The organism is Sulfidibacter corallicola (genome assembly GCF_017498545.1).
Taxonomy (GTDB): domain Bacteria; phylum Acidobacteriota; class Holophagae; order Acanthopleuribacterales; family Acanthopleuribacteraceae; genus Sulfidibacter; species Sulfidibacter corallicola.
Genome location: NZ_CP071793.1, coordinates 7,291,445 through 7,349,115 on the forward strand (window position 1 = coordinate 7,291,445; position 57,671 = coordinate 7,349,115).

Consider the following 57,671-nt stretch of genomic DNA (forward strand, 5'->3'; position numbering starts at 1 on the left):
TACGGACCCTCGGAAACCTGTGTGGGTGTGCTCACCCATGCCTACGGCGAACGCGTGGCGTCGACCGGGCTGCCGATCGGCAAGCCCATCTCCAACACCCACGCCTACATCGTCACACCCCAGGGGGCGGCCCAGCCGATCGGCGTCGCGGGCGAGCTGCTGATCGGCGGTCCCAGCGTGTCGCGCGGCTACATCGGCAGGGAAGAGGAGACCCGGCGGCGGTTCATCGCCAACCCATTCGCGGGCCAGGCCGAATCTGCGCCGCGCCTGTACCGGACCGGCGATGCCGCGCGTTTCCTGGAGGACGGCTCGATCGAGTTCCTGGGGCGGGTCGATCGTCAGGTCAAAATCCGCGGCTTCCGCGTGGAGCTGGACGAAATCGAAGCGGTGTTGAACCAGATCGACGCGGTGCGCGAAGCGGTGGTGGACCTGCACGGCGCGGACGGCGAGCGCCCGCTCGTGGCCTGGCTGGTGGCCGAACCCGCCGAGGAAGCCGCGATTCGCGCGGCGCTGGCGCGAAGCCTGCCCGACTACATGGTGCCGACCCACTTCCAGTTCCTGGCGGCACTGCCCTTGACCGCCAACGGCAAGGTCGACCGCGTGGCGTTGCGCACCCGCCCACTCGAGGGCACGCGAGCCGCGGCCGACTACGTGGCGCCGCGCAGCCCGCTGGAACGCGTGCTGGCCGTCATCTGGCAGGACGTGCTCGGCGTGGAACGGGTCGGCGTCGAAGAGGAGTTTTTCTTTCTCGGCGGTCATTCGCTGCTGCTGATCGTGGTGAACACGCGCATCAAGAACCTGTTTCGGGTGGAGCTGACCACGGCGGAGCTGTTCCAAGCGACGACCTTGGCCGAGATGGCCACGTTGTTGGAGCGCCACGATCCGCGGCCCGATGGGCTGGACGGGGTGGCTCGGCGCCTTTTGGAGATGTTGGCCCTGACGCCCGAACAGCGGGCGACCTTGCGAGAAGAGGCCCAGACCGCGCTCGACGGCTCATCCGAGATCCCCACCGCCGCCGAGCCGGGCGAGAAGCCGATTCCCAACCGTTTCGACGACGAGGTTCTGGTGCGCCACTTCCTCGGCGAGGATTTCGGCATCGCCGAATCCGATCGAGGCTTGACGCCGCGCCCGGATCCCAGCCAGCGCCCGCTCTCCTTCGAGCAGCAGCGCCTGTGGTTCCTCGACCAGATGGAGCGCGGCAGCAGCAGTGCCTACAACAACACGCTGGCCTTCCGCATCGCGGGGCCGCTGAACGTCACCGCCCTGAGTCGCGCCATCGCCGCGCTCGAGGAACGCCACGAAACCCTGCGCACCACGTTCCGCCTGGAACAGGGCGAGCCGGTCACGGTGCTGCAACCGCCGCGTCGCGATGTGTTGCCGCGGGTGGACCTCTCCGGACTCGATCCCGAACGACGCGAGGCCGAGGTACGCCGCCTGATCGGCCAGGCCGCCACCACGCCCTTCGACCTGGAACAGGGACCGATCTGGCGCACCCAACTGCTGGACCTGGCCGAGGATCAGGCCGTGTGGATCGTGGTCATGCACCACATCTGCTCCGACGGTTGGTCCATGCGCCTGTTGAAGAAGGAGATCGGCCAACTCTACCGCGCTTTCGATCGGGACGAGACGCCCCAACTGGCGCCGTTGCCGATTCAGTACGTCGATTATGCCTGGTGGCAGCGCGACCGCATCCGGGCCGAGGTACTCGCCACGCATTTGGACTTCTGGCGCGAGCGCCTGGCAGGCCACGCGTTGGTGCCCCAGTGGCCCACCGACCGGCCGCGACCCGAGGTTCAGACCTACAACGGCGCCTCGCTGCGGGTGGCCTACGACGCCGATCTGCGCCATGCCCTGTTGGCACGTGCCCGCGAAGAGCGCGCCTCGCTGTTCATGCTGATGCTTTCGGCCTTTTCGGCGCTTCAGGGGTTCTTTGCCGGTACGCGCAAGGTGTTGACCGGCACCGACGTGGCCAACCGCAATCACCGCGAGACCGAGCCGCTGTTCGGATTTTTCGTCAACCAGTTGGCCTTGAGCACCGACCTGAGCGGCGATCCCAGCCTGCGCCAGATTCTTCAGCGCTGTCGCGACACGTCGGTCGCGGCTTTCGCCCATGCCGAGCTGCCCTTCGACCAGATGGTGAACGGGCTGAACCTGGCGCGCGATCTCAGCCATTCACCCGTGTTTCAGACCAAGGTCTTTTTGGAGCACACGCCCGTGGACGCCAATGCGGTCGAGGTCTTTCCCGGCGTGACCGTCACCGACGCCCTCCCCGAGAACACCGGTGCCGCCCGGCTCGATCTCACCTTGGGCCTGTGGGACCTGGGTGACGGCGGCATCGAAGGCTGGCTGAGCTACAACACCGACCTGTTCGAGCGCGCCACCGCCGAAGAGATCGTCGCCCTGCTCCCCATCGTGCTCGACGGCTTCCGGACCGATCCGGACCTGTCGCTCTCCGACCTGGAAGCGCGCCTGCGCGAACACCGTAACCAGCGGGCCGACCAGGTGCGCGAAGCCCGGACCCGCAACAAGATGAGCAAGTTCAAAAAGGGCAAGCGTCGCAAGGTGGTGGTCGACCGCGCGGTCGCGGCCCGCTTCGAGCCCCTTGCCGCGGGCGTCTCCCTGCCGCTGGTGCTTCAGACGGACATGGCCGATTTCGACCTGGTGGGCTGGGCCCGGGCCAACCGCGAGGTGTGGAACGAGGCGCTGCACAAGTCCGGCGCGCTGTTGTTCCGCGGTCACGGTATCGACAGGCCCGAGGCGATGGACCAGGTCAGCGCGGTCTTCATCGACGAGCTGTTCACCGAGAACACCGAACACCGCCCGGTGACCGGCGCCGTTCAGGTTCCCGTCGATTACGCGGCCGACCAACACCTGCTGTGGCACTCGGAGAACTCGTTCAACCACGAGTGGCCGCGCAAGATCATGTTCGCCTGCGGTCGGCCCGCGGAAAGCGGTGGCCAAACGCCGCTGGTGGACAACCGCGAGGTCTACAAACGGCTGGATCCTTCGGTACGGCGCGGTTTCGAGGAGAAGGGCGTGCTGTACATGCGCAACTGCAACCCTCATCTCGGCCTCGACTGGCGCACCCTGCTGCGTACCGAGGATCGCGATGAAGCGATCGCCCGTTGCCGAGCCGCGCACCAACGCGCGGAATGGCGCGCCAACGACGTCCTGCGCACCCAGGCGGTGCGACCGGCGGTGATCGCCCATCCGGTCACCGGCGAAAAGTGCTGGTTCAACCAGGCCCAGCACTGGCACATCGCCTGTCTCGACGAAGCCACACGGGCCTCGATCACCGAGGTCTACGGCGAAGAAGACTACCCCCGTCATTGCTACTTCGGCGACGGCAGTCCGATCGAGGACGCAATGATGGATCACATCCTCGCGGTCTACCGCGAGCTGGAAACCAGTTTCCCGTGGCAACGGGGCGACCTGGTGCTGGTGGACAACGTGCTCGCCGCCCATGCCCGCCGCCCGTACCGGGGTGACCGCACCATCTACGTGGCCATGGGCGACCTGCGTGCCTACGACGTGGTGCCCCTGCCCACGCCCTGAGACCTCCGAGCGCGATCTCGGATCCCACCGTTCTTTCAAAGAGGATCGACATGAATGTGATTGAAGGTCATCGACTTTCCCCGCAACAAGCCCGCCTGTGGCGCCTGAACCAGGATTTCGGACCGTTGGCGGCCCATCTCGCGATCGGCATCGCGGGGCCGCTCGAAGCCAATGTCCTGCGCCGAGCGCTGGCGGAGGTGCTTCGCCGTCACGAGAGCACGCGCACGTCGCTGCCCGGCGTCGCCGGCAGGAAATTACCGCTCCAGGTGGTGGGCGATGCGCCGACCTGCACCTGGCGCGAGTGGGTCGCCCGTCCGGGTGAGACCGAGGCGCAGGCGATCGCACGCATGGTGGCGGAACCGCTGGAGGTCGACCTGGCGCGGGAAAGCGGCCTGCACGCCGATCGCCTGGTCTGGGACGAGAACCGTCAGGTGTTGGTGTTGCGCATGCCCGCGATCCATACCGACTACCAGTCGTTGGCCAACCTCTTCGAGGAACTGGGCGCGATTTTGGCCGGCGAGGCCTTGATCGACGAGGAGGAGCTGACCCAGTACCTGGACTTCTCCGAATGGCTGCACGAGGTCTCCGAGGACGAGGACGCCGAATCCGGCAAGGCGTTTTGGGAGCGCCAGCAATTGGCGCGTTTGCCCTCGCTGACCCTGCCCGAAGAAGGCGCGGGGGGGCCCGGATTCGAAGACGACGTGCTCGTTTTCTCGCTTCCGCGTGAAACCCATTTGACCTTCGATACCGAAACCCTTTCGGCCGCCTGGTACGCGTTTCTCTGTCGCCGTTTGGACAGCGACGACCTGGCGCTCCACCACTATTTCCACGGCCGGGTCGACGAGGAACTCGCCGGTGGCATCGGCCCCTTCGCCAGCATGCTGGCGCTCTACGTCTCGGGTGCCCGGCAGCTCCCGTTCGGCACCTTCGCCCAGACCTACCTCGCTCACTTGCGCGATGCCGAAACCCTCGCCGTCCACCAGCCTTGGGAGGCGATTCTGGCCCAGGCGCCAGGCTTCGACTTCGAGCATTACGCGCTGCCGGGTGCGCGCCGCTGCGGTGAATTCAAGCTGACCTGCCTCGACGCCCGCGTGCATCACGGTCCCTTCAAGCTGAAACTCGGTGTGGTGGAAAAGGCCGACGGGCCGAGCCTCCGCCTCCACTACGATCGGACCCGATTCAGCGCGCTCGCCGCCGAGCGACTGGTGGACTCCTTCGGCGATTTTCTCGCGTCCCTGCAACGCGAACGGCCCGCCGACCACGCCGCCATCGGCGGCACCTGCCAGCGCCGCCAGTTGGCCGAGATCTTCGGCCGCGCCGAATGGACGGAGTCCAGCGATCTCACGCTGGATACCTGGTTCGAACGCCAGGTCGCGCGCGATCCGAACGCACCGGCCGTCGTCGACGGCGAGGTGAGCTGGACCTTTGCCGACCTGAACCGGCGCGCCAACCAGCTCGCCCACTATCTGGTCGAGCTGGGTGCCGGACCCGAATGGGCGATTCCCGTATGTCTGGGCCGCGACGCCAACCTGGTCGCCACCCTGCTGGCGGTACTCAAGACCGGTGCGGCCTACATCGGCGTCGATCCGCTCTATCCCAAGGAACGCGTCGCCCACATGGTCGCCGGTGCGCGCATCGCCCTGACCAGCCCCGACTACATCGAACTGTTCCCGGAACGCGACGGCCCCGAATTGACGCTGCTGGATCCCAGCCTCACCATCGTGGCCGATCGACCCGCGACCAACCCCGGCCGGCGGTTCTCGCCCCAGCACCCGGCCTACATCATTTTCACCTCGGGTTCCACCGGCCGTCCCAAGGGCGTCGTGATCACCCACGCCAACGTGGTCAACTACACCGAGTGGAGTATCGCCAATTACGGGCTCGATCGCAGGCTGGGCGCGCCTTTTCATTCCTCGGTCGGTTTCGACTTGACCGTCACCAGCATGTTCCCGCCGTTGTTGAGCGGGAAGGCGGTGGTGATGGTGCCCGACGAGGCCGGCATCGACGGCTTGAACGACCTGCTGCGCAACCAGCCCGACTTCAGCTTGACCAAGCTGACCCCGTCGCACCTCAAGCTGTTGAGTCTCTGGGGTACGCTTTCCCGCCACAAGACCACCGCATCGCTGGTGGTCGGGGGCGAGGCGCTGTTTGCCGAGGACTTGGTCGCCTTTCGCGAGGGGGCACCCGAGCTCGAGGTATTCAACGAGTACGGGCCCACCGAAGCCACCGTCGGCTGTTGTGTCTACCAGGTCGCCGGCGAAATCGAGGGACCGATTCCCATCGGCACGCCGATCGCCAACACCCGCATCTACGTGTTGGACGAGGCCCTGAATCCGGTGGGCTTCCACCAGACGGGCGAACTTTACGTGGCCGGCGCCGGTCTGGCGCGCTGCTATCGCGATCAACCGGGCATGACCGCCGATCGCTTCCTGCCCGATCCCTTCGGCGATCGGCCCGGCGAGCGCATGTACCGCACCGGCGACCTGGTGCGCTTCACCGGCGAGGATCGGGTTCGCCTGATCTACGTGGGCCGCAACGACAGCCAGGTCAAGATTCGCGGGTTCCGCGTCGAAATGGGCGAGATCGAGGCCACGCTCAAGAAGCTGGAGGACCTGGAAGAGGTGGTCGTTCGCACCCACGAGGACGAGGACGGCACCCGTCTGGTCGCCTACTACGTGGCGCGCGAAACCCACACCACCGAGGACCTGCGGACCTTCCTCGAAACCTATTTGCCCGATTACATGGTTCCCGCCGTGTTCATCCCGATGAACCGCTTCCCGCTGACGGTCAACGGGAAGATCGACGTGGACGCGCTGCCCGATCCCAGCGAACACCGCCCGGACCTGGCCAACGACTTCGTGGCGCCGCGCAACGAGCTGGAAACCGAGTTGGCCGAGGTGTGGCAGACGGTGCTCGGCCTGGAGCGCATCGGCATTCACGACAACTTCTTCGCCCTGGGCGGCGATTCAATTCGCAGCGTGCGCATCGCCGCGGAGGCCAAGACCCGCGGTCTGTCGATCACGGTGCAGATGCTGTTCGCGGCGCCGACGATCGCCGAACTGGCGCGAGCCCTGGAGGAGGCGCCCGGTGAACGGGAAGAGGCGGTCGCGCCCGGCGAATACCGCCGCACCGAACCCTTCGAACTGATCGGGGAAGCCGATCGGGCGCTGATGCCCGCGGACGTGGAAGACGCCTATCCGCTCTCCGCCGTGCAGTTGGGCATGCTGTTCCACATGCAGGCCACCAAGGATTCGCCGAGCCCGCCCGACTACCACAACCTGAACACCTTCGAAATCCAGGTGCCTTTCCACCTCGAACCCTTTCAGCGCGCGGTCGACGTGGTGTGCCTGCGTCATCCGATCCTGCGCACCTCGTTCGACCTCACCCGTTACAGCGAACCGATGCAGCTCGTGCATCGCGACGCCCGCCTCGAAGTGGCCTGGGAGGACCTGCGTGGTTACGATGCGGCCGAGCAGAAACGCCTGGTGGCCGATTTCATTCAACGCGAGAACTTCGCGCTGATGGATATCCAAGTGGCGCCGCTGGTGGCCCTGACCATCCAGCAGACCGAGGACGACCGCATCTGGCTGCACTACAAGGAGCCGCACTCGATCGCCGACGGTTGGAGCACCAACTTCAACCTGGTGGAGATCTTCGAGAATTACCTGGCCCTGCTGGAAGACCGGCCCATGCCGGAGCGCGCCCCGCTGACCGTCACCTACCGCGACTTCATCCACATGGAGCGCAGTGCCCACCGCGACGAGGGCATCCGCGACTTCTGGCGCCGCCTCCTGGCCGATGCCGAGCCACTGGCCTTGCCGCCGCTGCAGGTCGACGACCAGAACAAGGCCCTCGCCGACCACAAACACTACGCCGAGCTGAGCGATACCGTCATGGCCGGGCTGACCCGCGTTTCGCAGAACCTGGGCGTGCCCTTCAAGTCGATTCTGCTGGCGGCTCACGTCAAGGTCATGAGCCTGTTCTGCGGCGTCGAAGACATCACCACCGGGCTCGTGTTCAACGGCCGGCCCGAGGTGCCCGGCGGCGACGAGGTTCGCGGTCTCTTCCTCAACACCCTGCCGATTCCGTTCAAGGTCGAGACCGGGTCCTGGTCCGATTTGATTCTTTCGGTATTCCGGCGCGAGACCGAAGTCCTGCCCAACCGACGCTTCCCGGTGTCCGCGTTGCAGGCGGTCACGGGCCGCAAGCACGAAGTCCACGCCGCCTTTTCGATGCACCACTTCCACTCCGCCACCGATCTGCTGAACTCCGGCGAGCTCCAGGTCACCGGCGCCGAGGACTGGTCGAAGACGAACTACGACATGGCGGTGTTCTTCCACCGCAGCGAGAAGGATGCGCGCCACATGCACCTGGTCGTCGAAGGCAACCTGGACCGGCTTTCGAAGAGCCAGATGTTGCGCGTCGTCAACTACTTCCAGGAAGTGCTGACCTGCATCGCCGAGGAGGGTGACAAACCCGGCCGGCTGCATCACCGGCGCACCTTCCTGCCGGAGCACGAGCGCGAGCTGATGACGCGCGACTGGAATCGAACGGCGCAAACTTGGGAAACGCCGAACGGCCTGCACCAGTTGGTGGAGCGCGCGGTGGATGCCCACGGGCATGACGTGGCGGTGGTGTTCGAGGGCCAAACGCTGACCTACGCGGAGCTGGAACGCCACGCCAACCGGCTGGCCCATCATTTGTGCGATTTGGGTGTCGAGCCCGAGGCGCGGGTCGGCCTGGCGTTGCACCGGTCGCCGGAGATGGTGATCTCGATGTTGGCGGTCATGAAGTGCGGTGCGGCCTACGTGCCCATCGATCCCGACTACCCGGCCGACCGCATCCAGTACATGCTGGACGATGCCGCTCCGGCGCTGTGCATCACCACCGCCGCCATCCGGGACGCGCTGGAGCCCAAAGGCTCCGTGCCGTTGCTGGTGCTCGACCAACCGGAGACGCGCGCTGCCGTCGAACAGGTCTCCGATCGCCGGCTCGACCTGGCGATCGATGGCGAGCAGGCGGCCTACATGATCTACACCTCGGGCTCGACGGGCAGGCCCAAGGGCGCGATCAACCGTCACGGCTCGATCGTCAATCGCATCCTGTGGATGCGGGACTATCTGGGCACCGGCGCCGACGATCGCATCCTCCAGAAGACGCCGTTCAGCTTCGACGTCTCGCTGTGGGAGTTCTTCCTGCCGCTGATCTGCGGCGCGCGGCTGGTGTTCGCGCGGCCCGGCGGTCACAAGGACAACCAATACCTCGCCGAGCTGATCGCGGCGCAGGGCGTGACCACGATGCACTTCGTGCCGTCCATGCTGCGCCACTTCCTGGCCGACCCGGCCTTGCCGCCGCTGGAGAATCTGCGAAACGTGGTGTGCAGCGGCGAGGCCCTGCCGCCCGAGCTGGTGACCGAGTTCCGCGCCAAACTGGACGCCCGACTGTTCAACCTATACGGCCCGACCGAAGCCGCCGTCGACGTGACCGCCTTCGACTGTGCCGACCGTGACCTCGGTGACAGCGTGCCCATCGGCCGTCCGATCGCCAACACCCAGGTCTACCTGTTGGATCGCGACGGCAACCTGTTGCCGCCCGGCACGCCCGGCGAGCTGTTCATCGGCGGCGCCAATCTGGCGCGCGGCTACCACGACCGACCGGCCCTGACCGCCGAGCGTTTCGTGCCCGATCCGTTTTCGAACACGCCGGGTGCACGCCTCTATCGCACCGGCGATCAGGCGCGCTCCACCCCGGACGGCGAGCTGATCTTCCTCGGTCGCAAGGACTTCCAGGTCAAGTTCCGCGGGTTCCGGATCGAGCTGGGCGAAATCGAGCACGCCCTGAACGGCCACGATGCCGTGAAGACCAGTGTCGTCACGGTCTACGAGGTGGAGCCGGGTGTGGAACGCCTGGTCGCCTACCTCGTGCCCACCGAGGGTGAGACCGCCGATCGGGACGCACTCGTCGCCCAACTGCGACCCTACCTGCGCCAGTCGTTGCCGGACTACATGGTGCCCACTTCGTTCGTGCTTTTGGAAGCACTGCCGCTGAGTGCCAACGGCAAGCTGGATCGGCGCGCGTTGCCGGCACCGGACGGCCTGGCCGCCCAGGTGAAAACCGAATACGTGGCGCCGCGCAACGAGCTCGAACGGGAACTGGCCGCGGTTTGGGCATCGGTACTGCACCGCGAGACGGTCGGTGTGGACGACAACTTCTTCGACCTGGGCGGTGATTCGATTCTGAGCATCCTGATCGTCGCCAAAGCCAACGAGCGCGGCGTGCAGATCACCTCGACCCAGATCTTCCAGGAACAGACCGTGGCCAGGCTGGCACTGGTCGCCAAACGCGGCGATGCGGCCGTGCGGGAGCAGGGCCCGGTGACGGGCGAGGCGCCGCTGACCCCGATCCAGACCTGGTTCTTCGAGAAAGACTTCACCGACCGCCATCATTGGAACCAGTCGGTCTTCCTGGCGACGGATCAGCCGCTGCGTGCCGATCTGCTGGAAGCCACGGCCGAGGTGCTGCTGCGGCATCACGACGCCCTGCGCGCCCGGTTCGTCGAGGAGAACGGCACCCTGGTTCAGCGCTACGCGACACCGGGCACCCTGCAGGCCTACCACCGGGTGGATTTGGCCGAGCTGTCCGGCGACTTGACCGAAGCGCTGGAGGCGGAAGCCCAAGCCTGGCAGGCGCGCTTCGATTTGGCGGAAGGTTCGCTGTTCAAGCTGGTCCACTTCGACCTGGGTGCCGATCGCGGGCAACGGCTGCTGATTCTGGCGCATCACCTGGTCGTCGACGGGCTTTCGTGGCGCCTGTTGCTTCAGGATCTCGAAACCGTCTATTCCCAATTGGTTGCCGGCCAGGAGCCGCGCCTGCCCGCCAAGACGACGTCGTTCAAGAGCTGGGCCGAGCGGTTGCAGGCCCACGTCGCCGAGACCGACCTCGACGCCGAGTTCGCCTATTGGAGCGCTGCCGCTCGGGCCGAGGTAGCCGCCCTGCCGCGCGACATCGAGGCAGACGGCGCGCGCAATCGCCACGGCGAAACCGACAGCGTGCGCATGACCCTGGGTACCGAGTCGACGCGCGCGCTGCTCGAAGAGGTTCCGGCCGCCTACCGCACCCAAATCAACGACGCCCTGCTCTGTGCCCTGGGCCGGACGCTGGCCTCGTGGACCGAAGGGCGCCGGGTGCTGATCGACACCGAAGGACACGGCCGCGAGGCGCCCTTCACCGATCAGGACGTGTCGCGCACCGTGGGTTGGTTCACGGCCATCTATCCGGTTTTGTTGGACATGGGCGTCAACGACGAGATCGGCGACCAGCTCAAGTCAATCAAGGAACAACTGCGGGCCGTACCCCATCACGGCCTGCACTACGGGCTGCTCCGCCATACGAGTCCCGATCGTGACCGGCGCCGAACGCTGGCCGATCTACCCGCCGCCGAGGTGCTCTTCAACTACCTGGGCCAGTTCGACGGCGTGCTCCAGAGCGACAGTCACTTCAAAGGGGCGCCCGAATCACGCGGCCACCAATTCAGCCCGCGCGGCGAACGGGCCCACCTGCTCGACATCGACTGCAAGGTCATGGGCGGGCAGTTGACCGTCGCCTGGACCTATTCGACGGCCCACCATCGCCGCGCGACCATCGACCGACTCGCACGGCGCTTCCTGGAAGAACTGGAACGGTTGATCGAGCATTGCACGGCCGAGGATGCCGGTGGATTCACGCCCTCCGATTTCCCGGAAGTGGACCTGAGTTCCGCCGAACTCGACGAGCTCGTCGCCGAATACGGCTCCTTCGAAGAGTAACCACTCAACCCGATCTAATTGAAGAGGAATCACATGGAACTGTTACGATTTTACCTCAAGTACTGGAAAAAAAGGGGCAAGGAGCAGAACAGCAAGCTCAAGATCCTCCTGTACTTCGTCATCCTGACCAGCGTGCTGTCCGGCGTCGGCAATACCGTCCTGCTGGCCATCATCAACGAGGTCATTCACAGCCCCGACTACACCCAGGCGATTCTCTGGACCTTCGTCGGCCTGTGCATCGGGGTTCCGGTGGTGCGCTCCTTCTCGGAGGCGTTGCTCAACATGTTCTCGATGCGCGTCATCTGCGACATGCAGACCCACTTCTGTTACAGCCTGATGGCGACACCGCAGCAGGTGCTGGAGGAGCAGGGCTCGGCCAAGATCACGCCGATCATCGCCGAGGACCTCAAGGTTCTGGCCGACTCGCTGCTGGCCTTCATCATGATCTGCCTGCACGCCTCGATCGTCGTCAGTTGCCTGGCCTACATGGGCTGGCTCTCGTGGCAGTTGTTGATCTTCCTGTTGGTGATCATGACGGTCGGGATCGCCATCTACCAGGCCATCACCATGCGTGGCCAACGCCACTTCTTCACTGCCCGCAAGCATTACGGCCGCGTGTTCAAGAACCTCGAGACGCTGACCTCCGGCAGTAAGGAACTCAAGCTGCACCAGCCGCGCCGCAACGATTTCGTGCACAAGCTGTTCGTGCCCGCCGTGGAGACGTTCCGCCGGTCGGTGGTCGTGGGCAACGCGGTCTACGGCGCAGCACGCGGTATCGGCTCGATCCTGATGTTCGTCTGTATCGGCGCCATCATCTTCGGTGCGCGCGGCTTCATGGAGGTCTCGGCCGAGGTGGTTTCGGGCTTCACCCTGACGGTGATGTTCATGATCGCGCCGTTGGAGGCCTTGATGGTGCGCCTGGTCTCGATGGACAAGGCCAAGGCGTCGCTGCGCAAGATCGATGAATTCTCGGCGGCGATCGAGGAGCACCAGGAACTCAACAGCGGTGTCGATGCCGAAGTGGAACCGATGCCCGAATTCCAATCCCTGGCCTTCGAGGACGTGGAGCACGAGTATTCCGCGGTCGAACAGGCCAAGCACAACCACTTCACCCTGGGTCCGGTGAGCTTCCGTGTCGAAGCGGGCGAGGTCTGCCTGGTTTGCGGCGGTAACGGCAGCGGCAAGACGACCCTGGCCAAGTTGCTCAGCGGCCTCTACACCCCCACCGCGGGCAAGGTCCGCTACAACGGCATGACCATCGACCGGGACAACATCGAGGCCTATCGCCAGTGCTTTTCGGCCGTTTTTGTCGACTTCCACCTCTTCGACACCCTGCTCGGCATCGACTATCCCGAGCATTCCGAGCAAGCGACGGAACTGTTGGCCAAACTGCAGATCGAGCACAAGGTCGAGATCGACGACGAGGGCCGCCTCTCCACCATCGATCTCTCGCAAGGCCAGCGCAAGCGCCTCGCGCTCTTGACCTCGATCCTGGAGGACCGCCAGATCTACATCTTCGACGAGTGGACCGCCAACCAGGATCCCCAGTTCCGCGGCGAGTTCTACCACACCATTCTTCCCATGCTGAAAGAGCGCGGCAAGACGGTCATCGTCATCACCCATGACGAGAAGTTTTTCGATTGCGGCGATCACGTCATCAAGCTGGATATGGGTAAAATCCAACATGACTCCCTGCCCGTCGCGGCGCCCGCCCTGGTGGAGACCTGATCCCTCAACCGCGGCGAGCGCGGTTCCGGTCCGCCGGCCCGCTCGCCCCCAAGCGCGTTCGAACCGGCGCGGGTGCGATCCTTGCACCTTCGCGGTTTCGAATCTCCGAAACACTGTTCCTTCCGAGGTAAGATATGAATGTGTTGATGAGTTCTCTGATGCTTTTGGCGTTCATGACCGAAAGCTACAAAACGTCCGATCTGGTCACCGTCAAAACCTTCGAACCGGCTCAGGGCGATGTCTTTCTGGCCGATCCCCACTTTTTCGATTTCTCCGACGACGGCCGCCTTTACATCCTCGAGCGCAACGAGCCGCGTGTCCACCACTGGGCCGCCGACGGCACCTACAAGGGCCACTTCGCCAAGGAAGGCAACGGTCCCGGCGAGCTGTACTCGCCCCGCATGATCCACGTCAGCAAGGACAAGGTGTGGGTGTGGAACCGCAACAACAAGTTCTCGGTGTTCCGCCTCGATGGGACCTGGATTCGCGATTTCCGCGGGCCCAACGCCCAGATTCGGCGCTTTGCGGTGCTCGACGACAACCTGTTGCTGATCGCCTACCAGACCCAGCAGGCCAGTGGCGACACCTACGTATTCTTCGAGCTGATCAACGGCAAGGGCAAGCGCCAGAAAACGCTGAAGAAAATCAAGAACGAGATGTTCCTGCGCCCGGTTCAGGACGAGGACGGCGGCCGCATCAAGGCCTACGGACCCGAGCTGGACATCACCACCAACGCCAAGGGCGAGACCTGGTTCGGCTTCTCCCAGGAGCGCAAGCTGTACCGGATCGACAACAAGGGCGAGATCGTCGAGACCCGCGAAGTGACCTTCAAGACGGGTCCGATCACCGACATCGAGCGCCACGATTTCGAGTCGATCAGCTTCCCGGGGCCCAACGGCAAGGTGTTCACCCTGAAGGACATGCCCAACCTGACCATCAGTTACGATTTCGACAAGTCCTACTACACCCACCTGTTCCTCAAGGACGGCACCCTGGCCACGGTTCTGACCCCCGCCAGCGGCAACGACCAACACAAGGGCTATTTCATCGGAAGTTACTATCTCTATGACTGGGCTTCCGGCGAGGTCAAGGGTCGCGGGAACTACCGCATGCCCGAGGATGCCCTGGTGTTGATCGCCAACGGCCGCGCGCTCAAGTTGACGACCGACGAGAGCGGCGACTACGTGATCGAGGAAATCGTGCTGAAAGGCATGTAATCCACCGGCCCCGCCCGGCGCGGGGCCTTCCCGACCGATCCGGGCCGGATCTGCCACTTCTCGAATCAGCCATTTTGGCCTCCCTTCCCGGGCCTCCCTGCCCGGGCCTCCCTTCCCGGGCTTTCCGTAGATCCCCAGCCCACGAAACATCGATCCAGCGAACCCGATCCACGCGGTCCTCCGGGCCCGAACCCACGCGCCCCGTGTGAGCGGTAGGGATGCCTGCGCCTCATCGCATCCATCTCCCATTCCGACTTATTCGGAGCCTGTCTCTCGGCAGTGCCCGTATCCCAAAAGATTCGAGGTGCCAGGTAGGTGCGACGGCCCGTCGCACCCTAGAACCCCAACCGTGGGAGGAGTCGAACCCGAAAGTAAAAACCCCTTCGACACGAAACGGGCAACCCATCGGAGGTTGCCACATCGCATTGCCCGGATCTCAAGAGAGCCGCGGCGCCAGGTAGGTGCGACGGCCCGTCGCACCCTAGAGCCCCAACCGTGGAAGGAGTCGAACCCGAAAGTAAAAACCTCTTCGACGCGAAACGGGCAACCCATCGGAGGTTGCTACATCGCATTACCCGGATCCCAAGAGAGACGCGGCGCCAGGTAGGTGCGACGGCCCGTCGCACCATAGGACCCCAGCCGTGGAAGGTGTCCAGCCCGAAAGAACAAACCCGTTCGAAACGGGCAACCCATCGGAGGTTGCCACATCGCATTACCCGGATCCCAAGAGAGCCTCGGTGCCAGGTAGGTGCGACGGCCCGTCGCACCCTAGAACCCCAACCGTGGAAGGAGTCGAACCCGAAAGTAAAAACCTCTTCGACACGAAACGGGCAACCCATCGGAGGTTGCCACACCGCATTGCCCGGATCTCAAGAGAGACGCGGCGCCAGGTAGGTGCGACGGCCCGTCGCACCCTAGAACCCCAACCGTAGAAGGTGTCCAGCCCGAAAGAACGAACCCGTTCGAAGCGAGCAACCCATCGGAGGTTGCCACGCGGCAGTGCCGCATCCCAAAAGAATCGCGGTACCAGGCAGATATGACGGCCCGTCGCCCGCGAAGACCCCGAACTTTTCCCAATCACGATCGACCCCATCATCTGAGGGACTTTGGCTCATAGAGAGGAACGCAGCGCATGACCAACGGAAAGAAAACCAACATTCAAGCGATCTACCCCCTTTCGCCCATGCAGAAGGGCATTTTATTCCACGCGTTGCGGGAGGAGGGCTCCGACGCCTACTTCATGCAGCTTCACGGGGAACTGGCCGGTCGGTTGGATCCCGAGGCCTTTCGCGAGGCCTGGCTCCAGGTGGTCATGCGCCACGACGTGTTCCGCACCCTGTTCGTGTGGAAGGATCGCGACGAACCGATCCAGGTGGTGCTGGCCCGGATCAAACTGCCCTGGAGGGTGTTGGATTGGCGCGACCTGGATGCTCCGGAGCGCGACGCCCGCTTGGCCTCGTTTCTTCAGGAAGACCGTCGCGAGGGCCTGAAACTCGACAAGGCCCCGCTGATGCGCATGACGCTGATTCGCACGGCCGATGACCGTCACTGGTTCGTGTGGAGCACCCACCACATCCTGCTCGACGCCTGGTGCAAGAAATTGGTGCTGAACGAGGTGGCCACCACCTACGGCGCGCTGGTGCGCGGCCGGGAACCGCAACTTCCCTCGGTGCCGCCCTACCAGTCCTACATTCGCTGGTTGAAGCGCCAGGACCTCGATCGGGCCGAGGGGTTTTGGCGCTCCTGCCTCGACGGGTTCGGCGCCCCGACGCGCCTGCCGCGGGACACGACCGACTGGGTTGCCCGGGGCGGGGTCGATCGCGATGCGGCCGAGCGCTACGGCGCCAGAGAGTTTCGTCTCTCCGGTGACCACACCGACCGTTTGGTGGAACTGGCGCGTGCCCACCGGCTGACCGTCAACACCCTGGTCCAGGCCTGCTGGGCCGCCACCTTGCACGCTTTCGGTGGCGACCGCGACCTGGTGTTCGGCGTCACCCTTTCCGGCCGGCCCGAGGAGTTGCCCGGCGTGGCCTCCATGATCGGGCTCTTCATCAATACCTTGCCGATGCGCATCGCCTATCGCGGTGACCGCTCCTTGCGCGACTGGATGGATGAGATCCAGGCGCGTCAAATGGATTTGACCCGGTATGGCTACACCCCGCTTTTCGAGATCCAGGGTTGGAGCAAGCGGTCGGCGGGGAGTCCGCTGTTCGAAAGCATCCTCATCTTCCAGAACTACCCGCGCGAAGCCGAGGAGCCCGGTCCGGAAATCGCGCCTTCCGAGCACGACGTGGCGCTTTCGGGGATCGACGTCACCGGGACCGCGGCCTATCCGCTCTCGCTGACCGCCTCGCTGCGACGCGAGCTGTCGCTACAACTGAATTTTGATCGCGATCAATTCCGCCAAAACACCGTCGATCGGATGGTTACCTTGTTGGAGCGGTTGCTGAACGGTCTGGAAACCGCCTTCGAGGAAGGGCTCGATCGATGGATTGCGCGGGCTGCCACGCCCGTCACCGTCGATGCGGTGCTGCGCGACGATCTGGTGCGCCGGTTGGATGGCGAACCGGGCATCGCCGATGCGGCCATCGCGTTGATGTGCGACGGCGAGGAACGGACCCGGGCACTGGCCTACGTGGTGCCCAACGGGGCCTTGGACCTGCAGGCCCTGCGGACTCGGTGGCTCGAGGCCAATCCCGAATTGCGTGAATTTCTGGGAGCGATCGTGCCGGTGACCGCGATTCCCCTGACCGCGGAGGGTCGGGTGGATCTGGGCGCCCTGCGCGGCATGGCCCATTGGGAAGCGTGCGACTTGGATCACTGGCAAGGCCAGGCCGCCAAGATCGACGGTGTGCGTGACGCGGCCGTGGTGATTGCCGAGGAGCGTCCCAAGTTGGCGCGCCTCCACCTGGACGATCTGCTGCCCTCCGAGGCGCGTCGCCAGGCCGAGGCAGCCCAATCTGCGACGCCCGAACGGGACGGGGCGGAAGCGGGCGAGGGTGCCGCGCGCGAGTTGGCACTGGCCGACGGCGGCCCTCTGCAGCTCGAAGGCGACGAGCCCGCCACTTTGTCCGCCGCCTTTTTGCGGACGGCGCGGCTACACGGCGAACAAGCCATCATCCACGCCTTCTCCGACGGCACCGAATCCGTGCAGAGCTATCGTTCGCTGTTCGACGAGGCCTGCCGCGTGCTGGGTGGCCTACAGGCCCAAGGGCTGGGTCCCAAGGATCGCGTGGTGCTGCAGATCGTCGATCCTCCTCGTTATTTCGCCACCTTCTGGGCCTGCATTCTTGGCGGTATCCAACCGGTGACGGTGGCCATCCCGCCGGCCTACACCAAGGACCACGCCTTGGTGCAGAAGCTCCACAACGCCTGGCTGTTGCTGGCGCGGCCGACGATTCTTGCTTCGGCCGGCCTGGTCGAGCCCTTGGACGCGCTGCGCGATCAATTCGACATGGCCGACCTGGCCGTGATCGACGTGGACGCCCTGGCCGATCACGCGCCCAGCGAGCGCTTCCACGAGCCCGCCCCCGACGACACCGCCTTTTTCCAGTTGACCTCGGGCAGTACCGGCACGCCCAAGTGCATCCAGGAGCGCCACAAGAGCATCGTGGCTCACATTCTCGGTTCCAAGCAGCACAATCGCTACGTGCCCGGCGATCGCTTCATGAACTGGCTGCCCATGGACCACATCGGCTCCATTCTCAAGTACCACACCGGCGTGCTCTACGGCGGCTACACCCAGGTCCAGGCCGCCACCGACCTGGTTCTCACGGATCCGCTCCAGTGGCTCGATCTCATGGCGCGCCACAAGGTCACCCACAGTTGGTCGGCCAATTTCGGGTTCAAACTGGTGGTGACGCACCTGCGCAACCATCCAGAGCGGACCTGGGACCTGGCCCATCTCAAGTTCCTGCTCAACGCCGGCGAACAAGTCACCATGCCGGTCCTGCGCGATTTCCTGGAGTTGGTCGCCCCTTTCGGCATCGGACCCAAGGTGTTCCAGCCGGCGTTCGGCATGGCCGAAACCTGCACCGGCATCAGTTACCAGACCGATTTCGCGCTGGATTCCGGCGTGGCCCGCGTGGATAAAGGTTCCCTGGGCGGTGCCCTGCGCTTCCACGACCCTCGGGCGGACGAGGATCCCGCGACGATCGCCCACTTCGTGTCGCTCGGTCCGCCGATTCCCGGCGTCAAGCTGCGCATCGTCGACAACGACGGGGCGCTGGTGCCCGAGGGCGTGATCGGGCGTTTTCAGGTCCTCGGCGACATGGTGCATCCCGGCTACCTCAACAACGAGGAAGCCAACCGCGAGGCCTTCCTGGGCGACGGCTGGTTCAATACCGGTGACCTGGGGTTCATTCGCGACAAGCAGTTGTTCATTACGGGTCGCGAAAAAGAAACGATCGTCATCAACGGTGCCAATTTCTATTGCTATGAGATCGAGGAGTTGGTGAACGACGTGGACGGGGTGGAACCGACCTTTTCCGGTGCCTCTGCCGTGGTGGTCCCGCCCAACGACCAGGAGGAACTGGCGATTTTCTTCGTACCCGAGCCCGGCTGCGAGGATTTTGGCCTCGTGGAGCGGATTCGGGCCAAGGTGGCCGCGGCGATGGGCTTGTCGGCGACCTACGTGGTGCCGATGACACGCGACGATTTCCCCAAGACCACCAGCGGCAAGATCCAACGCGGGCAATTGCGCAAGCGCTTCGAAAGCGGCGCTTTCGCGGATATCCTCAAGCAGGTCGACCTGCATCTGGGCAATGCCCGAACCCTGCCCAACTGGTTCTATCGGCCCCTGTGGCGGCGCGACGATCGGCTCGGCCCGGTCGCTGCCGACGGGCGGACCTTGGCCCTGTTTCACGACGGCGACGAGGCGGGTCGTCGCCTGGAATCGATGGATTTCGGCTTCGACCGGACCCTGGTCGTCGTCAGCGGTTCCCATTTCGAGCGAATCGACGCGTACCGCTTCCAGGTGGACCCCGCCGATCCGGCGCAATGGGCCGAATTGTTCGACCAATTGCATGCGGACCATTTGGTCCCCGATAAAATGTGCTGCGCCTGGTTGCTGGGTGATCATTCGTTGGATCGGCGTGTCGCGCGGTGGTTGCCGCTGCTGCAAACCCTGGGGCGGCGCGCGGAGCCCCGGTCGCTGCACCTTCAGTGGTTGTCGCTGGGGGCCCAGGCCGTTCTTGCCGGCGAGAGTGGCGATCCCGACAGCGCCGCCATCCGCAGCCTGCTCGCGACCGCGGCCGGCGAGGTCTCCGAATTGACGGCCAGTTCGGTGGATGTGGACCGCCTGGATGGCGATGGCATGGTCTCGGTGGTGGCGGAAGTATCGCGCGGTGAGGTCCGCGATGTGGCCTGGCGCGACGGAATGCGTTACAGCTTGACCTTGTCCCACGCGGCGCCGAACACGATGAAGCGGCGTCCCCTGCCGCTCCGCCCGAACGCGATGGTGCTGGTGAGCGGTGGTCTGGGCGGTATCGGGACCCGATTGGCGAACTTCCTGGTCGAGCGCCTTGGCCTCAGGCTGCTGCTGATCGGGCGAACGCCGCTGGAGGCACTCTCCGACGAACGGCGCCAGGACTGGGCGGTCCTGAGTGGTCGATCCCAAACGGTGGCCTACGAGGCCGTCGACATCACCGATCGCGACGTCCTGGCCGACGCCGTGGCCCGCTGGGAACGGATCTGGTCGTGCCGGCTCGACGCCGTGTTCCACCTCGCCGGTGCCTCCGGTGAGTGTCCGCTCGCGGAAGAGACTCCCGCCCATTTTCAGGCGACGCTGGCCGCCAAGGTGCAGGGCGCACGGGTGCTCCACGACCTGCTTCGCGATCGGCCCGAAGCTCTTTGGGTCGCGTTCAGTTCCGTCAACGGTCATTTCGGCGGCAATCGCTACGGGGCCTATGCCACCGCCTGTGGGTTCCTCGACGCCTTCGCGGCCTGGCGCCGCGCCCAGGGTTTCGCCAACAGCCATACCCTGGCCTGGACCCAGTGGCACGAGTTGGGGATGAGTGCCGGTTTCCGTTTCACCGAGGCCGCGCGTGCGCGCGGTTTCCTTCCGTTGGATCCCGAAGAGGGCATGCACTCGCTCCTGGCGGCCTTGTGCCGCGAGCCGGGCTTGCAGTTGATCGGTCTCGATCACGGCAATCCGCAGCTCGGTGGCGCGGTCGCCGCACCGATTCGTGCCCTGCAAACGGTGCGGGGGTTCTACGAAGGCGATGCCGCGGCAATGATGACCCTGAATCGCCTATACGTCTGCAACGCTTTCGGTTCGCCGGTGCCCTGCACCTGGCGCAGGGTGGAGACGCTGACGCGCGATGCCGAGGGCCTGCCCGATGTGGCCCACCTCATGGCCCTGGATCGGGAAGGGGCCCAGAAGCAGGCCTACCTGGCGCCGCGCACCGATCTGGAGAAGGAACTCGCCGCGATCTGGCAAGAGCTGCTGCAAGTGGCCAAGGTCGGCGTGCACGACCACTTCTTCGAGCTGGGTGGCCATTCGATCACGGCGACCCAGTTGGTACTGCGAATTCGCAAGGCGCTCGGTCTGGAGATGAGCATCCAGCAGTTGTTCGACGCGCCGACCGTCGCCCAACTGGCCGTGGTATTGGGTGGCGAACCGATAGAGACGCACGACGGAGAGCGCGTCGTCGCTGCGCCGTTCGAGTCCGACCTGCAGCTCGATCCGACCATCACCGCGGAAGGTTGCGAGGGGGCGTCCGAACAACCGCGTCGCCTTTTGCTCACCGGAGCCACCGGGTTCGTGGGCGCCTTCCTGCTGGATCGACTGCTGCGCGAGCCGGATGTGGACCTGTGGTGTCCCGTTCGGGCCACCGACCCAGCGGCCGCCCGGGCCCGTCTCGACGAAAGCCTGGCGCGCTACCGCATCGACTTGGGCGCGCGGCGCGCGCGGGTCCACGTGGTGGTCGGCGATCTGGAGCAACCGCGATTGGGTCTGTCCGAGGCGGCATGGACCGAGCTGGCCGAGAACCTCGATGCGATCTACCACAACGGCGCGCGTGTCAACTTCGTGCTGCCCTACAGCGCCTTACGCGCGGCCAATGTGACCGGAACGGTCGAGATCCTGCGCCTGGCCACCACCATTCGCCTCAAGCCCGTGCACTACGTGTCCACCCTGAGTGCGATTCCCGCCGAACTCCACGCGGATCGGCCCTTCCCCGAGGAGGGCGAAGCCCGTGCCGCTCACGGCGACATGAACGGCTACGAGCGATCCAAGTGGGTGGCCGAGGCCCTGGTCGGCCAGTCCATGTCGCGCGGCCTGCCCGCCACGATCCTGCGTCTGGGCCGGGTCAGCGGCCACTCCGTCAGTGGTGCTTGCGCCAGCGACGACATGATGGTGCGCCTGATCCAGGGATCGGTCATGGCCGGTGTGGCGCCGCGCGTGCCGCTCTCGTTGCAGATGGCGCCGGTCGATTTCATCTGCGGTGCGATGGTCGCCTTGACCCGCGACGACACCTGTTTCGGCAAGGCGTTCCACCTTTTCAACCGGCACGGCGCCGACCTGGACACCTTGTTCGACGTGGCGCGCGAAGCGGGCTTCGCCATCGAAAAGGTGGCGCCGGATCGTTGGCGCGAGCGGGTCGTCGCCCTGGCCGCCGCCTCGCCCGACAATCCCCTGTTCCCGCTGCTGGCCTCGCTGGTGCCCGGCGAGAGCGCCGGTGGGGGCACGGATCGGACGGGTGGGAACGCACCCTCGGGCGAGCCCTACGCCGACACCCGAACCCGCGCGGCCCTGGCGGCCGCGGGCATCACTTATCCGCCCGTCGACGCCGATTTGCTTCGGGCCTATTTCCGTTATTTCCGCGAGGCCGGGTTGTTGATCCCGCCGAACGCAACCTGAACCGTCCATCAACGATACGAGGCCGAACCCGCCTCGCGAAAGCGCCCGACGGGCGTGTTTCATCAGGGAGTGACCGCTCATGCACCACATCGAAGAACCCCAGATCGCCCAAGAGCTCGACGAGCGCGTGCTGGACTACCACCGCGAACTCTGCCCGGCGAGCGCCGATTACATCCAATTCATGTGTGCCGACCCGGCGCGGCTCGACGGCCGCCGCTACCGCATCGCACGCTACGAGGACCAACTGGCGCACCTGGTGCTCCAGTTCTGGCCGACCTTGGTGGGGAGCCGGTTCCGCGATCGATTGGCGCACGTGTCGACCGGTTTGAAGAAGTTGTTCTGTGCGGTGCCGGAGCGGGTGTTTCAGATGGATGCGACCCGAATCTCGGACTATTTCCGCGAGAACCCGGACTTCGTGCGGGACATGGTGTTGCCGGGCATGAAACAGGTCGATGGCGTGGTCGCGAGAGGTGATTTCCTCGATACCGAGGACGGATTGAAGTGCATCGAAATAAACCTGGGCGGGAACCTCGGTGGATTCGACGGCCGCATCATGGCCAACGCCTTTCTGCGGGACCCCCTGTTCCTCCAGTTCTGCCGTGAGTACGGCCACCGGCTCGAGTTCCGCGATCCGGTGATGTTGGCGGCGCGTCATATTCTCGAGGACACGCGGGCCCGGATCCCGCTTCACGACCGCGAGCTGAACATCTGTGCCTATTCCGCCGACTACAGTCCGGCCTTGGGCATGCTGTACGACCAAATGTTGAACGAGCCCTATCAACGTCTGCTGAAGGCTCTTCCCGGCAACTGGAAAGGTAGCTTCCGGACGGCCGAATACCGCAACCTGCGCCATCAGGACGGCGCGCTCCATTTGGGAAGCATGCGCATCCACGCGGCCTGGGAGTTCACCGACACGATGGTCACGCCGTCGGTCGTGTTCGAGAACTTCCTGAGAGGGCGCAACACCCTGTACAACGGGCCGGCGGGCATGCTGCTCTCCAACAAGTTCAACATCGCCGCGTTGTCGGAGAACGAGCACGGCACCATGTTCGACGAGGCCGAGCGGACCTTGATCCAGAATCACATACCCTGGACGCGTAAGGTCAAGAAGGGCGCGAGCAGCTACCGCGGCGAGCCGATCGATTTACCCGCGTTCATCGGCGCGCGGCGCGAGTCGTTCGTGTTGAAGCCGGTGGCCGAGCACAGCGCCAAGGGTGTGACGGTGGGGCGGTTCAGCACGACGGACACGTGGGCGACCACGTTGCGGAAGGCCTTGGACGAAGGCAACTGGATCGTGCAGGAGACGGTGACGCCGCGGCAACTCTACTACTATCACGAGGGGACCTGCATTCCCCACGCGGTCAACTGGGGTCCCTTCATCTTCGGCGGCACCTTCGGCGGCATGTTCATGCGGGTCCAGCCGGCGATGTTCGACAAGCCGATTTCGCGCGGGTGCGGCGCTTCGGAAGGGATCATGTTCGAGGTGGCCGAGTGAGTCCACAAAAACTGTCCACTAAAAACACGAAAAAACACGAAAAAGCAGATCCCGGCAGGGTCGGTTCCTTCCCGCGGTGGACTGCGAACGACCTATGTTTTTTGTCCACGAATCACACGGACTGACACGGATAAATAGGACCCATGGACGCCACACGGCAGATACTCTGGGGAGAGTCTGAACTTAAAATCAAACGTATCAAGTGCTTATGCAGATTTAGTTGTCATTTTGAATTATATGGGTTTGTGTTCCGTTCCGTGGCCAACAAAGCAATCGGCCTCGAACGGAATGACTGTGTTTGTATTCGTGTGGATCTGTGTGATCCGTGGACAAGTCGTCAACTGCCGTGCGTGACGAGTCGGCAGGCAGGAACCAAACCCGTCGGCCCTTTGGGCAAGGTTCAAGTAATCAGATCTAACATACTGAAAAACAACAGAATGGGTTCCGGAAATCCATCGAGAAAGCCATCGCCTCACTGGGCAGGCCATGCAGGAAGTTACCATTTTGTGTTTTTGTCCACGAAAGACACGAAAAGACACGAAAAACCTCATGAGTAGCTTCCTAGATCTCAGAGGTAACCTACTGAGAAACAACAGAACAGACTCCAGAAATCCATCGAGAAAGCCATCGCCTCACTGGGCAGGCAATGCAGGAAGTATCCATTTCGTGTTTTTTCGTGTTTTTAGTGGACAAAAAACGCGCGCCCCTTGCGAGGCGCGCGTCGATTCATCCGATCGTGACCGGGATTATTCGTAGTTCGCTTCCAGCGTCAAACCGGAGTAGGAGCGGTAGGCGCGGATGCTGAGGTACCAGGTACCGGCAGTGGGGTTGGTGAACTCGCACTGCTCGTTGTTGCCGTTGCGGTAGGGACGACAGTCGTAGCTGCTGGTGGTGGGTTGCTGGCCGTATCTCACGTAGAGATCGGCGTCGCCGCTGCCGCCCGAAATGCTGACGACCAGGCTGCTGGCGCACTCGGGCACTTCGAAGCGGTAGTGTTCCCAGCTACCGCGGCTGTCACTGATGTTGGACACGGAGCCGCCATCGGCGCAGTCACCGCCGGTGTCTTCGTCGAAAGAGGCCGTCAGGGTCAGGCCAGCGAACGAGCTGTAGGCGTAGATGCCCACGTGCCAGACGCCGGAATCGGGGGTGTCGAAAGTGCAGGTCTCGTTGCTGGAAGACGACCAGGAACGGCAGTCGAACTGGCTGCGGCTGGGCTCGCTGCCGCGGCGGATGTACATGTCCGCATCGGGATCGTTGCCGCGCAGGGCGAACGTCAGGTTGGTGGCACCGGCGGGAACTTGGATGGTGTAGCGCAGCCAGGTTCCGGTGCCGGCGCTCAGGCCGCTGACGGGCACGCCGTTCTGCAGCTCGTCGCCGCCACCGCCGCCGCCGTCGGTGACGGTGACGCTCGCGGAGTGCGTATCGCTGGCACCGTCGTCGTCGGTGACCGTCAGGGTCACGGTGTAGGTGCCCGCCGAAGCGTAGGTGTGGTTGGGGTTGGTGGCGCTGGAAGTGCCGCCGTCGCCGAAGTTCCAGGAACGGGAGGCGATGGTGCCGTCCGAATCGGAGCTGGTGTCGGTGAAGCTGGCGGTCAGGCCGCTGGTGGCGCTGGTGAAGCCGGCCGAGGGCGGGTTGTTTTCGCCGCCACCGCCGCAGGTGGTGAGGCAGGAGGCGCCGCTGACGCGATTGCGGATCAGGTTGCCGGGAACCGGGCCGAAGCCGGTGGTCAGGTCGATGCCGGCCGAGGTGAGGTGGCAGTAGCTCATGACGGTGCCGCCGGAAGAGGGCGGTGCCGGACCGGGCGAGCAGTTGCCTTCGGGGGTGTAGCAGTTGTCCAGCGCACCGCCGGGCCAGGAGCAGCTATGGGTGTGGGGCGAGCCCAGGTTGTGACCCATTTCGTGGGCGACGACGCCGACGGTCCAGGAGTAGTTGGGCAGGTTGCTGTAGCTGCTGCCGATGTTGCTGTAGGCGTAGCCGTAGTTGCTGTTGCAGAGCACGTTGACCCAGGCGACGCCGCCGAGGCCGCTGCCGCCGCGTGCCAGCAGGTGGGCCAGGTCGGAGTTGTGGTTCGTGCCCTGGAACTGGTTCAGCGCCTGGGAGGAAGAGGAACGCGAGTAGCTGTCACGGGTCGTCCAGACTTTGGTTTCCTTGATGGTGGTGGTGATCTGTTCGTTTTGGTAGATGGCCGCCACCACGTTGTACATGCCGGTGACCCAGTTCAGGGTTTGGTTCACGTTGCTGCCACGCTCTTGGTACAGCGCGTAGTCGCACTCCAGGTAGACCTGGACGCAGTTGTCCACCAGGGCCGTGCGGTTCTCATTGGCGAGAATCTCGGCGACTTCCTCGTGGTAGTTGGGGCCTTCCTGGGCACCGCAGATGAAGACCTGGTTGTCGGTCAGGTCGCCCGTCTTGTAGAAGACGTGGCGGTCGACGCGCAGATCGTCGCGGTAGGGGCCGAGCACCATGTCGCCGTCTTCCGGCGTGTGAATCACGGCCATGACCTTGTCTTCGTAGAGACTGATGGCGACCATGGTGTCTTCGCGACCGTCGACGATGCCGCGGTAGTGCACGCCATCCACGTAGTCCACGAGGGCGCCCTCGGAAGTGGTGGCCACGAAGTCGTCGCTGAGTACTTTCGCGCGTACCAGATCGAGCGACAATTCGCGAGCCATCTTGTTTTCGGTGGCCGGCAGCGGAAGCTGCAGGCGCAGGTGTTCGGGACCCTCTTCGACGAGGGCGGCGAGCTGGTCGTGGTCCGGCGACAGCCAGCGCGCATCGGCCACGGGTGCCCGTTTACCCCAATGTAGGGGATGAGATTGATCGGAATCTGCGGAGAGGGGGGACGCGACGGGGAATTCGGTACCTGCGTCGTATTTGTGCGTCACCTTTTCGGCGACGCTGAGAAGTTCGCCCGCGGATGCGAACGGCAATTGAACGAAAAAGAAAATCGAACACACAAAACTCATGAAAGCAAGCCTCATGGAGTTCCTCCAACTTGTGATGTCTCTGCTTCAGTTCTGCACAATGCCCTCTGTGCGCGGTCACCGAGGAGCGGGATCGCGCAAGCGACAAAAATACCCAGTCGATGCGGTCCGGCATCGAAGGCACGATCTAATAAGGGCTGGTATGTGACTGAATCGATGGAAATGAGTAACCAGGACGGAGCATTTGAAGGATCGTAGATATCGAACGACCGGCCAGCATTCGGTCGTCAACCTGAAATGGATCGTGTGATGAATGTAAGAACCTGGACGTGGCGATGAGCGATGGAAATGACCTGATTGGTGCGACCCGCCAGCGATGGGTCGTCGAAAACAAGGGTTCAGGAAGTGACTGATCCTTGGTGAGGATCATACACAGCCCGCCCGACGGTCCAAAGTTCCAATCATTGAAAGCTTGTGAATATCACAAAATTAACAAAACTTTTGCTTGCGAAAAGGTGTGTTTTGGGCGTGGTTGACGCAAGAAGGCCGCGACAATCCCGGTGTCACCCAAGGAATCGCGGCCTTTTGAAGGGGGTTTCGGACCCCGCGGGGCCTCCCGCGTGGCGAACGAGAGGTCCCCAAATGTGATGCCTGTCGCAGCCGACGCGGGCTGGAAACGTCTTGCGAGGTGCCGAATCAATCGCCTTCGGGCAGGCTGTACGTGAACGTATAGGAGTGGGCACCCTTGTCGATGTGGATCAGGAAGGTGCCGGACAGCCCTTTCAGCGCACCGGTTGCGGAATCGGGCACCACGGTGATGTCTTGGGATTGGCCGCCGCCGCTCATGGTGGCGCTGTGTTGGAGCACGAAGCTGCCTTCGCGGCCGTGCAGTGTGCCGGTGATGCGTTCCATGGCCACGTAACCGGCGGAACCCTTGACCTGGGTGATGGCGCTGACCATCAGGCCCCAACTGGTGGCTTCGAGATCGCCCGACAGCGTTTTGTCGATGACCATGGTGCCGACCGTGGTGTCGCCTTCGCCGTGTTCCAGGGGCTGCGGTGTCAGTTTCACTTCGAACGTTCCGGTCGCTTCTCTTGTCATGTCGGTTCCTTTCTTGGTGGGCTTGGTGTCCTGTGCCGAGAGGAAGGCGCAGGTCACCAGCATGAGGGCGATGCCCAGTGATTTGCGGTACATATGAATCCTTTCGGAAGGGGTCGAACAGCGGAGCGGCACGGTCGCTGCCGGGTTCGAACGGCTGAAGATCGTGTCTAAAAGCATGCTACCATTTCGGTTGTCGCTCAGCGTACCGGAACGGAAGAGGTTGTGGCGAATCAGACGGATTCGCCGCGGTTTTCGGGAAGGTCACGACCCGCGCAGCGGGTGATTCAAGGAGGGGTTCGATGTCTCCCCACATTCTGGAAGTGTACCGACGCCAGGCGCGCAACAACGCCCTGTGCAATTTGCGCCTCTTTCGGGCCTGCAAGGCGCTGACCCCGGAAGCCTATCTGGCTCCGCGCGCTTCGTTCTTCGGCTCCATCCACAACACGCTGGATCACATTCTCCTGGTGGACGAGCGCTACCTGCTCCGCCTGGCCGGCGTGGTTCCCGGGCCGGCTCGCGCCGAAGGATCGCTTTACCTCGATCTGGAATCGTTGCGTGAAGCGCGTCACCGGGTCGATCGCGAAATCTGGGACCGAGTGACAGCCTCGACCGAAGCCGATCTATCGAAGCCGGCGGTGCTGGTGGACGATCATGGCCAGACCGTCAGGGAACCGCGGCTCATCGTGTGGGAGCACCTGTTTCACCACCAGGTCCATCACCGCGGTCAGGTTCACGGGCTATTGTCCCAGACGTCGGTGGCACCGCCCCAACTTGACGAATTCTTCCTGGGCATCGATCACCAGCGCCGTGTGGCCGACTTGGCCGAGTTACGGGACCTGGGTTTTTCCGACATCGCGAAAGCGTGAAACGCGAGTGTGATGCACCATTTCGGTAATGGTTGACATAACGATTGTCGTTTCCGAATCGGTGCCAATGGCAATGGCCCGCCGGGGTGAACGACCCGCTCGGCCTGCCGGGCTCCGCTCCTCCGAGAGGCCGCTCAGTCCAGGTTCAATCGCCAGTGGCAATCGTGGACGCCATCCTCGTAGAAATCCATCAACCTGCCACAAGTGACGAAACCCGCCGCCTCCAGGCGCGGACCCACCGCCGGAATGTCCGAAGGGAAGCTGCAGAAGACGACGCGCGCCTTCCATTCCCGCGCCTTGTTGATCGCCTTTTTGAGGTTTTTTTCGGTAAACATGCTGCCGTCTTCGGTGTATTGCCAGTCCAGGCCATAGGCGTCCTGGGTTTCGGGAATTTCGGAAATCCCCGTCAATCGCGCTCCTGGCACCACACCGTATTCCGTTTCCTCGCCCTCTTCCGCGGAGGGATCCTGCTCTGCGGGCAGCGGTGGAAGACCTTCCGGGTCGGCGCTTTCGTGTCCGGTCGCCTCCATACGGTGTTCTTCGGGGCAGGCCGGGCGTTCCTGCACGGGTTCCAGTGCGCGCGCGTAATAGAGCATCGCTTCGCCGGGGCGGTAGAAGTCGCGGTGGGTCAATTCGGGCTCGAAACCCAGCGATTCGTAGAACCGCCGCGCGTCGGCGTAGACGTCGCCGTCCTCCGGGTCGCGGTAATCGCTGGTGGTCAAAAAGATCTTGCGGGCGCCGCGCTGCTGGAGGCGCTCGAACAGGCAGTCCAGCATTTTGCGTCCCCAACCGCGCGACCGGTAATCTTCGTCCAGGTAGGTCCAGGATAACCAGTAGGTTCGGTCGCTGGCCTCGACTTCGTTGAAACCCGTGGTGCCGACGATGTCGCCATCCACCTCGAGCACGAATTTATTGCGCAGACCCATGGTCTTGTAGGTTTGTCGGGCGACTTCGGCGTCGTCTTCGTCGTGGTCCTCGATGATGACCAGGACTTCTTCGACATCGGCACCTTTCATATTTCGGAACTTCCAGTCCGCGGCGTCGTGAACCTCTTTGCTCACATGGTTTCCTTTCCGGCAGCGTGCCCGGTGCAGTGATCGGGCCGCACCCGTTGGGGCTCACGGCGGTTCCTGCTAGGATGCGCGTCGTGGCGCCCCCTTGGAATGAGGCATCGGGCGGGCGGGAACGCCAATCGCCGTGACATCTGGCGGGATGTTCGTGACCACCAGAGAATTGGCGGCGATCATGGCGCCGTCGCCCACGGTCACCGGGCCGAGGATTTTCGCACCGGCTCCGATGAACACGTCGTTGCCGATACAGGGCGCACCCTCTCTGCCCGGACTCATGCCCAGGGTGACATCGTGCATCATACCGCATCGCTCACCGATTTCGGCAGCGGGATGAATTTTGATGTTGCCGGCGTGAATCAGGTGCAGCCCTTCGCCGATTTTGGCCCGTCGATCGATCTCGATACCGTTGACGATCCCGATCGAGAAAAACAGAAGCCCGTAGATTTTGCCGACGAACCAGCGCCAGGGCGGGAAGCGCCGCTCCAGGGTCCAAGCTCCGAAGCGGTAGATCGCGATGGCCCACCAGGCGGTGTTGCGCAAACGCGCACCGTGCAGGTGGTAATCCTCCCGCCAGGTACGCCACAATCCTTTGCCATTGCGGTGCTCACCCATTCAATAACTCGAAAACCTTGGCGGCGATGCCGCTGATGCTGGTGAAGGTCGGGTCGAACAGAACCTCGTCCGGCAGGCGCAGGTCGTAGCGCTCCTCGAGGAACGCCACGACTTCCACGGCGCCGGTGCTGTCGACGTAGCCTTCTTTCCACAGGTGGAGGTCGCGATTGAAATAGGTATCTTCCGCGGCCACGTGGAAGTGTTTACGGATATAGGTCTCCAAATCGAGGGAGATGGAGGCGGTCGTATGGCTCATGTGTGCTCCGGGAATCAGGAAAAAATCAAATCGAATGAAGTGGGTACGCGATAGCGACCCGCATGGATGAGACGATCCACAGCGGTCGGCTCGGTGTGGAACAGTTCGCAGAATCTTCGATGGAGATCGTCGCCCACCACGCCGCGATCGACCAGAGCGGCGAGCGTGCCCCCGACCTGGGTCGAATCGCCGATCTGGGCGCGCACCTTGGGTCGGTCGTAAATTTCTGCGGGGATGCGGTCACCCATGACCGCACGGGCCAGCGCACTCTTGGCGCCGTCACTTTCCAGCAAGGGTTCGGGGAGGGCAGTATACACTTCGGCACAATGGGCATAGGGCTGAAGCGTATCGCATCCAAAATGGTGAAAAATACCGACTTCGCGGTCACCGCTGTCCAAGCCCGCCACCAGGAATCGGCGCAGCCGGCCAGCTTTCAGGCGCGGCAACGGGTAATAGGTCTGGCCGCGGTAGGGGACCGGGCTGTAATCGGCGACCAATTCGTTCATGGTGTCGCCGGTCAGGAGGAGCGGGGGTTCGTCGTCCGAAGCGGTGTCCTGCAATATCCGCTCGCGAAGGTAGGCGCCGATGGCGGCGTTCACCAGGCCGCAATGGACGTTGAAATCGCGCCAATCCTGTCCGCGAACCAGCACCGGATCCAAGAGCGAGACCAGTTGGTCCGGTTCGAAATGGATTTCGTGGAGGGGGACGTCCAGGTGGCGCGCCAGACGCCGCGCGAAATGGAGATCTTCGCCCTCGCCCACCGTGCGGCCTTCGGCGCCCAGCGAGAAGGTGACGCCCTCGAACGGGCCCAGCCATTCGCGCGTCAGGACGGCGATGGTGCTGCTGTCCAACCCGCCGGAAAGGGTGACGAACAATCGGCGTCCGGTGCAAAGGGTGCGCAACCGTTCGAACGTATCTCCCAGCCCTTTGCGCACATCGCCGGCGAGGTGGGTCAGCGGCTGGGCCTCGCGGCCGCCGTAGGGCAGTCTGCTGTAGCGTTCCAGGCGCCAGGTGCGTTGCGCCACGTTCAGGTAGGCCCAATAACCGGAGGGGACGGACCAGATGCGCGCCAGCTCGATGCCCGCGTGAACCAGGTCCCAGAGGTAGTTGCCGCTGTGGACGTGACCCGCGTCATCCACGGCGAAAAACAGTTTATTGACGCCCAGTGGATCGCGCGCGAACCAATGGCCGCCCTGGTCGTCCCGCTGGTGGATGGCGAATTGGCCGCGAAGGCGATGCAGTATGGCGGAGGGATCCGCCGCCCCTGCCAAATCCAGTTGGTGGCACCAGTCGCCCGTGGTGGGATCTACGATGAAGTTGGTGACCGGTGCCTGTTGTCGTGGCGGGTCGCAACTCATGAACAGCACCCCGCCAGGACACGTCGAAAGATCGGCAGGGCCCGATTCAGCATATCGTCGTTGCAGGTCAGGGAAATGCGGAAATGACCGGGGTGGTGGAACAGGGTGGAGGGCACCACGAGCACGCCCTCGCGGGCCAACATGCTCGCGAAATGGAAGTCGTCGGTTTCCGGTGCCCGGGGGTACATGAAGAACGTGGCCTGATTGGTTTGCACCTCGTAACCCGCTTTGCGCAATTCGCCGAGAATCAAGTCGCGACGTTGGCGGATGCGCTCGAGATCGGGTGTCTCGTCCAACAATTCGCGGATGGCGATCTGCATCAGTGCCGTGGGCGTGCAGAACCCCATGATCCGGCACAGCCGCTCCATGATGTGGGCGTAGTGGTCGGCCCGCTCCATGCGGGGACTGACGGCCACGTAGCCGATGCGTTGACCCTGGATTTGCAGGCTCTTCCCGAAGGAGTAGACGATGCAGGTGTTGTCGTAGAACTCGGCCGGCGAGCAAAAGGCTTCCGGTTCCAACAGGATGCCGCGGTGACACTCGTCGGAGACCAGCACCGGTCGGGTGGGGCTCTCGTCGAGGATCCGTGCCAACTGGCGCAGTTCGTCGGCATGGTAGATCAGGCCGGTGGGGTTGGCCGGTTGGGACAGGATGATGCCCTGTACCTGGTCGTCCAACGCCTCGCGAATGGCCTCCAGGTCCAACCGCATGGTGTCCCGGCACAGCGGTACGAACACCGGTTCCAGACCCAGGTTCGCGAGGTACAGGGGGTAGTCGAACCAGCACGGCGTAATGACCACGACCTTGCTTCGGTAGCTCTTGCGCGACATGGAGCGGAAAACCAGGTTGAGCGCGGCCATGGAGCCCGGGGTCAACACGATCTGGCGCCAGTGAAAATTCAGTCGATGGCTCTTGCCCAGGTGCTGGGCGACCAGGCGCCGGGTGATGGTATTGCCGCCGTAGGGCGTGTATTGGAGGTTGAGTCGGTTCTGGGCTTCGAGCGCGGTGCGCATGGCGTTGACCGCCTGGGGAATCGGGCCGTCGTAGGGATTGGCGTACGCGAGATCGCAAAATTGGCGGCCGACCTTCTGAATGGTTTCCAATCGAAGGGACTCGAACCGCTCTTGTGCATCCAGGTAGTGCAGGACGTCTTCTTCGAGGAATCTTCTCATGGGTGCACCTGCTCTCGAGCGATCTTCCCCGTTGCGGTGCGGGGGAAGCTGGCGTGAACTTGGAGTTTGGCCGGCACCATGTAGCGCGGCATATGGCCTTTGCAGTAGGCCAACAGATCCCGGGGCTGAAAGGCCTCGGGATCGCGCGGCACCACGTGCAACACCAGGCGAACGCTCCCATCGCGCTCGGTTTGCGGCTTCGCGATGGCCTCGTGGGCCAACCCCGAGGCGTAGGCGATCTCTTCCACTTCTTCGGGGTTCAGCCTGAAGCCGTTTATTTTGAGCATTTTGTCGCCACGGCCCACGAAGGTGAAGTAACCCGCCGCATCGCGCCTGACGCGATCTCCCGAGTGCACCATGCGTGTGCCGGCGCGGTCGCTGAAGGGATCCGGTCGAAAGGTGGCGGCGGTTGCCCGCGGATTGTTCCAGTAGCCCATGGCCACGGTCGGCCCCGAGTGGACCAGCTCGCCGATCTCGTCGGGCCCGCAGGCATCACCCTGGGGGGCGAGAACTTCGAGTCGGGTTTCGGGAATCGCGATGCCCATCGAGGTGGGCCGGAGATCCAACTCCTCGGGAGGCAAATAACTGGATCGAAAGGCTTCGGTGAGGCCGTACATGAGGAATATTCGGGTGTGCGGTAGCCGCTGGCGGATTTGGTCGAGGACCGAGACGGGGAAGGCACCGCCCGTGTTGGTCAAGTAGCGAAGATGGGGAAAGTCCATGGTGCGAAACGGGGAGAAGCGGCCGACCAGTTGTAGCCAGAGCGGCGGCACGCCCGCCAGACCCGTGATGCGATGCGCGATCAGGGTGCGACAGATTTCGGCCGGCAGACCGGTGCGTTCCAAAACCAAGGTCGCGCCTCGGTAGACGCTGGTCAGCAGTTGGTTGAGCCCGTAATCGAAATTGAAGGGCAGCACGCTGAGAATGCGTTCCTCGGATGAGAGTTCCAGATACCGGGCCACGATGCGGGTCCCAGCCTCCAGATTGTCGTGCGACAGGCAAATGCCCTTGGGTTTTCCGGTCGAGCCGGAAGTGTAGAGAACGATCGCCGGATCGCCGCCTTCGATCTGCGGTGGTTCGTCGAAATGGCTCGGAGCCGCTTCGAGCTGTTCGGGAACGAGCAATACGTGTCCGTGAATGGATTCGGGCTTCAGGCGCGCCAATCGACGGGGTTCCGTGACGAAAAACTGGCAACCGCTGTCGTGTCCGATATGGGTCACCTGTGCGTCGCGCAGCTCCGGAAAAAGCGGGACCGCCACACCGCCGGCCAGCCAGGTGCCGTACAGCGCCGCGACCAGGGCGACCGACTTGTCCAAAAAGAGGCAGACCCGATCGCCGAACTGTAATCCGTTCTTTTGCAGGGAGGCGGCATAAGCGGCCGCCATCTGGTCGAGCCGTCGGTAATCGACGATGCTCGTGCCGTCGACAATCGCCGGATGGTGCGGCTTTTCCAGCCCCATTCGACGCAAGTGTGCCGTGGTTCGACTTATGAGAATGGGCAAATTTTCCAATTCCTAAACCTCTGAGCAATGCCGATAAATGATGGGAGAGAGAAACTATCGAGGGGCCTGTGCGAGATTTAATGAGAGCGTGTAGAATAGGGAAAATTCAAATTTTTACAACTGCTGTACCTGTGCAGGGTAGCACTTATTTGTTGGTGGACGCAATGGTGAGTTCGGGATGTCTATGAATAAACTTGAAATTTTTTCTGTGGCGAATGTCACGCTTTCGAGACCTCTCATGAAAAATAAGCGTGAAACACCACCGTTTTGGCTCAGGAAATTTCCTAAACGCGGAATTGGCGAAGAATCGCGTCTCGATGGGGAATCTTTGGGCACCCGTCATTGGGCCGGGCTTCAGGGGTTCGCGCCCGATTGGCTGCTGGATCCAGCCCGTTCCTTGCCTTGTCGCTGACGTCGTACTTCGTAGCGTTGGTACAACGCCTGGCCTTTCTCTTCCTGGCCGGTGGCCTTATAGACGGCGTAGAGCCGGTAGAACAGCATGTTGGGCGACACCCACAGAAAGCGGTCGGCCCGTTCCAGGTGGTGTTGGCAGCTTTGGGCCTCGCGGGCTTCCCAGGCTTGCAATCCGGCGCGGTAGTGGTAGTGGCCCAACCCGTCTTTGACCACCGCGGCCCATAGAAGAACGATCAAACCCGCCGCCGCCCATCCGGATCGGAATCGTTTGGAAAGGAGCTGGGGCACCCAAACTATCGTCAGCCATCCCAGACACATACCCATGCAAAATGCGAGGAAGATGCCGATCCCGTAGAGCTCCGAATAGATCAACCCGACCGCGGCGGTCATGGCCCAGAATCCCAGTTCGACGGCCAGTGGCACCGGTTCGAGACCGTCGGGTAGGGCGCGCTTCTGCGGTTCTCGATTCTCCTTGGCGGGCGAACTCATGCTGAGCGCGTCGGTGGGACAGGCCGCCACACAGGACATGCACCCGGTACAGCCGATCGCGGCCACGTGGAAACGCGTGTTGACCATGCGCGAGACATCGAGGTCCATGGGACAGGCCGTGCTGCAATTACCGCAAGCCGTGCAGTCTCCGGTCCGCCGGACCTTGTAGCGGGCGGCGCGCTGCCCCAATCCGAAAAGGACGCCCCATGGGCACAGTGTTCGGCAGAATACGCGTCTTCCCAAAAAAAGAGGCATGATCGCCAATACCATTAATAATGTAAGAGAGCCTTGGAGCCAGCCTGGCAATAATTCCCACGGCTCGGTCAATGTCAAATCTATCGAAACCGGCGGAAGTGTGCGCGTCCATCGATTGGCGATCGCCTCCCAAGCGAAATACCAGATAAGCACGAAGCCGGCGGCGAGCGGGCCGAATCGCAACGGGAATCCGCGCATGCGAATGCCCAGTTTGTGGTAGAGCGATTCCAGCAGGTCGTAGCTCAACCCGATGTGACAGATCCAGCCGCAGAACCAGCGACCCCAGACCAGGGTCAACCCCAAAAAGGTGAGGAAGAACAGGCCGCCGGCGGTGAGCACGTTGCGTTCGATGAAATTGCGGAAGAGCTCCTGCATGTCGATGGCGCCGATGTGGTGCCAGCCGCGCGCATACCACAACCACAGATGCAGTCCGATGAGTCCGTGGACCACGCCGAAGGCCACCAGCCGGCGCCACGTCAGGCGGCGCATCCTGATGGAAATCGGCGTACGCGGGGAAGAGGGTTCGGCGGCGTGTTCGGCAAGAGGTCGGGTCATGGGGCAATCCTCGACATGGCGGGGTGGCGCGCGTATGCCGCGCAACGATCGGATCGATGGACCGCCGATCGTGGGGGTATCGAACGCGACGTGAATCGGAAATGGATTTTTTCCCAATCTGCGGTCACGGTGAGTTTTCGCCACGGAGGAAACGGAAATTAGACGCTGTTCGCGCTGTGTTTTATGGATTTATGTGCTCGTTTCCCTCTGTGGTTCCTGTCCGCGGTGGTTTGGAAGGACCTTGGTTTGCAGAACGATTTGACGGGACACGTTCCCGACTCGCGTCGAGCTACCATTAAATCACGAAACTTTCGGATGGCCGCGCTCTTTAGCCCAACCAGCGGTGGGTAGGGTCCGGTGCCACGTCCCATGACCCGTGGTTTCGGTTAGGATCGGCTCGGGCGAGGAGACCGATCTGCCGTGCCGGCACCGGAGATCCGGCTCATCGCACCGGGCTCCTCATGGGTGCTGCGGCATCCGGTCTTTCAACCACCACAAATTCAAGCGGGAAGGCATTCTTGTCGTATGATTGGAAGATCTCCCCCCTCAAAGACTCAATGGTTTCGATCATCTCGATGTTGCCGCTTCTCGGCAGGGCTCCTCGTGCTAGAATGTCCGGCCGCTCTGCCATACCTGGCGTGGCTGTAAATACCTCGATGTTCGATAAATCACGATTATTGTGGAAAGTTGTTGACCGTGACTGTGACCAAGGTCCCCGATGCACAACGAAATCTTTTTCTTCGCCAGCTCCACGGTGCCGCCTTCTACCCCGGCACCTCCAAACGCGCCCTGAGTCGGCTGTTGTGGCGTGCCGGCGAGTACGGGTTCGCGGAGGCTGGAACCTCGATCCTGGAAGCGCTCAAATCTCGCTATCCGATGGTGTTGTATTGCGGGGCCTGGGCCGCGGGGCGGTGTGAGATCGATGGTGCTCGAACTCGTCTGGACTCGATTCAGCGAACGCAGCAACTTCCCGATTACGTTCGCTTCATGGCGGGAGAAGCGTGGCGCCATCTCTTGACGCCCGATGAGAAAGCGACTTTGCGAGACCGTGGGTTCGGTGATCTCCCGGCCTGGTTTCGCGAAGTCTGCCAAGAGCCCGATTCCTTCGTGATGCGATTCCGCGAAATGCTCTCGCAACAGGCGGGGTTTCATCACGCCGCTCTCATCTGGGATTTGTACCGGATCGACGATCCGGAAGATCGGCGGGTGCGGCATTGCCTGCTCGCCGCGCTTACGGAGTTGCCACTGCGACCCCCGCTCTTCCGATTCCTGCGGCGAATTTTCAAGGCGGCGATCTTCCGCGGCGATGCGGAAGTGTTCGGAATCCTCGCCTATCGTTTCGAAGTGGAGCGTGCGCAGCGGGTTTCGGGGTGGGGTTGGGTGACCGACGGGCCCCAGGTCTTCAAGGTCCGGCTGCCTGACGAGTTCGCCAAGGACGGTTGTAAAATCGGCTTTCTCTCGTCTTCCAAAGATTACTTGCGGCGCGCGTCCTGGCGCACGCTGAAGCGGATGGCCGAAACCGACGGTGCCACCTACGTTCGGTTTGCGGCGGAGCTGCTGCGTCACTATCGCGACGAAGACGGCAAAGAACCACGGAGCTATCGCCACTACGACGGCATCGAGGAAACCTGGCACGAAGTGGTGGCCGACCGTTTCGCCGCCTGTTTTCTGATGAACCAGGTCATCTACGGGCGGAGCCCGCGCTACCGGCGCCCCCCCGGCCGCCTTCACTGGCGCTGTCGCGGCGATTGGGTGCCCGGCGATGCACCGCCCGACGTGCGCGAGGAGGCCTTTCCCGAACTTTGGGATCAACGCCCCGATTTGTTGCGCATGCTTCTGCTGCGCGGTCGTTGCCACCGGGTTCACCAGTTCGCGGCAAAGGCGCTCGCCGATCGGGCCGACACGACCTGGACCCTGCAGGATCTGGTCGCGCTGCTGAACGGGCCCTTTCCGGAAACGCGGGCCCTGGGCTTCCACTTGGTGCGGCATCGCCATGCCGACCTGATCGATGAGCCGGAGATCGCCACGGCGTTGCTGTTGTGCCCGGAACCCGAGGCCCATCGCCTCGCACTCGATCGCGCGCCCGATCCCTCCTGGCCGGCCGGTCACCCAACCGTGGTGGTGCGTTGGGCGCTCAGCACCCATCGCGACGTTCGACGAGCCTGTCTCGACTGGCTGGCCACCAACCCGCTGCAGCCCGATTTCGCCGAACACATTTTGCACCGTCTGACCGTGCGGCTGGCCTCCGGCTTGTCCGGGACCCTCGAGACGGCCTGGGCTCGGGATGTGGCCGCGATCGTCGAAACCCTGGGTGAACGCGTCGAAGCCACGGGGGACCTGGCGCGGGCGGGCTTCGCGCCCAGTGAGACCGTCGCCTTGGAGATGATGGACCATCCTTGCGAGGACGTGGGACGCCTTGCCCTGAGGCTTTTGGCGCGTTTCGCGGCAACGCCCGAATCGCTTTCCGATGGCTTTTGGATGGCGGTCTGGCGGGCCGAGGACCGCTACGAATTGGGTTTGGACTTGTTGGGCCGCCTGCCGGATTCGGCACTCCTGCGTCACGCCGCCGCGCTGGTCTTCTTTTGCCGCGATTCGCGCGCGGCCGTTCGCGAGCGTGCGGGCCTGCTGCTGGATCGGCTGTATTCGATTTCCCCGGAGTGCCGCGAACTGGCGGTTCAACTGCTGTGCCGCGATCTGCTGCGGGCACCCGATTCGCCGGAGGCGCACCAGGCGCGCCTGGAGGTCCTGTGCGGTCCCCTGCAGTGCGGCCTCGTCGCGGTGGACGATGCCCTGCTGCGACGCCTCTTGGCGGTGCCCCATGCCGCGGCACACCGGCTCGCGGCACAGATCATCCGCCATTTTCGCGATGTGGCGGATTTCGAAGAGCGCGACCTGGTGCGGCTGGCGGATCACGTCTTGCCGGAACTGCGGGTGTTCGCGGCCTCGGCCGCCCTGCAGTGGTTCGAGCCGGAGACGCGACGTTGCTCCGCCGTCTGGGCATCGTTGTTGGACAGCGAATGGGAGGATACCTTCGAATTCGCCACGGCCCTCTTCGAAGAGCTTTTGGCGGAAGGCAAGCTGTCGGCCGATGCCTGGCTCGCATTGCCTCGTGCCAAAAGTGACCGGGGTCGGGATTTCAGCCGGCGATTGCTCGATTTCGCGCTGAATGACGTCGGATCTTGGCCGCATCTGGTCGAACTCGCGAATCGTGCATCGGGTGCGCTTCTCGAACGAATCGCCGTCCGGATGCTGGCCGAGGTGGACCGGGCGCCCAAACACGTGGCCGAATTCGGCCCCGTCATGGGTGCCCTGTTGACGAACCGCGCCGCTTCTGGAACATTGCGTCGCCGGGCCCTGGAACCGGTTTTGGACGGCATGGTCGGTGGCCGGTTGGCGCCCTCCGTCGGTTGGTCCTGGTTGAACCGCTTACAGAGCCGGCTGCCCGCCAGGCGGCGCGGCGAATTGGTCGCGGCCCTCGCGGCCAAAGGGCTGGTGTGGGCACCGGGCGCCAAGAAAAAATCTCCGCCTTTCGGGTTGATGGTACAGCGGGTTCCCGTTCCCGTTCGCGAAAGCCGGCGCGTCACGACCTGAACCGGCTCGGTGGCGTGCCCGTCACGCCGTCCATTCTTTTTCTGGATTTGATTGTCATGAAGATCGAAACGAACATGCGACGACGTCCCGGCTCGACCGTTCGGGACCTATCGAAACCGGGTGATCGGTGGCACCCCTTCTTTGGGCGGTGGGCACCGGTTAGGATAATGGCGAGGCTGGCTTCGGGCGCCGGTGCCGGGCTCGCTCGGAGCGAGTCGCGCGTTACCGTTTTCCAAAAATCCGTTTTGGGCTATGATGTGCGCACCCCGATCGGGGGATGCGACACCGACCGACCGCCTTGCATCCCGGATGGCGGATCGCCATCCCTGCTTTCAGCCACGACATGCATCACCGGCCGGCCTTTGGCACACCGGGGCCTTTTCCGAAATCCGCATTACGGTCTGAATTCCGTGAACTTAATGCGTGCTTTCGGCACGACCCCGCCGATGGCTGAGCCGTCCGGTTCCGAGAAGTCGACGAAGGTTTCGGGTCGGTGTCGCCCTTGCTCGGGCAGGGGAGGTGCGGTGCTGTGATCGATCCGCATACATCCCCCGACCCCTCCGGCTTCGCACCTTCCGGACCTGAAGCGTCTTCGGACCAAAGGTTGCCGACCGTCGATTCGCAGGACCAGGTGGTGGATCGCGATCTTTGTCTCGATCCCTTGCGAACCGAGTTGGAACAACGCCTGGGCGATGAGGCCCGGCGCCGACTTCGTCGTGAAAGGAACCTGGCTGCCCGACGGAGGTCCCGTACACCTCGACCCACGCCGCCAAGGGTCCCAACCCAAACGCTGACCTACCTCGGTGATCGCCTGAGTGGCGGGCTCCAAGATCGGCGCTCGCGACTGGATCGTCTGGCCGACCACCCCCAGTTGCCGGTGCTCCACGATGCCGATGACCTGGCTGCGGCGATGGGAATCGAGATTTCCGAACTTCGGTTCCTGGCGTTCGCGCCGACGCATTCAAGAGTGAACCACTACCAGCGATTCCTGCTGCCCAAGAAAACTGGGGGACATCGCCAGATTTCGGCACCGATGCCGCGCTTGAAGGCCGCCCAACACTGGATCTACCAACGGATTCTGGCTCAAGTTCCCGTCCACCGGGCCGCCAAGGGGTTTCTGCCCGGCCATTCGATCGTGGACAACGCCAGACCGCACGTGGGCGCCGACGTGGTGATCAACATGGATCTGGAGAACTTCTTTCCCACCATTACTTTCGCCCGGGTCAAGGGTCTCTTTCGCACCTTGGGGTACAGCGAGCAGGTCGCCACCATCCTGGGCCTGCTCTGTACCGAACCCGAAGTGGAGACCTACGAGTGGTTGGGCGAGCGATACCACGTGGCGCGCGGGCCAAGGTTTTTGCCCCAGGGGGCGCCTTCTTCGCCACCGGTCACCAACCTTCTGTGCCGGCGCCTGGATCGCAGGCTCGACGGACTGGCGCGAAGCCTGGGATTCCATTACACCCGGTATGCCGATGACCTGACGTTTTCCGGTTCGGGCGAGGCCACCGACCGGGTGGGCAAACTGCTGGGCAAGGCGCGCGACATCATCGAACACGAGGGTTTCAGGCCTCATCCGAAAAAGACCCGCGTTTTGCGAGCCGGCCGCCAGCAGGAGGTGACCGGCATCGTGGTCAATCGAAAGTTGTCTCTGGATCGAAAGACGTTGCGCCGGTTTCGAGCGGTTCTGTTCCAGGTCGAGCTCGACGGGCCCGCCGGCAAACGCTGGGGTAACGGCGGAGATCTGCTGGCTTCGTTGGAGGGTTACGCCCATTTCGTGCACATGGTCGACGCGGAGAAGGGCCGCGCGTTTTTGGATCGGGTCGAAGCCATCAAAGCGCGTTACGGATCGGATTCGATCGAGTTGTGAGGCATGCGGCAACGTCAATACCTCGGCTCACGGGCACTTCGAAGCGGTTTGTTTCGCGAGAATGAACCCCGATCGCGTTCTGATCCGGCGTGCGCCCAGCTCGATTTCGAGAATGAAACATCGCGAAGCGAGCCGCTTCGAAGAGCCTCCACATGCGCAAGAGACGTAAAGCCTGTAGGTTGAGCAGCTTGCTCAACCAGTCGTAGCAACCCAGGCAGCGACAATCAATTACGCCAAAGAGCGAAGCCGATCATTCTCCTCACGACCCCAATCGAAAGCCGTGAGGTCCAAAGTTCCCGCATCGGGAGAGCGGCGTCAGGCCTGTAGATTGAGCAGCTTGCTCAACCAGTCGTAGCAACCCAGGCAGCGACAATCAATTACGCCAAAGGGCGAAGCGCACCCTTCCCCGGATCGCGTTCCGATCCGGAGTGCGGGATCCCATGAATTCGCCGCTTCAGGGGCCGTCATTTCATAGTGATCGTCGCATCGAGTCGCGATGTGGAAGCGATGGGAACCGAAACTATGCGTTTCCGCTTGTGAAACTATGGATGATTCCTCATGGGGTAATAAAAGTGGTGCGCGTAAATGGACGAGACCGACGTTCGAGCGCGCGGGTCCTGCGGTCTACGGCAACGCAACCGGTGAAGCCCGATCGAGCGCCTTGTTCAGCCGGAAGAAGGCCCGATTCGCGCGCATCGTGGTCGACTCTCTCATGAAAATGGCTGTCCCGTTCGGGTCGGTTCTGTGTTAAGTGTCTTTAGTGCACTTGAAATATTGTATTTACGTTGAGGTTGTTAGGGCTCATCGGAAGATGAACCCTGTTGTAGAGCGATGCCCGGAAAAAAATACCGAGGCGACAAGGCGGTCGTTTCGCGCCACTGGAGAGGGAAAAAATCGGGCACATGCTGTCGCATCGACGAGCGACATAGGGCTTGCGAGCGTCCCTGAAACCCGAGCCGGATGAGGCGAAGCGTCTGAAAGGCACGGATTTGGATTCCGGCGCTGCCGGTTCGGAGGTGGGCTGTACGGGTGGATTTCGGCTGCGATCCGGGCTGCGTCGCGCATCGATGGATTGTCGCCCAGGGAGGACCAGCAAATAGGCCCGAGATTTGCTTTGTGATGTGGCATACGGTCTGTAAAGACATTCGGATTTCTGAATATTAATCATCGAATTGCATGTCAGAAGAATGGAGTCAAAGCCATCCACACATTGATCGGTTAGGATGCGAAGGCCGCCATGAATCGCCAATTCTTTCAATGAAAACGGCCGTTGAATCGCATCTCCATACTTTCATCAATTTCTTTGTTTAACCTAAGCACTGTTCCGCAAAGGGAGGGTTCCTTGAGTAAGTTGGAGTGGGCGAGTTCCGCCAAACGTCTTCTTCTAACGGTGGTGTTCACCGGAATCATGCTTCTGCCGAGTGCGTTGATGGCTCAGTCGTTCAGCGTCACCAATCGAACGTCCTCGGCATCCAATTTCGCCGAGAGGGACGGTTCGGTAACCGTCACCGTCGATGTCCGCAATACCGGTTCTCAGACCTTGACCAATGTCGTACCTCACTTAGTAGCACCCGCTTGTGCCGAATATCTAGGCTCGACCATTTTTAATACTACTTATCTTGGGTATGGAAGTTCGCAGGTGCTCGCGCCCGTACCTTCATGGGGTCCCAATACCACCCAGTCACTGACCTTCAACATCCATATGGTCGACAACAGTTTCATGTGCCCCGATCTGGGTCCGGCCAATCTTCCGGCCGATTGCTTGACGTTCGAAGTGGGGTTCACCCACGCCGCCAACCCCAACCTGGTTTTCGCGTCCGATTCGTCCAATCAATTGCGTTTCTCCAATCCTCCCGCCGATGGAATTCGGGTCGTCGACGTCATCTCCGACACCAACCCGGCGCCGCGGACGGAAGGCGGCGGTTGCAGCCTCTACAACTCCTCGAGCTGGACCGTCCCCATTCGCGACCAGGGCCTCAACCGCTCGCAGGTGGACAACACCAGCTATCGCCTTTTCCTGGGCATCGATTGGAACCTCAACGTCAACAACGTGCCCAGCGGCGAGAATCTCGAGTGGTGGAACGGCCTCGCTTCCTTCCAGTATCCCCTCGGTAACTCCTATTACGACCTCTGGGTCGCCCTGGTGCGCGAGGAAATCGCGATGATCGACCCCTCGACCCAAATCTTCGACGCTTCCAATCGCCTGTTCCCCCAACGCGAGTTGGGCGGGCATGGTCTCTTCAACCAAATCGACTGTGACAGCGAGACTTGGAACTTTTTCGACATTACCGAGCAAGAGGTCAACGGTCAGACGGTACGCGAAGTCCTGACGTCCCCGGTTTCCATTCCGGTCCGTTTCCAGCAACGCAACACCCGCGTCAATTTCCGATCCGCCGCACTGTACGTGATGAACGTCAACGGCTGTACCCAAGCCTCGGCGTTCGGGGATATCGCCAATCTGAATGCGTTCCAGTTCACCCAATTCGCGATGGACGAGGACGGCAACGCCGAAGCCGCGGTGAGCGTTCCCGCGGCCTGGCGATCTGGGAATCAGTTGACCGGCAGTTACACCATCGAGTGGTACTATCGCCAAACCGACAGTTTCGCCCGGGCTACCCGCATCGGTGGCGGTACCACCGACCCCCGCGCCCTGAGCACCGATCTGAGCCTGCCTTCCGGCGAGCCTGGCGAATACCAGATCGAAGCGCGCATCAAACACAGCTCGGGTGCGGTGATCTCGGTCGTCTCGCCGGCCCACGGTTTGACCTATCAATCACTGGTGGAGCCGCTCTTCCTGGACGCCGAAGATCCCATCGCCGACACCTACCTGGACTTGGGCGAGATTCTCGAACAACCGTTCAGCTTCCGCAACGACACGGGCGCCAACGCCACGGTGCGCATCACCTTGGGTTCGGTGAGTCCCGCCGACGCGCAGATCGCGTTCGGCACGGACAGCCAGGGCCTGGTTCACGGGGCCTGTGCCGACAGTCGCCAGGTGATCAGTGTGGGCGTAAACAACGGATCGACCTTGAATCTGGGGCTCTGGTACCGCCTGCTGCAGTTGTCGCGGGAATGCGAGTCCCTGCGGTTCTCGATCGACGTGGCCTATACCCAGGGCAGCTTCACCTCGAGCTACAAGCAGACCTTCTCCGTGTTGGGCAACTGCCAGGACGAGGCCGCCAAGTGGTTTGAAAGCGACTTCGAAAAGGCCGGCGCCACGGTGCCCGACAATCCCTTCAACGTGGACCTGGACGGCCTGCTCGCGTTCTGGGGTTTCTGTCCCAACACCCCGCTCGCGTTCCCCGTGTTAGGGCAGGGCAACTACCGAATGCGTTGGTTCGACGGTGCCGAAAGCCTGTGCAGCGATGCCCCCGAAGCGGGTGTGAACGGCGCGGTCTGGGCCGATCCCGATCTCACCGAGACAGGCGATATCTTCGTGGAAATTCGCGATCTCGACAACGATGTCACGCGGGTCTATCCCTTCCGAATCGTGGTGGTCGACGTGTTGCCGGCCCGCGAGGACCTGCTGCCTCGTTGGCGCGAATCCACCAACGACGACGTGGACATGAACGGCGACGGTTTCGTCGACCTGCTCGACATGCTGATTTTCTATAGCGCAGGCGGCTGCGGCCGCTGAGTGCCTCGCTCTCGAAGGAACCTCGATACATGAGAGGCCGGGTCTCGTACCCGGCCTTTTTTATTGCCGAGTCTGCCTTTGGGCAAAAAAAAGGGCACCGGCTCGTCGCCGGTGCCTGGAATGAGAAGGTTGGGAGGTGTTCCCGTGCCCGTTGATGAGGTTTGGTGAAGGGACTCACCGGTTCGTGAGGGTTGGGGCACGGAACTGCTTTGAGGAGAAGCACGTGATCGCTCAAGGAGTAAAGGGATCACGCGTTTGGCTTCTGGTGAGGTAAACCATCGCCGTTCTCAAGTAGTAGGGCGTGGGATCGCGAAAAAAAGTGCCGCCTTTTTTCACATTTTTTGGAGATGAGATTCAGCCTCGGTTTCCTTGGGGAGGGCCCGAGTCGGAGTGGCTGTCCGAACCGGATTCGAGGAGGGGAGAAACTCTTTGGCATCGGGCTCACGCAGGAATCAGAAATCCACTGCCCTCAAATTCGAGTTGCGTTAAGGTTGCGCAAGTAGGGGAGTTATGGCCCAAAGTTGAGTTCCGGGGCGGCGTCGTCGAAAAGAGGAAAGAGACACAGTTTGTCACAAAACGCGTGTTCCACTATCTCTTTCGGGTCTCGGACCTTTCGAGGTGGATGGGATTCCGGAGGGGCCCACGCAAATCTTTCACGGACGAGAAATCCATACCCAAGGATGGGACCATGCACATTACCTCCGCCGCCATTCAGCTCGGCAGCGGCAGACAATATGCCGAGCAACGCCAGGAGCGCGAGTCCCTGCGCATCCGCCAGGGGAACCGCACCCTCGACTTTCAACGCGAATCCACCAGCCTGACCGCCTTTCAATCGCGCGAAAACCTCGTTTTCGGTCGACTATCCGACCGGATGGAGCTTTCGGGTCAGGCTCGGCGAGCCGCAACCCAGTTGCGCGATCAGGCCGCCGAGGATCTGATGGATGTCGCCGAACACACCGTGACGACCAAGGAAGAACTGGTCAAGGTTCTTTTGGAAAAGATCCTGGGCAGTAAATTCAAGGTCAAGGAATTCGAAGAACCCGAAACGGATACCGAAGAACTGGCATCCCAATTCGGGCTCGGTCCCGCCGAATCGGGCAACGGTCCCAGTGGACCGGCTGGCCCACCCGGATTCGGTTTGGCCTACGACTATCACGAATCCTATCTCGAGACGGAACGAACCGCCTTCCAGGCCTCCGGCACCGTGAAGACGGCCGACGGTCGCGAGATTCAATTCGATCTCGATCTCGAGATGTCGCGTGAGTACTATACCGAGCAGAACCTGTCGATCCGCATCGGTGAACAACTCACGGATCCCCTGGTCGTCAACTTCGGCGGGGGTACCGCCCAACTCAGCAACGCGCGCTTCAGCTTCGATCTGGACTCGGACGGCACCGAAGAGGAGATGCATTTCCTCGCCGGAGGAAGTGGGTTCCTCGCCTTGGACTTGAACGGGGATGGCAGCATCAACAATGGATCCGAGCTGTTCGGAACCCAATCCGGTGACGGGTTCGGCGATCTGGCGGCTTATGACGAAGACGGAAACGGCTTCATCGACGAAGGCGATTCGGTATTCGACCAGCTCCTGCTCTACAACAAGGATGCGCAGGGCACGGATCGGCTGCAATCGTTGGCCGACCAGGGCATCGGCGCCATCTACCTGGGCAGTGCCTCCACCGAATTCAGTCTCAAGGATACCGACAACCAAACGCTCGGCCAGGTGCGGCGCAGCGGTGTGTTCCTGCGGGAGAACGGCAGTGTCGGCTCCGTGCAACAAGTGGATTTGGCCACTTTTGACGGAGACGAACGCAGCCAGGACGACGCAGGCGAATCCGGTGCGCTCGACGCGGTCGGTGCCGCAACCGACGCCGACCAGGAAGCTCCGCCCTTCTTGGATCTGAGTGTGTAACCCTTGCCCATCCAGAACGGAATGCCGCCAAGCTTGGCTTGGACCGCCTGGATGGGCAATGATCCCGCCAAAGGCGGACCATTGTGCGCATGTGGGCGGTCGCGTCGGATGCCTCGATCGTCTCATCTTCTGGGTCGATTCGTCCGCGGTGTCCGCTTGAATTTGCGGTCGGGTTTCGAGCCCGGTTCGCGTCGGCTCAGACCGGTGGCACGAACGACGCCCGCATGGCCAACAGCGGCTCGCGGCAGTGGCAGCCTTCCAGATGATCGTTGACCAGACCCATGGCCTGCATGAACGCATAGGCCGTGGTGGGGCCCACGAAACTCCAGCCCCGTTTCTTCAAATCTTTGGAGAGTGCCGTGGATTCCTCGGTCTTGGCCAGTTTGGAAAGGGTGGCGTAGGTGAAGGATGTGGGCCGATTTTCGGGTTTGGGCTCGTAACGCCAGAAATAGGCGCCCAGTGATCCGAACTCCGCGCGCAGGGCCTTGGCGCGACGGGCGTTGTTGATGGTGGACTCGATCTTGCGGCGGTGACGTACGATCCCGGCGTCTTCCAGCAGTCGCTCGACGTCCGATTCACCGTACTCTGCGACGGTGTCGATGTCGAAATTGGCGAACGCGGCGCGGAAATTTTCCCGTTTACGCAGAATGGTCAGCCACGACAGGCCGGATTGGAAACCCTCCAGGCATATTTTCTCGAAAAGGGTGCGGTCGTCGCTGACCGGACGGCCCCACTCTCCATCGTGATAGGCGATGTACATCTCGTCCTTGGCGCCCCACCAACAACGGGTCAAGCCATCGTTTCCACAGTGTAGGCCTTCCTTCTGCTCCGTCACGTTCGCGTCTGTCACCTGTGATCCTCCCCGTAACATCTTTCAAAGCAGATCTATCAAATCACATTCACGCGCCCTGAAGAGCACAAATTCGGGTTCCGATACCGTACCCCGGGCGAGGGGCCCCACAAAAGAAGAGTGCCGCGCCCGGTGAGACACCGAAACGCGGCACGATTGGATCATTCACGCTTGTGACCGCTCATGAGGGTGGCGGTCAGTTCCTTGACGATATCGCCGCTGCCCATGATGAAGGTCGACTCGGTTCCGTCCATGACCTTCTCCAGGGTTTCCAGCTCGCGCAGACGCATCAAGGTGGGGTTCTGGGCGTACAGTCGGGCCGTGTTGGCCTGGCTGCGCGCGGCGGCGGTTTCTTCACGCCGACGAATCAAGTCGGCCTCGGCCCGTTTTTGGGCCTCGGTGACCTGGTTCAACAGGTGTTTCATGTCGCCGGGCAGGATGATGTCGCGGACACCGGCACTGATCACGTCCAGACCCAGGCCGGCGGCGTGCGCCTTCAGGCTGGCCTCGATCTCACCCCCGATGGCGTGTTTGTCCGCCAGCAAGTCGTCCAGCGGACGGGTGCCGACGGCCGCCCGCAAGATCATTTGCGCGGTGCGGTACAGCGCCTGGCTGTAGTTCTCCACCACCACGGCGGCCTTGATCACCTCGACCACGCGGTAGTTGACCAACAGGTTCAGTCGCAGCGACACCTTGTCGGCCGTCATGATTTCCTGGCCACCGATGTCCAGGTACTGCTCCTGAACGACGACACGGGTCATGGCGATCTTGCCGACGTCCTTCCAGTAGACGTGCTGACCCGGATCCAACACCACCTCGACCTGACCGTCGCGCGTGAGAATCACGCGTTCCGAACTTTCGACGATGATGCGTTCCAGGTGCAGTCGGCTTTCGGGCAAGGTGAAGATCGCGTCCATCGAGGCGTGCTCGAAGGGCACGGGCCCGATGTCCAGGCGTTCGACTTCGAGAACGCCCGCATCCTTCCAGAACGCGTGGCGGCCGGGGCCGAGGAACCAGCGAACGCGATGGTCCAACCGGACGATGGCCCGCTCGCGATCACCCAGCTCGATGACTTCCAAATAGGGCTTCAGAAGTTCGTCGCGGACCAGCGCATCGAAACGCGGGTGGGTGAAGCGGGTGTTGGCGGTGTTGATCACCAGGCATTCTTCTTTTGGAAAACGCGCACGCAGCCAATGGCTTCCGGGCGCCAAAACGCGCGCGAGATCGCCTCGCCGGAAGACGAGGCCCAACTGACCCTTACAAATATGAATGTTCCGCAACATGTCGAGAACTCCTGACACGCCTTTCGATACACCGCAATGGTGTCGAACGGCTTCTGATTGAATGTTGAGATGGATGGTGGTGCGCCTTCGCGAACCACGGTTGAATGGGCGGTAGGGAAGGGGAGGCGGCGAAGAGGTCGATCGGATTCTGGGGACAAGTCCCCGGCGCGGGGCGCGGCGACGGATCACTTCGCTCGAATCGGCGCACCACGACTCGAGACGGGCGGCTCCCGAAGGAGACCGGCCGCCGGAGAAGGGCGGTCCTTTTCGATGTCCGTAACCCGATGTCACCGTGCCGCAGGGCGCCTGAATCCGTTCCCGCGTCACCGTTCGGCTCGGAGACCAGGTCTTCAAACCGAATCGGTGCCGCTCGGATCGAGGTGCTCTCCACCACCAAGAAAAAGTTTCGGAGTTTCAGTCCGAGGTTGACGAGTCGTTATCCTAAAACGATGTCTGGTTGACGAGATTGGAGTTGAACCAATGCCACGCAGGTTTTCAATCTGCTGCTCTATCCACTGAGCTACACGCCTGAGGGTGAAAAACAGAAGCCTTGGAACCCGTTCGCGGAACACACCGACCTGATTCGCAAAGAAAGGGAGTGCGCCGCCGGAAACTCCAGCCTTTCGCCGGGAAAACGCTAAGGCATGGCTGATGCCAAGCCTCGCTCGATGGCCTGAGTTTTCAGGTAACATTATGAAAAAAATGGGGTTATGGTGCGTGGGTGGATACTGGTCAGAATCGCCGGGTCTGCGGGAATGGCGCTGCCCATATAGGTGATTAGCCGTTTGTATCGAAATGTAACATTCTGAAACATTTTGACCGAGCCCCCGGCCCGCGGCATCCAACAAAAAAGCGGATCGCAATCCGCGATCCGCCGTTGGGTACTGAGTTTGTTGGTGTTGCCCGGAATGGACGGGTCTGGAATCAGGGCACGTCGATGCGTGCGACCGGAACTTCCATGCAGCCGATCATCTCGAGGATGTCGTACTGCGGCCACATGGGCATGACCTGCCCCATCGTCGGACAGGCTTCGCTTCCGTCGCACTCGCTGCTCTGGAAAACCAGGAAGTCGTCGACCCACCAACCGGTGGAGGCGACTGAGCTGTCACAGGCCATGCGCCAACGGAACACGACGCTCTGGCCTTCGAAGTCGCTCAGGTCGACGGTTTCCTTGATGTACCCGCCCGAGTTGCCGGTAAAGGCTTGGCGACCGCCGATCGGGCTGTTGTAGGAGGTACTGATGGTGCCCGTGTAGCCGTTGCCCTGGAAGCGTTCTTCGTTGGCCGGGATGGCGCCGCCATCGCCGGCGAGGATGTCGTGCCAGGTGGTGCCGCTGTCGACCGAGTACTCCAACACGCCGCCGTCATAGGTGTTCTCGGTGACGAAATTGTGGTGGAAGCTCAGGGTCGGTGAGGTGCCGGCCTGGAAGGTCATGGCCGCGCTGGTGACCAGCATCTGGTCCTTGATGACCTCTTCGTCGCTGGCGAACCAGGCGTGACCGCCGCCGTGACCGCCGCTAGCGTCGCGGTTCCAGATCGCGGTGCCGGTGTCGGCCGAACCGGTTTCCAGGGTGAAGGTCGCGTTGTCGGTTTCCACGTCGTCCTGTAGCAGGGTGGCGTCCGGACCGGAAGGCGTGGCCGCGATTTCGACCCTGTTCAAATCCTCGTTGCCGGTGCAGTTGGTGCCGCTGACGTCGTCCTCGGCGCGAACCAGGTAGTAATAGGTAGTCAGCGAATCGACCTGGACATCGAGATAGCTGCTGCCGGTGATGCAGGAGGCGATCCGGTTGGCCGGGCTCGGCGTGAAGCCGGAAACCGTGTCGCGGTAGATGTTGTAGGTCAGGTTGTCACCGCAGTAACCGGTGGCGGCGTTCCAGCTCAGCATGACGCTGCACTGTTCCTGTTCCTGGTTGACGGCCGCGACCAATCCGGCGAAGCCCGGCGGACGGATACAGGCACCGGTTGCGGTTTCGGTGATGCAGTTGCTGCTCTCGGTTTCGCAGAAGCCGGTTTCGTCCTTGGCGCGGATGGCGAAGGTGTAGGTGGTGCCGCCGGAGACGGTCTGGTCGGAATAGCTGGTTTCGGTGAGGTTTTCTGCCACCAGTTCCCAGGTGTCGGACGCGCAGCCGTCGTAGCTGCGGTAGACGTTGTAGTGGGTGGCGCCACTGGCGGCCTGCCAGGTCAGGTCGATGCGGTTGTCGCCGTTGTTCTGGCCCTGGAGGCCGGAGGGCGTGGCCGGCATGGTGCACAGGCAGGCCTGGGGTTGGGAAAATCCGTTGGTCGGGCTGGTGCTGTCGGAGCCGCCGCTGACGGCATCCTCGCCCAAACCGAACTCCGCGAAGGCGCGCCACAGGGTGCAGACGTCCTCGCCGCCGTGGTTGTCCAATGCGGCCGAGATGATGCCGTCGCGCACATCGGTGAAGGTGGGGTTACAGGCCGAGTTTTTCAGGCCCTCCATCACGTAGAGCATCATGCGCTGGTTCCCGGCGGTTCCGGTCGCGTTGTAGAGGTCGGGATCGAACCCGTGCTCGTCGACCAGTGCCCAATAGGCTTCCCAAGCGGCCTGGGCCCAGACTTCGCCGACGCCGTGCGGGACGAAGGCGCCGTCGATGCTTTCGTAAGTGTGGGTGTTGATGCCAGGGTCGGTGCTGTAGGGTTGGGTGCGGATGCCGGGGCCGTCGGGCGCCTGATAGAGGGCGAAGGTACCTACGCCGCGCCGATCGGTACCCAGGTCACCCACTTCCGCGGTGAAGAACAGCGACCACCAGTCGCTCAAACCTTCACCCGGTTGCTGGCGGTTGAACAGGCAATCGGTCGTGTTGGGTCCGCCCACCAAGCGGTTCGAGATGCCGTGGCCGTACTCGTGAACGACGATGCCGCTGTCGAAGTCGCCGTCGCGGTTCGGGGTCTGGTCGGTCCAGATGAACATCTGCATGCGGGGCCGCGAACCATCGGGCGGGGTGGCGAAGTTGGCGTTGTTGGCGTTGCCGATTTCGCGACCGTCCATACTTTCGGCCTGAACCGCGTCGTTGCCCTGGCCGGCATCCGAATAGTTGGTTTGCTGAAAGTTGCCGCCGGCCTCGTCGAAGCCGTACTGGTAGGCGACGTCGTGAATGATGTTGTTCCAATAGAACAGGTTCACGACCGATGCTTCCATGTTGGTCTGGGGCGTGGCGTTCAGATCCAGCGAGGGTTCGAAGACCAGGTCCTGGCCGCCGTCGGGCTCGTCGCCCGAACTGCTGTTGTTGTTGCGGGGATCTTCGTACGCATGGACGTTGTTGCCACGGGTGATGGTGTGTTCGGCACCGGGCTCGCCATTGGTGTCGTGCCAGCCGAAGGGAGAAGCCGTGGCGTCCGCGGGATCCTCAACTACCACGCGGGCGTCCTCGGGCGGTCCCGGCGCCGTGTGAATGGGGCTCTCCACCGGCATCGGGTAGACCTTGTAATTGTCGGAAGCCACCCAGTCCACGCGGGTCCACACCTTGGACTCGACCGCGTCGATGTTGAAGTTGAAGACGTGCTGGCCGTTGGGCAGCCAGGCCGCGAAATTCCACACCAGGCGAACCCGGCCCTTGCTGATTGGCAGCCACATCAGGCCCGCCTCGATCGGTTTGGTCGAAAGCGCGGCGGACTGGAGGACCGTACGTTGGGTGGGACCCTCGGCGGGGCTGGTAACTGTCGGCGGCTGAAATTGATCCAGCTCCAGGCTGCGGGCCGAAGCTCCCAGGGCCGAAGCGGCGTCGATGGCCGGCGTCAAACTGTTGACGTGGCCCGCCAAGTTGCGGACGAAGGCGTTGTTGACGCTGATGATGCGGCCCTCGCGGTTGACGTTGACGTGCAACTGCCCGTTGAACACCGGAATCCCGCGATGCATCTGGCGCAGGTAGATGTGGGATGCGCCGGTGACCGCCGAGAACACGTTGTCGGTCACTTCGTATTCGGCCATGTCGGCGCTGTCCAGGCCCAAGGCGGCCAGGTTGGCGTCGATGTAGGCCAATGCGATCTGCAGGTGGTCGCCGGTTTTGGGTGAGGTCAGGTACTCGGTGTTGCTCACGAGACTACGGGTGACGCCGGTGCGGGGATCGATGGAGTAGCGGAAGCCGTTGACCTTTTGGCCCAATCGCGTCAGGGCTTCCTGTTGGGTGCCGACCAGTTCGGTACGCTGGGTTTCCAGTGCAGCGGGTCGGGCGTCGATGTTGCGGTCCTCATGTTTGGGGTGGCTTCCCGGACGGCTGTTGAGCTGAGCCATCAGGGAAAGGAAACAAGTCAGGCCGGTCACCATGCCGGCCCGTGCAAGCCATTGGAATTTCAAGATATAATCTCCCTCGGTGAAGCAGAATGATCCTCTGATGAACAATCGCAAGATATACCTTCCCCATGAGAATGCGGGCCGACCAAAGGAGTCGGCCTATCGGGGAAAAAAGAGCGAGTCGAAAAAGCGACGCTTTGGATTGTATGGAGGACTTGCAATTAACCGACGATCATATGGGGTCACCTGGAAAAAATCAAGCGATAGAAGACGGTAGTGTGAGAAGTTTCGCCGTTGAGATATAGTAAGGCTGATTTGAGAAATAATTTCAAAAGATAATGTAATTCGATATGTGTACGCGTGGTCTTGTTTGTAAATTTGTTATTTGTTTTTATTTGGATATGACATTTGTTTTTGATGCAGGAAAAGATCTGTCGAGGTTGGTGCTCCGTGTGAAAAAATGCCTCCATTGGGCTCTTCCGGATCTGAAAAAGGAATTCAGGTTCATGTCTAACACTTTATTTTGTAGAGGTTTGGAAAGAAAATGCATTTTTTTTGACTTTTCTGTCACGCGCCGCATCGCTACCTCGTCTTGTCTCCGAACACCCGGAAGACCGGGTACAACACATCGGAGGAATCCACATGAATGCACAAGTCGTTTCCAAGCTCGATGCCCGTGAAGCCCTGAATGAAGTCACCGCCATGGAAGCCCACGTGGGGCAAACACTCACCTATCTCCGCGATCTCGCCGAACACAACACCGAAGGCCTGGCCAAATTCCTGAACTTCATGCCGCTCGCCTATCACCGGGCCGAAGCCAGCAACGAAGAATTGGCCGTGGTCAAGTTGGCGACGATGGTAAACGAGGACTGCGGGCCCTGCCTGCAAATCAATATTCGCCTCGCCATCATGGCGGGCGTCAATCCCGAGCTGGTTCGGGCGGTGGTCGAAGGCCGGGTGGACGACATTCGCGATGACGGATTGCGTGCGCTTTACCACTACGCCAACGCGGTCGTTCGCAATACGGCCGACCTGGCCGAGCACGTCGACAAAGTGGAGACGATGGTGGGTTCGACCCGTCTGGGGGATCTGGCCATCGCGATCGCCTCGGCACGTGTGTTCCCCACGCTGAAAAAGGGCATGGGCCACGGGGTATCCTGCAGTGTGCTCAACTTCGATTTCGAACCGGAATCGGAACTGTGAGCGTTGGCCTGCAACAGGGCACGCGACATCCTGGAACGGGGGTGGTCGTCCCCGGGCGGCCACTTCGCTCCGGGATGTCCGAGCCGGAGGGTTCGGCACCCTGCCGGAAACAGGTGCCCGACCTGTGGTATCGATCTCGAGGTTGTCGCTTTCAGGTCCACCTCTAGTCCCCATCCAGGAACGGAGGGGTGGTGACCGCCGAGATCGTTCGCCTGGATGCGTACGGCATCGGGTATCAGGCGTCAGGTTTCGGCAAGGATCTTATTTACTGGTGATTAGCTGGAATTTATAACCTGGCGGCCGAAACCGCATCACGTCGAGGTTCCCGCCGATTCAGAGCACACAACTGATAGACCGCTGTTTCTGGATGGGTACCAGTTATCATGAAGAATCAATGGTTTCCGGTTCGCCCGGATGAGGAGTATCTATGAATGCCAAAACGGACGACGCGCCCTTTTCGATCGACGAGCAGAACCGCAGAACTTCGGTCTTCGAGGCCCATCGATCGATGTTGATGGGCCTGGCCTACCGAATGACGGGATCCTGGGCGGATGCCGAGGACGTGGTGCAGGATACGTGGATGCGCTGGGAAGCTTCGGCTCCGGAGCAGGTCGCTTCCGCTTGGGCCTGGCTGGCCCGAACCGCTTCGCGATTGTGCCTGGACCTGATGAAATCCGCCCGAAAGAAGCGCGAAGTCTATACGGGGCCCTGGCTACCCGAGCCGGTACCCGACCTGATCCCCGGCGAGACGGCCGCCTCGGAGCGGGGATCGATGGTGTCCTACGCGCTGTTGGTGGTGCTGGAGCGGTTGAGTCCCTTGGAGCGAGCCGTGTACCTGCTGCGCGAAGTCTTCGAGTTCCCCTATGGGGACATCGCCGAGTGGCTCGAGATCCGGGAGGATCACGCGCGTCAGGTGGGCCGCAGGGCCCGCAACCGGTTGGGAACCGGCACACCGATCCGAAAGGCGAAACCGAGCCATTTGGAAGAATTGCTGAATCGATTCCTACGAGCCACCCATGAAGGTGACTTCACCGATCTGCTGGCCCTGTTCCACCGCGATGTGGTGATGTTCGCCGACGGCGGCGGCAAAGTGCCCAGCGCGCTGCGTCCGGTGTACGGTTCGGATCGCGTCAGCAAGTTCTTCGTGGGGCTGGCGCGCAAGCGGTCGGAAACGCTGACGCACAGCATCGATTGGGTGAACGGCGCCCCGGCGATGATCTTCCGCGAAGGTCCCCTGACGGGAACCGTGCTCATGCTGGACGTCGACGGCGATCGGGTTCGGACGGTCTACGTCATGCGAAATCCGGACAAACTGGAACTGTTCCAGGGGTAATTGGTGGCGAGGCCCGATCAGGTCTCGCCCTACTTGCCGAACACCCCGTTCAATCCCAGGGAATTGGCCAAGGGTCGGAAGCGGGGATCGGCGTGCAGGCGATCCAGCCGGGGATCCACCTCGAGAAACACCAGCCAGGTGTCGGCGTGGGCCTGATCCAACCAGGTGAAAGCCTCGTCGATCGATCCCAACTGAGCGCAGTACATGGCCATTTCCAGGGCATATCCCGAGGGATCGCCCTGGACTTCCCGCAATCGCTTTTCCTTCTGGACGGAAAGCGCATCGAACCAGGCCCGTCTGGGGTTGGGGCCGTCCAAAAATGCCGTCTCGGTCTCGCTCCAGCCGTCCAGGTGTAGCGATTTGCGCAGGGTGTAGCAGGCCTGCTTGTAGAGACCCAATTCGAAATAGGCCTGGGCCAGGCCGCCCATCGCCCAACCGTAGTGCTCGTTGCGGGCGAGCGTTTCCTTGAAGGCCGTCACCGCTTCCTCGGGACGATCGGCGAACAGAAAGTACCAACCCAGATCCGAACGCAAGCTGAGCGAGACCGGGTCGAGCCGCAGCGAGGTCTCCATGGCCGCGATCGCCTCGTCGTGGCGATTGCGCGCCGAGAGCAGGCCCGCGTACCAGTGATAGGCCATGGCGAAACCGGGGTTCAGGTCGACCGCTTTCCGGAAATGGAACTCGGACTGCACGAAATCGCGATCGTGGTAGAGCAGGGCGAAGGCCAGGGCGTTGTGGGCCTCGGCCGAGTCCGGATCCCGTTGCAGGCCTTCGTGTGCGGTGGACTTGGCCAGTTCGAAGGCTTCGGCCTGGTTCATCTTGGACGTGAAGGCGAGCAGGTTGTAGGTGTCGGCGAGGCCCGCGTACACGATGGCCGCATCCGGTGAAATGGTCAGGGCCTCCTCGAAATGGGCCACGGCCCGTAGGTAGGCGTCGCCGTTGAATTGGAACCAGGCGTTCCGACCCCGCAGGAAGGCGTGGTAGGCGCGGGTGTCGGCCAGGCTGGCGCGGGCGATGGCGGGCATGGCTCCGTCGAGGAGTTCCAAGGTCAGCGTCTTGGCCACCTGGTGTGCGACCCGGTCCTGAATGGCGAGCATGTCGCCCGGCTCGAAGTCGTAGTTTTCGGCCCACAGGTGGGTCTGGTCCGCCACCTGAATCAACTGGGCGGTGATGCGACCCCGGTTGCCGCTGCGACGCAGGCTTCCTTCCAATATATAGTGGACCCCCAGCTCCTGGCCGATTTCCGCGATGGTCTTGGGCGCGTCGCGGTAGGTCATGGCCGAGATCCGCGAGATGACGCCCAACCGTTCCGGCTGCAGGCGGCCCAGATGGGTGATCAGTTCCTCCGTGAGGCCGTCGGCGAAATCGTTCTCGCGCGCGTCGCCGGTGTAGTTCTGGAAGGGAAGGACCGCCAACATGATTTTGCCCTCGGGTGGGTTGGCGACGGTCGCCCTGCCGCGCCAAAAGGCGGCGACGCCGAGGACGACCAGGACCAACGAAACCGTGAGGTACGGC

Annotated in this window: 26 protein-coding genes and 1 tRNA gene (2 of these 27 running past the window's edge); 13 read left to right on the forward strand and 14 right to left on the reverse strand. The window is 62.5% G+C overall.

The window, feature by feature from the left end:
• The 6 genes from J3U87_RS22540 to J3U87_RS22565 form a co-directional block, all read left to right on the forward strand.
• Positions 1-3,555 carry the 3' portion of a non-ribosomal peptide synthetase gene (locus J3U87_RS22540; protein ID WP_237378029.1) on the forward strand. 2,181 nt of this gene lie to the left of the window's left edge, so only the last 3,555 of its 5,736 coding nucleotides appear in the window; its start codon lies off the left edge, out of view; its stop codon occupies positions 3,553-3,555.
• A gap of 50 nt (positions 3,556-3,605) precedes the next feature.
• Entirely contained in the window at positions 3,606-11,360 is a 7,755-nt protein-coding gene (locus tag J3U87_RS22545; RefSeq protein WP_237378030.1) for a non-ribosomal peptide synthetase, read from the forward strand.
• Positions 11,361-11,393: 33 nt separating this feature from the next.
• The gene (locus J3U87_RS22550; protein WP_237378031.1) at positions 11,394-13,088 is read left to right on the forward strand and encodes a cyclic peptide export ABC transporter; all 1,695 of its coding nucleotides are present in this window, start codon (positions 11,394-11,396) and stop codon (positions 13,086-13,088) included.
• Between the two features lie 146 nt (positions 13,089-13,234).
• Positions 13,235-14,305, forward strand: a complete 1,071-nt coding sequence (locus J3U87_RS22555; protein ID WP_237378032.1) for a 6-bladed beta-propeller — start codon at positions 13,235-13,237, stop codon at positions 14,303-14,305.
• A 1,132-nt stretch (positions 14,306-15,437) separates the two neighbouring features.
• Complete coding sequence (locus J3U87_RS22560; RefSeq protein WP_237378033.1) at positions 15,438-22,166, forward strand: thioester reductase domain-containing protein; 6,729 nt, start codon at positions 15,438-15,440, stop codon at positions 22,164-22,166.
• Positions 22,167-22,245: 79 nt separating this feature from the next.
• On the forward strand, positions 22,246-23,661 hold the full coding sequence (locus tag J3U87_RS22565) for a hypothetical protein (protein WP_237378034.1): 1,416 nt from the start codon (positions 22,246-22,248) through the stop codon (positions 23,659-23,661).
• A 746-nt stretch (positions 23,662-24,407) separates the two neighbouring features.
• Here the strand turns inward: J3U87_RS22565 and J3U87_RS22570 are convergent.
• Positions 24,408-26,627, reverse strand: coding sequence for a pre-peptidase C-terminal domain-containing protein (locus tag J3U87_RS22570; RefSeq protein ID WP_237378035.1), 2,220 nt, complete (start codon positions 26,625-26,627; stop codon positions 24,408-24,410).
• 654 nt (positions 26,628-27,281) lie between these two features.
• Complete coding sequence (locus J3U87_RS22575; protein WP_420038316.1) at positions 27,282-27,686, reverse strand: DUF3224 domain-containing protein; 405 nt, start codon at positions 27,684-27,686, stop codon at positions 27,282-27,284.
• Positions 27,687-27,985: 299 nt separating this feature from the next.
• Here J3U87_RS22575 and J3U87_RS22580 point away from each other — a divergent pair, with 299 nt between their 5' ends.
• Entirely contained in the window at positions 27,986-28,552 is a 567-nt protein-coding gene (locus J3U87_RS22580) for a DinB family protein (RefSeq protein WP_237378037.1), read from the forward strand.
• A 134-nt stretch (positions 28,553-28,686) separates the two neighbouring features.
• Here J3U87_RS22580 and J3U87_RS22585 read toward each other — a convergent pair whose 3' ends face one another.
• The 7 genes from J3U87_RS22585 to J3U87_RS22615 form a co-directional block, all read right to left on the reverse strand.
• Positions 28,687-29,613: a GNAT family N-acetyltransferase gene (locus tag J3U87_RS22585; protein WP_237378038.1), complete on the reverse strand. Its 927-nt coding sequence runs from the start codon at positions 29,611-29,613 to the stop codon at positions 28,687-28,689.
• Between the two features lie 72 nt (positions 29,614-29,685).
• Positions 29,686-30,234 carry a serine O-acetyltransferase gene (locus J3U87_RS22590; RefSeq protein WP_237378039.1) on the reverse strand — a complete coding sequence of 183 codons (549 nt, stop codon included), beginning with the start codon at positions 30,232-30,234 and terminating at the stop codon, positions 29,686-29,688.
• On the reverse strand, positions 30,227-30,490 hold the full coding sequence (locus J3U87_RS22595) for an acyl carrier protein (RefSeq protein WP_237378040.1): 264 nt from the start codon (positions 30,488-30,490) through the stop codon (positions 30,227-30,229). The genes J3U87_RS22590 and J3U87_RS22595 overlap by 8 nt, the downstream gene beginning before the upstream one ends.
• A gap of 14 nt (positions 30,491-30,504) precedes the next feature.
• Positions 30,505-31,848 carry an asparagine synthase-related protein gene (locus tag J3U87_RS22600; RefSeq protein ID WP_237378041.1) on the reverse strand — a complete coding sequence of 448 codons (1,344 nt, stop codon included), beginning with the start codon at positions 31,846-31,848 and terminating at the stop codon, positions 30,505-30,507.
• Positions 31,845-33,020 carry an aminotransferase class I/II-fold pyridoxal phosphate-dependent enzyme gene (locus J3U87_RS22605; RefSeq protein ID WP_237378042.1) on the reverse strand — a complete coding sequence of 392 codons (1,176 nt, stop codon included), beginning with the start codon at positions 33,018-33,020 and terminating at the stop codon, positions 31,845-31,847. Before J3U87_RS22605 ends, J3U87_RS22600 begins: the two co-directional genes overlap by 4 nt.
• A complete protein-coding gene (locus J3U87_RS22610; protein ID WP_237378043.1) occupies positions 33,017-34,522 on the reverse strand; it encodes an AMP-binding protein in 1,506 nt (501 codons plus the stop codon). The genes J3U87_RS22605 and J3U87_RS22610 overlap by 4 nt, the downstream gene beginning before the upstream one ends.
• A 354-nt stretch (positions 34,523-34,876) precedes the next feature.
• Entirely contained in the window at positions 34,877-36,235 is a 1,359-nt protein-coding gene (locus J3U87_RS22615; RefSeq protein ID WP_237378044.1) for a 4Fe-4S binding protein, read from the reverse strand.
• Between the two features lie 690 nt (positions 36,236-36,925).
• Here J3U87_RS22615 and J3U87_RS22620 point away from each other — a divergent pair.
• The 4 genes from J3U87_RS22620 (at position 36,926) to J3U87_RS22635 (ending at position 47,239) form a co-directional block, all read left to right on the forward strand.
• The gene (locus J3U87_RS22620) at positions 36,926-39,826 is read left to right on the forward strand and encodes a hypothetical protein (RefSeq protein WP_237378045.1); all 2,901 of its coding nucleotides are present in this window, start codon (positions 36,926-36,928) and stop codon (positions 39,824-39,826) included.
• A 604-nt stretch (positions 39,827-40,430) separates the two neighbouring features.
• Entirely contained in the window at positions 40,431-41,693 is a 1,263-nt protein-coding gene (locus tag J3U87_RS22625; protein ID WP_237378046.1) for a reverse transcriptase family protein, read from the forward strand.
• Between the two features lie 1,639 nt (positions 41,694-43,332).
• Positions 43,333-45,330 (forward strand): hypothetical protein, encoded by a 1,998-nt coding sequence (locus J3U87_RS22630; RefSeq protein WP_237378047.1) that lies wholly within the window; start codon positions 43,333-43,335, stop codon positions 45,328-45,330.
• 688 nt (positions 45,331-46,018) lie between these two features.
• Positions 46,019-47,239, forward strand: a complete 1,221-nt coding sequence (locus J3U87_RS22635) for a hypothetical protein (protein ID WP_237378048.1) — start codon at positions 46,019-46,021, stop codon at positions 47,237-47,239.
• 196 nt (positions 47,240-47,435) lie between these two features.
• On the opposite strand, the gene J3U87_RS22640 is transcribed toward J3U87_RS22635, so the two are convergent.
• The 4 genes from J3U87_RS22640 to J3U87_RS22655 all read right to left on the reverse strand — a co-directional run bounded on the left by J3U87_RS22640 (position 47,436) and on the right by J3U87_RS22655 (position 53,683).
• Positions 47,436-48,110 carry a DNA-3-methyladenine glycosylase I gene (locus tag J3U87_RS22640; RefSeq protein WP_420038220.1) on the reverse strand — a complete coding sequence of 225 codons (675 nt, stop codon included), beginning with the start codon at positions 48,108-48,110 and terminating at the stop codon, positions 47,436-47,438.
• Between the two features lie 140 nt (positions 48,111-48,250).
• Positions 48,251-49,372 (reverse strand): slipin family protein, encoded by a 1,122-nt coding sequence (locus tag J3U87_RS22645; protein WP_237378049.1) that lies wholly within the window; start codon positions 49,370-49,372, stop codon positions 48,251-48,253.
• Positions 49,373-49,826: 454 nt separating this feature from the next.
• Positions 49,827-49,902: transfer RNA gene (locus J3U87_RS22650), tRNA-Phe, on the reverse strand.
• 394 nt (positions 49,903-50,296) lie between these two features.
• Positions 50,297-53,683: a M36 family metallopeptidase gene (locus J3U87_RS22655; protein ID WP_237378050.1), complete on the reverse strand. Its 3,387-nt coding sequence runs from the start codon at positions 53,681-53,683 to the stop codon at positions 50,297-50,299.
• 579 nt (positions 53,684-54,262) lie between these two features.
• On the opposite strand from J3U87_RS22655, the gene J3U87_RS22660 reads away from it, so the two are divergent.
• On the forward strand, positions 54,263-54,823 hold the full coding sequence (locus tag J3U87_RS22660; RefSeq protein ID WP_237378051.1) for a carboxymuconolactone decarboxylase family protein: 561 nt from the start codon (positions 54,263-54,265) through the stop codon (positions 54,821-54,823).
• 427 nt (positions 54,824-55,250) lie between these two features.
• On the forward strand, positions 55,251-56,156 hold the full coding sequence (sigJ, locus tag J3U87_RS22665) for an RNA polymerase sigma factor SigJ (RefSeq protein WP_237378052.1): 906 nt from the start codon (positions 55,251-55,253) through the stop codon (positions 56,154-56,156).
• Between the two features lie 29 nt (positions 56,157-56,185).
• Here the strand turns inward: sigJ and J3U87_RS22670 are convergent, their stop codons facing one another.
• A protein-coding gene (locus J3U87_RS22670) for a winged helix-turn-helix domain-containing tetratricopeptide repeat protein (protein ID WP_237378053.1) crosses the window boundary here: on the reverse strand, positions 56,186-57,671 show its 3' portion. 509 nt of this gene lie beyond the right edge of the window; 1,486 of the gene's 1,995 nt are visible here — the last part of the coding sequence; its start codon lies beyond the right edge, outside the window; its stop codon occupies positions 56,186-56,188.

Coding starts and splice junctions, on each gene's coding strand:
- J3U87_RS22545 (WP_237378030.1), top strand. CDS start 3,606: ATGAATGTGATTGAAGGTCATCGACTTTCCCCGCAACAAGCCCGCCTG.
- J3U87_RS22550 (WP_237378031.1), top strand. CDS start 11,394: ATGGAACTGTTACGATTTTACCTCAAGTACTGGAAAAAAAGGGGCAAG.
- J3U87_RS22555 (WP_237378032.1), top strand. CDS start 13,235: ATGAGTTCTCTGATGCTTTTGGCGTTCATGACCGAAAGCTACAAAACG.
- J3U87_RS22560 (WP_237378033.1), top strand. CDS start 15,438: ATGACCAACGGAAAGAAAACCAACATTCAAGCGATCTACCCCCTTTCG.
- J3U87_RS22565 (WP_237378034.1), top strand. CDS start 22,246: ATGCACCACATCGAAGAACCCCAGATCGCCCAAGAGCTCGACGAGCGC.
- J3U87_RS22570 (WP_237378035.1), bottom strand. CDS start 26,627: ATGAGTTTTGTGTGTTCGATTTTCTTTTTCGTTCAATTGCCGTTCGCA.
- J3U87_RS22575 (WP_420038316.1), bottom strand. CDS start 27,686: ATGACAAGAGAAGCGACCGGAACGTTCGAAGTGAAACTGACACCGCAG.
- J3U87_RS22580 (WP_237378037.1), top strand. CDS start 27,986: ATGTCTCCCCACATTCTGGAAGTGTACCGACGCCAGGCGCGCAACAAC.
- J3U87_RS22590 (WP_237378039.1), bottom strand. CDS start 30,234: ATGGGTGAGCACCGCAATGGCAAAGGATTGTGGCGTACCTGGCGGGAG.
- J3U87_RS22595 (WP_237378040.1), bottom strand. CDS start 30,490: ATGAGCCATACGACCGCCTCCATCTCCCTCGATTTGGAGACCTATATC.
- J3U87_RS22600 (WP_237378041.1), bottom strand. CDS start 31,848: ATGAGTTGCGACCCGCCACGACAACAGGCACCGGTCACCAACTTCATC.
- J3U87_RS22605 (WP_237378042.1), bottom strand. CDS start 33,020: ATGAGAAGATTCCTCGAAGAAGACGTCCTGCACTACCTGGATGCACAA.
- J3U87_RS22615 (WP_237378044.1), bottom strand. CDS start 36,235: ATGACCCGACCTCTTGCCGAACACGCCGCCGAACCCTCTTCCCCGCGT.
- J3U87_RS22635 (WP_237378048.1), top strand. CDS start 46,019: ATGCACATTACCTCCGCCGCCATTCAGCTCGGCAGCGGCAGACAATAT.
- J3U87_RS22640 (WP_420038220.1), bottom strand. CDS start 48,110: ATGTTACGGGGAGGATCACAGGTGACAGACGCGAACGTGACGGAGCAG.
- J3U87_RS22645 (WP_237378049.1), bottom strand. CDS start 49,372: ATGTTGCGGAACATTCATATTTGTAAGGGTCAGTTGGGCCTCGTCTTC.
- J3U87_RS22660 (WP_237378051.1), top strand. CDS start 54,263: ATGAATGCACAAGTCGTTTCCAAGCTCGATGCCCGTGAAGCCCTGAAT.
- sigJ (WP_237378052.1), top strand. CDS start 55,251: ATGAATGCCAAAACGGACGACGCGCCCTTTTCGATCGACGAGCAGAAC.